Raw genomic sequence first — 57,116 nt, 5'->3', positions numbered from 1 at the left:
CCGGAGATTATCACCGGTATTGTCATCTGACCTGTCCCAGGGATGTACCGGCCCGAACATATTGTACTTAACATCGGTTTTGAAGTTAAGGTGCTCCCGGGCGTAATAATTCATGGCAGGGGTAAAGGAATGCAGCCAGGAGGTGAGTTCGGCATTGTAATCGGGGGAATCTCCCGCGTCTTCACGATCGATACCGAGATAACGGGAATCCAGCCGGCCAATGGTATAGCCTTTATCCCGAAGAAGTTCTTTCCAGAAAAACCGATAAGACACGTCGAGATTGTGCTGTAACAGTACTTTTTCGGATAACCCGGAATACCTGGCCATTTTTGAGGCGGCAGATTTTTTTTGCGTATTATCCAGATGTCCTCCCAGGGTCAGTGCGGGAAGCAGTTCTTTGATCGTATAGTTCTCTACTTCCGGCAGTATTTCTTCGAGTTTTTTCTGTTGTAGGTCGGGAGGCAGCATTTTGTGATACCATGCGGCGGCGGCAAAATACGGCAGGCGATTGGCTATTTCCACGGGGCCGTCCCTTTTAATCCCCAGTTCGGTAGGAGATACCAGTACAACGCCGTTGAGGTACATCCATTGCTGATTTTGCAGGGCAAGGGCAAGCCCGGAAACACGGGTTGTGCCATAACTTTCCCCGATCAGGTATTTCGGCGATTGCCAGCGGTCAGATCGGGTAACAAATGTATTCAGCCATTCCGCAAGATATTTGATATCGGCATTAACCCCGAAGAAGTCCGATTTTTTTGCTTCTTTCTCTTCTGTTTCAATGAGCCGGGAATACCCTGTGTTTACGGGATTTACATACACAATATCCGCGACATCCAGAATGGAATACGGATTTTCCTTGATACCGTAAGGTTGTACCGGGTATCCTTCGTCATCGATATTCAGCAGGCGGGGCCCGGTATATGCGATATGCATCCACACCGAAGCCGATCCCGGTCCTCCGTTGAAAGAAATGACGAGGGGTCTCGAAGCCCTGTCCTTAATACCCTTTCTCTCATAATAGGTATAATACAAAGTGGCTGTCGGATTGCCGTGTTCATCCCAGACCGGTTGGGTGCCTGTAGTGGCGGTATAAGAAAAACGATTGCCGTTTACCGTTACTTCATGAGTGGAAGTAACCGTAGTGTCTGCGGGGATAGTACGTTTCTGAGCAAGTAAAAAAGAACAAAAGAAGAGGAGTAAAAGCAAAGGGGTATTTTTCTTTTTCATGAAGAGATTTTTTAACGGGTTACGGAGCCATTTGGGCTGCACCTAAATTACTATAAATTCTTAAAACTTTTCAAAGGCACCGAGGCCAAATAGTGCAAAATCATATTTTACCGGATCGGAGGCATCCAGTTTTCGGAGACTGTCATCCAGTTCCGAAAGGGCTTTGGCATCATTTTGTTTTCTTTTCAATAACCCCAGTTTTCTTGCTACATTGCCCGAATGCACATCCAGGGGACAGGAAAGCCGGGAAGGAGAGAGACTTTTCCAAATGCCGAAATCCACCCCGGTATTGTCGTCACGCACCATCCACCTCAGGAACATATTAATGCGTTTGGCCGAGGAGCCTTTTAAGGGATCGGAAACATGTTTCTCTGTTCTAGGCAGATGCGGGATTTCAAAAAAGTATTTTTTAAAATGATGGATAGCATCCTGTAGGGTTTCTTCTTCTGCATGTTTGGCAAAAACAGCTTCCGGTCCGCCGTGTTTCGTGTATATATGGCGCAACGATTGTACAAAACACTGCAAATCCGTTCCGTTAAAAGTGCGGTGAACAAAAGTGTTCAGCTTTTCCAGGTCTTCTGCTTTGTGCGACATTACAAAATCGTAAGGAGCATCGCCCATGAAAGTCATCATCTTACGGGCATTGTTGATAATACTTTTACGGTTACCCCAGGCAATGGTGGCCGCCAGAAACCCGGCTATTTCTATGTCTTCTTTACGGGTGAAAGCGTGTGGAATCTGTATAGGGTCCGTTTCTATAAAATCGGGTTTGTTGTACTCTGCTGCTTTGGCATCGAGAAATTCTTTTAATTCTGAAGGGGATAGCAGGATTGTGTTTTTTTTCGTCTCCAATGTTTTCTGTTTCTGGTTTATGATCCTGGAAAACAGCTGTTGTTTCCATTAGGTTATCTCGTGCAAAATAAATAAATTTAAAGGATAAATATAATACGACAAATATGAGATTTCACACCCGTAAATGGGTAAAGCCCGAAGACCTGAACCCGAACGGAACCCTGTTTGGCGGACGCCTTTTGCAATGGATAGACGAAGAAGCTGCCTTGTACGCCATTATTCAACTGGAAAACAAAAAAGTAGTCACCAAATTCATGTCCGATATCAACTTTGTGGATTCGGCAAGGGAAGGCGATATTATAGAAATAGGCATCGATGTGGTTAACTTCGGTAAAAGTTCGTTGAACCTTCGATGTGAGGTAAGGAATAAAATGACCAGGAACACCATTATTTCGGTAGAAAGAATTGTAATGGTAAACCTGGGGGAAGATGGTAAACCCAGACCACACGGGAAGACACAGATAGAGTTTGTCAAGGACCGTCTGGAAAAGTAATGGTTTGCAGGTAAAGATTGTCTGTTTAGGGAATTAGAGGATAAAAGAGACACGTGCACACTTTTGCAAATCAGTTAATTAGTAAATATTTAACGATTACCTGAAATAATTCGTATGAAAAAATCGTTATATTTGATGTAATTATAACCCGGCCCGGAGTCGGGTACTAACCCTAAAAAACGTTCATAATTATGGCTAGAGCTATGTATGAGTATACCCAAGTCGTACTCCAGAAAGTGAGCTTTGATTCCGTTCTCTTTTGTAAAGAGGTAGAAAAAGCGGTTCACCGATTGTTACCATATGAACTGGAAGAATTAAAAATCTGGCTTGACCAGTTTATATCGGGGAAACCTGAACTTTCACAATGTCTAATTTATCTGAAGTCATAAAAATCTAAATCCCGCGAGAGCGGGATTTTTTGTTTTCAGGGTAATGTATTATATACAGGTCGGGCACAAAAGTTCCGGGCTGAACAAGAATCCTGAGGGAGTCCTTTAGTCTGTTAGTTTTGGAGTTGGTTAGGGGATCCGGTTATCCAGTTGATCTCCATCTGAAATATCTGCCAAAAGCCTAGATAATTCTTATGGAAATACATGAAAACGGACTTTTCAGGCATAAAACAGGGTCGTTACTTTGAAACAACTCAGAACTACCAACTAAAAAATTCCACAACTAAATCTGATTTTTTATTATTTTTTCCCGATAGGGCTTATGATCTGTACGTTCTGGAAAGCTATGGCACCTCGTATGACACCGGAAATCACTTCTTTCAGGGCTTCTATAATATGCAATTTGAGTTCACTCTTATGATAGATAAGGCTTACTTCCCTTGCCGGGCTGGGATCGTTGAAGAAATGAAGGTATTTTTTCTTTTTTTCATTAAGCCCCAGGGTGTGCAGGTAAGGTAGCAACGTCATTCCCATACCTTCATCCGCCAGTCTTATCATAGTTTCGAAACTGCCGCTTTCCAGTTGAAAACGATCATTTTTAAAGTCTTTTTCGGCATGGCAGAGGTTGATGACCCCGTCACGGAAACAGTGTCCGTCTTCCAGAAGCAGAACGTCTTCTATCTTGAGGTCCGCCGTATCTATTTTCATATTGGAATGCAGGCGATGGTCTTCGGGAACGTAAGCAACAAAGGGTTCGTAATACAGTACCCGCTCTTTGATATTGTCGTTTTCCAAAGGTGTAGCGGCAATAGCGGCATCCAGGTGTCCGTCCGTAAGCTTCTGCATGAGGGTTGCCGTATTTTGCTCTTCTATTTTTATATTGACTTTAGGATATTTGTTGATAAAGTTCTTCAGGAACATGGGCAGCAAGGTAGGCATTACCGTCGGAATAATACCGAGTTTAAATTCCCCGCCTATAAATCCTTTTTCCTGGTGAACGATATCTTTGATCCTTCCGGACTCACTGACGATATTCCTGGCCTGGGCAACGATTTTTTTGCCCACTTCCGTAAGCTGGATAGGCTTCTTGCTTCGGTCAAAGATCAGGATGTCCAGTTCGTCTTCCAGCTTTTGTATCTGCATGCTCAGGGTAGGCTGGGTGACAAAGCTCTTTTCGGCGGCAAGTGTAAAATTCTGGTACTCGGCCACGGCAAGTACATATTGTAATTGGGTTATGGTCATTGTCGTATGTTATGCTCTGTAAAGAGAAGGGAAGACTGCTGTTTTATACGTTTTTCTCCCCGGTGTTTTTACATAGTTTTATTCGATAAAAATATAAAAACTATTGATAAATGTTATATGTCTTTGCCCTTAAATAATCCGTAAATTTGTTGTAAATTGATAAGGAACTTAAAAATCATACTATTATGGGATTAAACAGTTTAGGATTGGATGTTGAAAAAACTGAAAACCTGGTGAAAGACCTCAATAATTTGCTGGCTAATTTTCAATTGTATTATCAGAATCTGAGAGGTATTCACTGGAATATACGGGGAAAACGCTTTTTTGACCTTCACCCGAAGTTCGAGGAATTATACAATGACAGCCAGGAAAAAATAGACCTTATAGCAGAAAGGGTGCTCACTTTGGGCGGAACGCCTTTACATACTTTTGAAGATTATATCAAGGCGGGAAAAGTTCCGGTTGGCAAAAACGTGCATCAGGATGAGGCTGCAGTAACCCTTGTAGTAGATTCTTTGACGGAACTGCTGAAAATAGAGCGTATTATCCTGGTTGAATCTGACGATGCAGGAGATGAAGGTACGAATGCGATGATGAGTGATTTCATTACCGAACAGGAAAAAACTGTCTGGATGATGAAAGCATGGCTGGACGAAAAGATATAATTTGTTCCAATCCGGAAGAAACATGGACAAGGCGCGGAATTCCGCGCCTTTATTTTTGGAGTATCTCCTCAATTACCGAATGCCCTTCGGATTCGTCCCCGGAAGTCCACTGCCATGTTTCGTGGAGCCTGATCTTACCGTCGTACAGAATTTCAGGCACGGACCTACATGTGCCGGTCATTAATTCCCCGGAAGAATTTACCTGGTGATACCGCATTTCTATAACTCCCTCCGAATCTACTATCCCTATAAGGTGACCGTAACGTATCTTTCCTCCTTTATATTCGGAAGTCAGGATATTTCCCTCTTGTTTATATAAAAAAACGGTTTCGGAAGAGGTCTCCCCGTTTTCCGTATTGCTTACGGGGCGGAAAACCCGGTTGTTGTAATTGATTTTCATCATGGAATATTGTTTGTGCCTTAAAATCGAATACCAAAATTAAGGTCTTTATCTTTAAGAGAAAATCTGGCCTGGTCAAATGACGGGGGTCATAATTCTTACGGTTTTAACTATAATTGTTATAACAGCCCCCTGGCCTTTATCTCCAGGTATTTATTGATGGTATCCACGGTGAGATTTTCCGGTGTGGTTAATATGGAGTAAATACCGTATTTTCTCAATTCATTGACAATTAGCCGTTTCTCAAAGGCAAATTTTTTGGCAATAACCTTGTCGTAAACCTGCTGGATGGTTTCTGCCCGGTTTTGTATCAGGCTGTTGAGTTCGGTATTCTTGAAGAAAATAACTACGAGCAGGTGGTTTTTGGCGATGCCTTTTAAATACGGTAATTGCCGGTGTAGCCCGTCCAGCGTTTCGAAGTTGGTGTAGAGTAAGATAAGGCTACGATTGGTAATGTTACGTTTTATATCGGCATACAAACGGCTGAAATCCGACTCGAAGAAATCGGTTTCTATATTGTAAAGCGTTTCCAGGATAAGTCCCATCTGGGAGGACCTTCGTTCTGCCACCACAATATTTTCCACCTTTTTGGAAAAGGTGAACATGCCGGCTTTATCCTGTTTTTTCAGTACGACATTACTGATCACCAGGGTGGCATTAACGGCATAATCGAGCAGGCTCAGCCCTTCGAAAGGCATTTTCATCACCCGGCCTTTGTCTATCACGGAATAAACAGGTTGTGACTTTTCGTCCTGGAACTGGTTTACCATCAACTGGTTTTTCTTGGCGGTGGCCTTCCAGTTCAGCGTACGCAGATCATCACCCTGCACGTATTCTTTTATCTGCTCGAATTCCATGGTATGGCCTATACGGCGGATCTTTTTAATGCCGTATTGGTGCAGACGGTGCGAAAAGGCCATAAGGTCATATTTCCGGAGCTGCAGAAAAGAGGGATAGGTAGGCACCATGGCATTATCACAGAAAATATATCGTTTGGCCACCAGTCCCAATGCAGAGGAAATAAAAATATTCAGTCTTCCGAAATGGTATTCGCCCCGTTCGGTAGGCCTTAAGTCGTATTCCAGGGTGTGGGTGGCCGAAGCGGCCAGTTTACGGTTGATCCGGAAGTTGCGTACCTGGAACTGTTCGGGAATTTCGTCGATTATACGGGCATATACGGGGAAAGTATGGTGATTGTCAATGCTGATTTTTATGGGGTTCTCATCACCGTTGGACAACTTCTCGGGAAGTAGCCGTTCTGCGTTTATGCCTGTTTTAGTGAAAAAGAGAATTAAAAGATCCAGAAAGGTAAATGTCAGCAAAATGATGAATCCCAATTGCGCGAGAAAAAACAGCCTGTCAAATACAAAGCTGATAACAAACAGGACCATTACGGCGATACAGCCGTAAAAAAAACGATTTTGCAGGTATAAGGGTTTGAAAAGTTTCAATTTTCTCTCTTTCTAAGTTGTATGTATTCGGTTACCTGGGGATTTCCACGGCCTGTATGATCTGTTGTATTACCTGTTTACCGGTAACACCTTCCATCTCCCGTTCCGGGGTAATGATAATACGGTGTTGCAGTACGGGCACAGCTACTTCTTTAATATCTTCGGGTGTGACAAAATCGCGCCCGTTAATTGCGGCATAGGCTTTGGAAGCTTTTAATATGGCGATAGATGCCCGGGGAGAGGCTCCGAGATATAAAAAAGGGTTACTTCGGGTGTTGACTATCAATTCTGCTATGTATTTCAGCAAGTGAGGCTCCACCAGGATATCATTAACCAGTTTCTGATAGGTGAATACCTGTTCCCTGGTGAGGAAAGCCGTTACCTTATCCGTTTTCTTGATTTCTTTGAGCTGATGTTCACGCGTTATGATTTCTATTTCTTCTTCCAGGGAGGGATATTCCACATCGATCTTAAAGAGAAAACGGTCTAGTTGTGCTTCGGGTAATCTATATGTACCTTCCTGTTCTACCGGGTTTTGAGTGGCCAGTACCATAAACGGCGGGGGTAGCACATAACGCTGTCCGTCCATGGTAATCTGCCTTTCTTCCATAACCTCAAAGAGGGCGGCCTGGGTTTTGGCCGGGGCCCGGTTTATCTCATCGATCAGGAGCATGTTGGCGAATGCGGGCCCTTTCTTAAATTCGAATTCCGATTTTTTCAGGTCGAATACCGAGGTCCCGAGTATGTCGGACGGCATGAGATCGGGAGTGAACTGTATCCGGCTGAAATCTACCGTCAGGGCTTTGGAGAGTAGTTTTGCCGTAATGGTTTTGGCAACACCGGGAACTCCCTCGATAAGAACATGCCCGTCCGCCAGCAATGCGGTAATGAGCATGTCTATCATATGTTTCTGTCCCACGATAACTTTGGAAAGTTCGCCCCTGATCTGTTCCACGGCCGATTGAAGTCCGGAAAGGTCTATGCGCGACCGAAATTCCAATTCGCCGGAAGCAGGTGTTTCTTCTGTGTCATTTCCTTCTTTCGGGATTTCAGTATTTCCGCCGTCCGGATTTATGTTTTGCCCTGTAATTTCTTCGGGATTATGTTCTTGTTCGTTCATATTTATATTTCTTTTCGGATATTGTTCTGAGAATAAAATTGTTCGATGGCCCGGTTCAGTTCCAGCAAATCCTGTTCGGTGCAGTCCGGTTTGGATTGAAGCAGCACTATGCGGTCTACCAGCTTTTTTATAGCGTCTTTGTCCATACCGGTTTTTGCGGCCAGGTTGCGAACGAATTTATCGTTTAAATTGTTTGTTTCCAAATAATAATCGCTGCGTACCCTTTCCAGGAAGTACGTGATCTTTTTATCTACCAGGTTAGTGTGGTCCCTGGTCTCGTAATACAGGTTGCCTATGGTTTTGGTAAAGGCTACGGTGGTATTCTCTACGGGGGGAATAACCTTTACGATGCGCTGTTTTCTCTTGGCGTTAAATATCATGAATACCAATAGCGTGGCAATACCTATATACCATGCCCACCGCAGAGCAGGTTGTGATAAAACATAACGGAGGGGAGAATGTCCGAGTTCCGCACTCAGCCGGTCCTTACAATCGAAATAAACACCGTTTGAAGGTATGTAAGACAGAACATCTGCTATGTATTGGTGATTGTTACCTTTCAACAGGTAATAATTGGTAAATATATAGGGGTAGGTATGTAAGAGGAAATACCCGTCTCCGTATGCGATCTTTACAAAATTGATATTTTCTTTCCCGAAATTCTGATATCCCAGAACCGTGGTGTTCACGGAGTCCAGTTCGGAGAAATAAGTGCTCATCATGCCGTTATCCACGGGAATGGAATCTTTTTTTAACAGGGGATTGGCAAGGGTTATGCTTCCCTTGCTTTTCATGCTGAAATCATATTTGGAAGCAAAACCGAGAGAATCCTGTAGTTCTACAGGCATGCTTTCCGATGCGATAAACACGGTATTGCCCGCAGCGGCATAGTTGAGGAGTTCGCGGGTAGAAGTTCCGTCGGGCACATAATACCTGTTGATGTACAAGTAACTGTTGTCCGATATATAGGTAGAATCCACAGGATCATATAAATCGGAGAGAAACTCGTAAGGAGATACTTTAACGTCATTTACTTCTCCTGTGAAAAAAGATTGCAGTTCCGAGTACAATACCTTAAGTCCGTAAGGTTTGGTATGTTTTTCATTAAAAGTAGGGCTCCAGTCCACCGGTTCCGGGCGTGATAACTCGAATACGGTTACTATAATGATCAGCAGAACCAGAAGTCCGGTGTATAACTTTATCCTGTTGTTCATTGGTTTACGGAGTTTATGAGTGCCGAAAAGGCACGGGCGGCATTATTGTATTGTATACGGTCTATGTCGAACTCTCCGTACCAGATGTAATTATAGAGGTAGGAGGCATAGCGAAAATCTTTTTGTAACCGGTGGTTTTCCAGTTCCCGGAGATAATCCGAATTTGTTTTCTCCGCATCATAAGTGATCAGTTCCCTTCCGGAAAGCTCTTTGAGCAGCCACAGATAGTAATACCGTACCGCCTCCCGGTATTGTTTTCCGGAAACGGCATCACTCACAAGCTGATGAAAGTCGGTTACATGAATATTGTTCTCAATATCGCGGGCAGCAATGATCTTGCGATCGGATGGCTTTCGGAAAATCCACTGGCCTTCCCGGTTCATAATGGCACGGACTATAAAATAGACTACGGCAATGAAAATAAGGATGTAGAATATTTTCAGGAAAACATCGGCAATATTCTCTGCCTGGCTCCTGGAACTGAGTTTAAAGAGATCGATAAAGAATTGAATGATCGCTTCTTTGAGACGGGTAAACCAGCCGGTGGCATTGGTGGTGTCATACTGGTATTCGGCTCCGGAATACTGTTCTTTAAAACCCTGCGAAAACGTTCTTTTTTCCGGGGAAGAACTATCTGTATGCAGACTGTCCGTCACTGCCTGGGCAAAAGACAGGACACCGAGGAAAAAACAGAAAATAAAAGATAAAAAATACTTTTTCAATACAGTTTTTTTTAATCCTCCGGCTGACCTATCTGGTCTATTACCGAGGAGGTGTTTATGTTTTCGCTTTCTTCTTTCAGGCTGAAATAAATAATGCCCTGGTTTATCTGTATTATGGTATTTCCCAGAAGGCTCAGAAGAAAAGCAAACAAATAAACAAAGAGTATAATCGTAAAAAATAATATGGCATTTTCCCCGGTATTGGATTCCAGGCCAACAGGGTTTATGATGATGGAAAAAATACCTGCCATGTAGGGAATAATGGTAATGGCACCTTGTATGATCTGAACCATGAGATAAAAGAGCGCCACACATCCCACGGATGCCCAGAAACGCTTGGTCATAAGTTGAAAACCGTAGCTGAAACAGTCAAATACGCCTTTGTCCGAATCCAGATATTCCATCAGGGCGTTGTTGTAGGTGAGGGTAATAGCCCCGAAAAGGACCGGGAGGAAGAACATCCCGATAATAGTAACGAACAGGATAAACATGGCAATTCCCGCCCCAAGAAAAACAGGTATAGAGAGCAACAGGGAAGCGAAGATATAAATGACAAGTTTCCCTACATTGTTTTTTAATGCCTGTATAATATCTTTTCCTGTAAAATCACTGGAACCTTTTTGGGAATAAAGCAACATGTACACGGGGGTGTAGGAATAGGTGAGAAAACCCACAAATACCGCTACCGCTATAAAAAGGCAGAGAAATACAAAAACAAGTATGCCATTATTGTTAAAGTAATTTTCTATTGCCGTATCCGGACTACCGCCACCCGGAGTAAAGGATGATGTCATTAAAGTGGTGTAAACCTTCATGAAAACATACATCAATACCATAAGGATTAATATAAAGCCTCCGTTGATAACAAAATAGTTTTTGAAAAAGTGTTTCCCATTTTGCTTTATAAAAGCAAAGGTGTCGGAAAACAATTCTCCGAAATCCCTTTTTTTGTAAAGCTGTATCATAAATGCGGATTAATTTTTCGGGTTACCATAAAAGGATAAAAAATATAATAGAAGGTAATGCACGCCAGAGTTGCAAGAATAATGGTTACCGAAAGCGCGTTTGGCATGGCAGCGGAATAACGGGTAACAAAACCTTCCAGAAAACCGGCCATAACAAAAAAGGGAAAGGTACTGAGAAGTATCTTGATACCGTCTTTAAAAGCCATCTTAAAGGAAGTTTTCCTGGAATACGTACCCGGGAAAAGTATACCTGCGCCCAGAATAAAACCGGCAGCGCCCGTTACTACAATGGCAAATATTTCCATGGCACCGTGTATCCATATACCGCGGACACTTTCCCACAAAACGCCTTCGGCCTGGAACATGTACTGAAATGCCCCCAGCATAATACCGTTTTGCAATAATATCCACCCCGTACCAAGTCCGCCGAAAATGCCGTAAACAAATGCCCGCATTCCCACATAAATATTGTTGATGGTAATACCTATAAAACTACCCCAGTTACTCCCGCTTTTGTAGACAGCTACCGGGTCTCCGTTCTTTATATTGTCGAGAGTCATGTTTACATAGCCGTCCCCGAGAATCAGCCGGACAAAGGTATCATCATATGCTGCTGATACGGCCCCGATAGCCGCAAATGCAAAAAAGAGAATAAAGGCATAGGCAAAATATCTCCGGTACTGATACACTACCATTGGAACTTCTGTCTGAAAAAAAAACAGAAACCGGTTGGTTTCCTGCCGTTTGGTCCGGTATATTCGTTGGAATGCCCGGGCAGCCAGTTGGTTGAGGTATGCTATGACCTTGCTTTTCGGGTAATAGGTCTGTGCATAAGACAAGTCGTTTATAAGGTGGATGTATAAAGTGGCCAGCTCATCCGGGTTTTTAAACCGTTGATTGAAAATAGCTTTTTCAAAGTTGAGCCATTTTTCTTTATTTTGTTTTATAAAGGCAACTTCTCTCATAGTCCTGGTTAAATGCTCCCGCTTTCAGGTAGTTTGCCGGAGACATGTAATGGTACGTCAAATAAGACGGGTCGAAAGTGTAAAGTTAAAATAAAACTGATACTTTTACGTCGGGCAGGTAGTAAATTTGTCCAAATATACCGGATTTAAGGGATGGACACTATGGTTGCCGGCACAGTAATTTAGAAGTGAAAATAATACGATACGGAATTTACCGTTCCGCATTCGGCTAGGCATCAGAAGACAGTAAAATGGCAGAATTACAAATAAATACTACTCAGAACGTTAATATCAGTTTTACCGCTGCTTCAATAGGCGAACGTATCCTTGCTTATATCATAGACATGCTGATAAAAGTGGCGTGTGCCGTAGTAGTTTACCAGATATTGTTCCGGCTTCTGGCTTTTGACCGTTTTCTGAGCGGAATGGACCAATGGTCGCAGATAGCCGTAGTGCTGATCTTCTTCCTGCCTTTCATATTCTACACCCTGTTGTTCGAATCCATGCTCGAAGGGCAGACCCCCGGCAAGAGACTGCTCAAGATCAAGGTGGTGAAAATAGACGGCTACCAGGCATCGTTCCCGGATTACCTGATCCGGTGGTTTCTCCGGATAGTGGATATCAATATGCTTAGTGGGATCATAGCCATTATCAGTATTGTGGCCAGCGAAAAAAGCCAGAGGCTGGGCGATATGACGGCAGGGACTTCGGTGATAAGCCTGAAAAACAAGGTAACCATAGACCATACGATCCTGGAAAACCTGCAGGAAGGATACCAGCCCGTATATCCGTCGGTAATCCGTTTGTCCGACAATGATGCCCGGATTATTAAAGAAACCTTTTTGTCTGCCAGAAAATCGAGGGACAGGCTGATGATGCTCAAACTGAAAACAAAAATAGAAGAAGTAATACAGGTGAAGGCGGTAGAACCCGACGTACATTCGTTTATAGACCGGGTGCTTAAGGACTATAATTACTTCACCCAGAAAATGTAGAAACAGAACCGGGAAGGAACGGATGAGGTTCCTGCGGAAGAAATCATTAAACAGATACCCGAAACCCATAAATCCGAATAGTAATGTTTTACCTTGTTATAGACCTTCTCGGTGTGGTATCCTTTGCCATATCGGGCGTTCTGGCAGCCTTGCAGAAAAAACTGGATATTTTCGGCGTTTTTATCATTGCTTTTGTCACCGCCGTAGGAGGCGGGACCATACGTGACATCCTTATAGGAACAGAGCCCGTAACCTGGTTACAGAACAATATATATATGTATACGATTATCGTTACCGTGATCTTTGCATTGCTGTTCAAAGAAAAGCTGAAGTACCTGCGTACTTCCCTTTTTCTGTTCGACACCATTGGTATAGGTCTGTATACGCTTGTGGGGGTAGAGAAAGGAATAACGGCAGAACTAAGCGCTGTTATGTGTATTGCTCTCGGAACGATTAATGCCTGTTTCGGAGGTGTAGTCCGCGATATTCTGTGTAATGATATCCCGGTGATCTTTCACAAGGAGATCTATGCCACTGCATGTGTAGTGGGAGCCGGAGCTTATTTTTTATTGAGATTACTGCCCGTATCCGATGATGTGGTTTTTGTGGTGTCTGTTCTCATCGTTATTGCCATCAGGCTGCTGGCGGTGAAATTTCAACTTGCCCTTCCGGGTATCTACGGAAAAGAGGGGAAGTAAATTACCTTTCTTGGATCCTGCTCTCATTGGAGTTTTCTCTAAGGCAAACGTATTCTGAAGTTATAAATAATTCCAGGTTCCAGGTTTCATGCAGGTTTGGGCCAGAGCGTAGGCGGCTGAGTGCCCAAGCGCAGCGATGGGTGTATCGAAGCCCAGGTTACAAGTTACAGGTTGTTTTAGCGGAACCGAAGGGCACCTGGTCTCCCGATCATCCCTGCAATTTCTATCCTCTCATTTCCCGAGCTCCTTTACCTCATGGTCACATTCTCTCATTCTCCCATTCTCCCACTCTCCCACTCTCCCACTCTCCCACTCTCCCATTCTCAGATACTCTGCACATGATGCGTTTACCTGGAGTTTTTCCGTTTTTTAGTGTTTTTGTGGGTCTCCTTTTTTACCTTTGCGCAGAAATAAATTCGTATGCATTTACATTGTATTGGAATCGGAGACGAGATGCTTTACACCCTTGCCCGTGCTCTGCGGGAGAGCGGATATTCAATAAGTGGCAGTGATGAACATATTTCCGCTGCACAAAGATCTGAAATGGAAAAAGACGGGTGGCTGGCTGCAGGTGAAAGCTGGTCTCCGGAAAATATAAATACCGGGCTGGAAGGGGTCATAACCGGGATTTCTGTAAAACCGGATAATCCGGAATTGCTGAAAGCCATGAGCCTGGAAATAAAGGTGTATTCCATTCCGGAGTTCTTATACGAATTTGCCCGCTATAAAACCAGGGTGGTTATAGCAGGTAATTCCGGGAGGGCTGCCATAGCGTCCGCGATACTGCATGTACTGGAATATCACAACAGGGAAGTCGATCATGTAATATCCGGCGGATCGGAGCATACGGCACACCTAACGAAAGACAACGATTTTATACTTCTTACCGGCAATGACCGGCCTTTATCCGAAGCGGATGCAACCCCGGAATTTCACTGGTACCAACCCAATATATCCCTGTTAAGCGGAATCGGTCCGGAAGCCGAAACCGAAGAACATTTCCGCGTATTCGTAGATCGTGTGGTCAAAGGAGGTATCGCAGTTTATAACGAGGAGGACGAAAAACTGAGAACTATAGTGGAAACTTCCGAAAACCCTATCCGAAAACATCCGTATGGCCGGCCGGAATATGAAAAAGAGAACGGGGAGATCATGCTGCATACGCCTGAAGGGCCAATGCCCCTCGAACTGCCGGATGAACAGGCATTACACCACCTGGCCGGGGCAAAATGGATCTGCCAGCATATGGGGGTGGATGAAGATGATTTTTATGAAGCTATCGGGGCATATGGTATGTAAAGGTTAAGACAGGTTTATCATGCGTGGCTAAATTTGCAAAAATCCCTGCAAAACCTTTATCTTTATGCAAAATACGATCGCATGGAAAGAACGGCATCCTTTTCCATAAAGAACTGGAAAGAAGATGACAGACCAAGAGAAAAGCTATCTCAAAAGGGCAGGGAAGTACTCACCGATGCCGAACTTATAGCCATACTGTTAGGAAGCGGTAATAAAGACGAAAGCGCCGTAGGGCTTTCCAAACGAATATTGTCTGCCGCGAATAACAATCTCAATGAACTCGGGAAATTTTCCATAAAGCAACTTACACAGTTCAAGGGGGTAGGGGATGCCAAGGCCATTACCATTGCCGCTGCCCTGGAACTGGGGAGGAGGAGAAGAGTGGAACAGGCCCTGGAACGGATTAAGATAACCAGCAGCAAATCGATATTCGAACTTATGCAGCCCATAGTGGGAGAGCTTCCCCATGAAGAGTTCTGGATCATATATCTCAACAATTCCCATAAAGTCATACAATATGCGCAACTGAGCAAAGGAGGGATCACCGGAACACTGGTGGATATAAGGCTTGTAATGAAACGTGCCCTCGAACTGGGAGCTACGGCCATAGTACTGGCACATAACCATCCTTCAGGGGCCTTGTTGCCAAGTGAAGCGGATAAACAACTGACGCAAAAACTGAAAACGGCCTCCGAAAGCCTGGATATCCGTGTACTGGATCATTTGATCATAACGGAAGAAAACTATTTCAGTTTTGCAGACCAGAGAATACTGTAAGTCTGCAATAGCAGATATATTTTCTCATGTTTTCGCCATTGCTGTAAATTGCCAACGGAAAGAATAGTAATGCTATTAGTCTATACACATAAAATCACCCCGAGGGTCAATTATATTATGAAGCATATTTTTAAAAATATGCTTCAGACGGAAGTTGGTATAACAGCCAAAGTAGAAGACTTTATCGCGCATACGGGCCCTAAGATCACTTATACCAGGCACCCGCTGCAAAATGAGTTTTTTATACGTAGTCACGATATCCTTTTTGAACAGGGAATTACCAACCTGGAAATCAACGTGCAGGCATGGGACGATATCCCCTGCTTTTTTGGCATAGGAGACAAGGCGAGTATCCCTTTCGATATTTTCGCTGCCAGCTTTTACTTGTTGAGCAGGTATGAAGAATACCTGCCACATGTAAAAGATGAGCACGGAAGATATCCGGCAAAAGAAAGCCTTGCCTGGGAGCACGGTTTTCTGGAGGTCCCGGTAGTCGATTACTGGGTGCGAAAACTGGCTGTAGCCCTTGGAAAGAGGTTTCCGGAAGAAAATTTCGGCAAGAGAAAAGCGCGATATATTTCGGTGATGGATATTGCAGTGGCTTATGCCTACCGGAAAAAGGGAATTATTCGCACCCTGGCCGGAACGGTGATAGACTTAACCGCTTTTAAGGTCCACAAGGTGCTGGAGAGGTACCTGGTGTTGCTGGGACTTAAAAAAGACCCTTACGACTATTTCGAGGAATTGATCGAAGTGCATAAAAAATACGGAACGGAAGCCCTGTTTTTCTTCCTGTTGGGCGATTATTCGGCATTTGACAAGAATATACCATACAGTAAAGGCTCCTTTCGCACACTGATCAAGTCCGTGGCCGATTATCATATTGTATCACTTATGATGTCTTATTATGCCGTCAGCGATGTGGCTTTGCTCAAAAAAGAGCGGAGACGCCTGATAGATGTTATTAACAGGCCTGTAAAAAGGGCGAGAGCCCGCTATAACCGCCTGCTTATACCGGATACTTTTAAAGATGAAGTAGAGGCCGGGTTTAATGAAGATTATACTATGGGATATTCCAGCTTTCCGGGATTCCGCGCGGGAACCTGTACTCCTTTTAATTTTTATGACATAAGTTATGAAATACAACTCCCGTTGAAGGTGAATCCGTTTTGTATACAGGACTCCGCACTGGTAACTTTTAATAACGAGGAAAAAGCAATGGAAAAAATGCAGGAACTTTACGCCAGGGTACAACAGGTGGGGGGAGATTTTATTACCGTATTTTCCAATGAAAGATGGACAGAAGAAATACAGGTGAGCTTAAAGGACGTATATATGCGTTGGGTTGCATATGTTGCAGAAAATAAAAAAGTATCGGCAGCAAAATAAAAACGACTTGAAGATCAAAATACGATTTCAATGTACATGAAAAAAAAGTGGAAAGGAAATGACAAGGTAACGGACATCTTCTTTGATCTGGACCATACCCTGTGGGATTTTGAAAAGAATTCCGCATTGACTTTCGGACAGATCCTGGAAAAACATCGTATGGGCATTCCGCTCGGAGATTTTCTGGAGGTATACATACCGGTTAACCGCAAGTGTTGGGAAGAATACAGGGAGGGAAGGATTAACCAGCTGGAACTGCGCCGCCGCCGACTGGAACAAACTTTTTTTGCCCTGGGAACACAGGTAGAAAACAATTTTATAGACCGGTTATCCGAAGATTATATACACTATCTTCCGCAGTACAATCATCTTTTTGACAACACTATGGAAATATTGTCTTACCTGAAGTCCGGATACCGGCTGCATATTATCACCAATGGCTTTGATAAGGTACAGCACAAAAAACTCCTGAATTCGGGAATCCATACTTATTTTACACATGTGGTCAACTCCGAAACGGCAGGAGTTAAAAAACCTGACCCTGCCATTTTTGAACACGCTTTGTACAAGGCAGGTATCGAAGCGATAAATGCCGTAATGATCGGGGATGACCTGGAAGCCGATATACACGGGGCTATGAAAGTAGGAATGCACGCCATTCATTACAATACCCGGAAAGAAAAAGAGGGAAAAGACGTTATTACAATACACGACCTTCTCGAGATAAAAGAATATTTATGATAAGGTCCCGTATTATATACATTGTTTTTCTGTTACTGACCGTTTGCAGCACAATGGTATCCTGCCTGAAAGATGTGGATTTTGACCAGGTAAACCAGTTTGAAATGAGCCCCGTAGTAGAGAACAGCCTGGTATATTCCGAACTTCCCGTGCCTGTGGTGGACAGCATTCCGTTTCCCTATCCGCTGGTACTTTCCGACACGACCCGCATCGAATTGTTTTCCAGTTCTTTTTCGGTAGATAACCTGGATAAGGCAGAACTCTATTTTGAAACTTTAAGCACCGTTAGTCAGCCCCTGTCTGTGGAAATACAGTTACTGGATGATCATTATACGGTTATAGAAGAATTGTCCATGTCCCTGCTATCTTCGGACGGAGAAGAAGAAAGCTCCGGGGTGGAATTGATTTATACAGAAGAGAATATGGAAAAACTTACCAATGTTACCCAGATCATCTTTTATATAACTATACCGTATTTCGGAAACAGAAATGAAGGGGCTTATGTGAAATTAAAGTCGAAAGGGACTTTTTATTTACATATAGAGGGATGAGGAAAATATACTGGATAATTTTCTGGAGTGTAATTTCCTTTTCTGCTTTTGGTCAGAACCAGCCGGTATTATATGATTTTACGGGGATACCGCAGTCCCTGCTGCTGAATCCGGGGGCGGAGGTAGATAATCGCTGGTATGCGGGAATACCGTTATTGTCCGGAGTGCGGGCAAGCTTCGGCTCCGATGGTTTTTCGGTATATGATCTTTTTGCAGATAACGAAGTGAACTTTAACGACAAAGTAAGAGATCTTTTATACCGCTTATCTTCCGGCGATGCCGTAATGGTCAATCAGCAACTGGAAATATTCAATGTAGGGTTTAAAAATAACTGGAAAGGCCGGTATTACTATTCTTTCGGCATGTACCAGGAAACGGATGCCTTTGTGTACTGGCCGAAGGACCTGGCTATCCTGGCATATGAAGGGAACCGTGACTACCTGGGAAAACGTTTTGATTTTAAACAGCTTAATGCTTCGGCAGAAATGCTTACGGTATTGCATTTCGGAGTGCGCAAAAAGATAAATGAACGTTTGTATATAGGTGCCCGTGCCAAGCTTTATTCCGGAATGATAAATTTTAATTCCACCAATAATTCGGGTTATTTTGTCACCGAACCGGGAGAAGAGAATTTCTACAGGCACCGGGTGGTTTCGGATGCCGTATTACACACTTCGGGCTATGCTTCGCTGAGGGAAATAGAGGAAGACGGAAACCAGGTAAAAAACGGATGGAAAGAATTGCGAAGCCGTGCCCTGTTCAGCGGAAATATGGGATTGGGACTGGATCTCGGGTTTACGTATCACGCCGATAAGCAGTGGACGGTTACGGGAAGCTTACAGGATCTCGGATTTATCCGCTATACGGAGGATGTGGAATCCTATAGCCTTAAGGGAAGTTATGAACTGGAAGGTATAGAACTGGTTTTTCCTTCCATTATTGACGATTCCGGAGAAGTCCGTGATTACTGGCAGGACCTTCGCGATGATATAGAAGAACAATTGCCTTATGACACGCTGCACAATAAATATACACTTATGCGGCCGTGGAAACTGAACGGGTCCGTTCGTTATTCTTTCGGTATACGCAAAAATAAAAAGCGCTATTACCTGACGGACTATGAAAATTATATCAATACCGTAGGGGCACAGCTTTTTATCATAAACCGCCCCAAGGGGCCTTTGCCTTCCATAACCGGGTTTTTCGGAAGAAAATTAACGAAATCCCTGGAAGTAAAAGTTACCTATACCGCCGATAAATTTTCACAGACCAATATAGGGGCCGGGTTGTCCGCTTATATGAAAAACGTTCACTTTTACCTGCTGGCGGATAACATTCCCGGACTGTTCGACCTGGCAAAAACACATTACGCGTCTATACAATTCGGATTTAATTATGTTTTTCCGCATTCGGGAGGGCCTTATTGAGACAAGGGAAAAAGAAAGTGAAAATCCGGAATAAAATCTTGTTATTATCCGGTTTATATGCTTAATTTTATGGGATAGAGTCGTAGTATACCGGCTGAACTGACCTAAGGAATGTTTAAGTGTTCTCCTGTAAATTTTCAAAATTATTGTTGTGCATGTATATTATTCTCCATGCTAAACCTTATCCTTCAACCGGATATGGTTATGAAGTACATTGAATTCGGCTAAAACAACACAGAAATTCTTTAACCGTGATATTAGAAAATAAAAAAGATTTTTTTCATCTTCCCGAAGGAATTACCTATCTGAACTGTTCATATATGTCCCCGTTGTTGCACAGTGTTGAGCAAGCCGGGATGGACGGGCTACAGCTGCGAAAAAAACCGTGGGAGCTAAAAGCGGAAGACTGGTTTTCTCCTGCGGAAGAACTCAGAGCCTTGTTTGCCCGTATTGTTAATACGGAGAAGGAACAGGTGGCACTGGTACCCTCAGCCAGTTATGGTATTGCCACTGCCGCAAATAACATATTTCCGGAACCGGGTCAGGAAATGGTGGTGCTGGAACAGCAATATCCATCTAATATCTATGCCTGGAAAGAACTTGCGAAACGATCGGGAGCGGAGATCGTTACCGTGAAAAAACTTCCGGGACAGACATGGACCGGGGCAGTACTCGAAAAAATAGGCGGCAGCACATGTCTTGTCGCCGTCCCCAACTGCCATTGGACGGACGGAGCGGTACTGGACCTGGAACAAATTGGCATTAAAGCCAGGTCGGTAGGCGCCAAACTGGTGGTGGACGGGAGCCAGTCGATAGGAGCCTATCCGTTGGATGTTGCTAAAATAAAGCCGGATTTCCTGGTGACGGTAGGCTATAAATGGCTTCTCGGGCCATATGGACTGGGCTATCTTTATGCCGATAAAAAATATACGGAAATCGGACGGCCTATCGAATTCTCCTGGCTGAATAAAAAGGAAAGTGAAAATTTTGCCGGGCTGGTGGATTATAAGGATACCTACAGGCCGGGAGCAAGAAGATTTGATTTCGGGGAGTTTTCCAGCACTATCCAGATTTCGATGGCAGTTTCGGCGCTTACTCAGATACTGGACTGGGGTGTGGAAAATATCCGGGATACGGTATCTTTACTGACCGATGAAATAGAGAGGAGAGCGGTCGAATCCGGATATGAAACCGTGAAAAAAAACGATCGGGTAGGGCATATGATAGGAGTCAGGATTCCCGGAGAGAAACTCCTGTCGCTGAAAAGCGAATTGTCCGGTCATAAAATCCATGTCAGTTTCCGGGGAGATAATATGCGGGTCGCGCCACATATTTACAATAACATGGAGGATATACACAAATTGTTTGCGTTTTTGTAGCCTGATTACCTGGTGAAATCCATATAATCCCCGACCTGTAACCCCCATTTTTCGGCGAGTCCGGCGTTGATTTCCAGTACATATTGCGCAGGGTTCCCGGAAGGAACCGATTCTTCGTTTAAAGGTTCGGCATTGGCCCGGATACTCACTATTTTTTTATCGGAATCCAGATAGATGATATCCAGGGGAATATTAGTGTTTTTCATGTAGAAATAACGGGGCTCTTCGTCTTCAAAAATAAACAGCATCCCCCTGTTTTCCTTCATCGAAGTGCGATACATGAGGCCCGTTTGGATTTTATATTCATCGTCTGCGATCTCTATTTCAAGCTTTTTTACCAGGGTGCTGTCCGCTTTGTATAATTGCAGATCGGCGTCTTTGGTAAAACTTATTTCCTGCGTTTTTACCGTATTGTGCTGCTTTTCGTTTTTACAGGAAAAAAGGGTCAGGCCTGCGAGCAGTAGTGTGGATACGGGTATTTTATACATGATTTTTTGTATTGTATTTATGGCTTAACCGGGTTGTTACTCTTGCTCCGGTATATGAGATAGAAGCCTATCAGGATAAACGGTATACTCAGCCATTGCCCCATGTTCAGGGAAAGCTGATCTTCAAAAGCAACCTGGTTTTCTTTAAAGAACTCTACAATAAACCGAACGGCCCAGAGAAGTATAAGGAACAACCCGAATATATAACCGAGATTCTTTCTCTTGTTTGTTTTCCAGTAAATATACCAGAGTATCAGGAATACGATGATGTAGCCACCAGCTTCATATAACTGGGAAGGGTGGCGCGGAAATGTTTCCCCGAGTTTCTGGAAAACCACTCCGTAATCACTGTTTGTGGGTTTACCTATAATTTCGGAGTTCATAAAATTCCCGATACGCACAAAAACCCCGCCGAAAGCAACCGGAATAACCACACGGTCCAGTATCCATAGAATAGGTTTGTGAATAATTTTTTTACTGTAATAATACATGGCAATAATAATACCTATAGCAGCGCCGTGACTTGCCAGTCCCCGGAAGCCTACGATACGGAATTTAGGGCTGAACTCCACCGGGAGAAATATATGAAGCGGGTCTTTGACAAACATTTCCGGTTCGTAAAAGAGGAAATGTCCCAACCTGGCTCCGATGAGAGTAGCGAGGACGGTATAGATGAACAAAGAGTCCAGTTCTTTTACGGTAAGACCTTCCCGAAGGTATATTTTTTTCATCAGGAACCACCCGAAAACAAAGGCGACTACGAACATCAGGCTGTAAAATCGCAGCATAAAAAAACCGAGATCAATACCTTCGCTCGGATTCCAGTTTATACTTAAAAAATGCATGGTTTTTTATTTTGTAGGTGTAAATATAGGGAAACCACGGCGAAATGAATACAAACGAAAAACTAAATTAAATGTATTATCTTAACAAAAATAATGTCACGTCTGGTTTTACCGGATTGTCCGGATATATCAGACCTCAATCCGTATAAGATGACAATGGAAACTTTCAGGCCTTTATTGGAAACATACGCCTATAATATTCTCGGTTCGTACGAAGATGCGAAAGATGTGGTACAGGATGTGTTGCTTAAGCAGCTTGAAAAGCCAGTTGAAAATACGGAGAATCCGAAGGCATACCTCGTTCGTTCGGTAATTAATCACGCTATTAATGTAAAAAAGCGACAACATAAATTTCGGAAAGACTATCCGGGAAACTGGTTGCCGGAGCCGGTAGCTACGGATCGGGCAGATATATTTCTGGAACGACAGGAGATATTGTTGTATTCCCTGATGGTTTTGCTGGAAAAGCTGACCCCAAAAGAGAGAGGGGTGTTTATTCTGAAGGAAGCTTATAATTACTCCCATGGGGAGATTGCCGAAACACTGGATATTTCTCCGGATAATTCCAGGCAACTTTTTCGGCGCAGTAAAGACAAACTCCGGGAAGAAGAAACTTTTCCGGAGAAGGATATGGCTGATTCCGGGCAACTGGAACAATTACTTTTTGCTATACAAAACAGTGAAATGGCAGATCTGGAAGCACTGCTGCACAAGGATATCCATATAACCTCGGATGGCGGAGGTAAAGTTTCCGCAGCTGTAAATGTGGTATCGGGCGTAAAGAATACTTCGAAGTTTCTCCTGGGAATATTTAAAAAATTCTACGAAAATGTACCGGAGGTCACTATTGCCATTTCTGAAGTCAACAACCGTCCGGCCTTGTTTTATTCCCTGGAAGGCAAAGTAATCAGCTGCATGTTGCCGGATATGAAAGAAGGGAAAATAGCAAGTATTTATTTTGTCCGAAACCCCGATAAACTAAAAAATCTTCAGAAAATCAATTCCTGATGTCACATTTCTATCTTCTTGTTTGTCTATAGTATAAATAACTTTTAAAAGACAAATGTCATGGAAAGAATCAGCTATGGGGAATTACCCAAAGGAATGTACCAGGTATTGGTAGAGGTGGAGAGTTATATACACCAAAGCGGACTGGACCTGCGGTTAGTGGAATTATTGAAATACCGGGTATCGCAATTAAACCACTGTGCTTACTGCCTGGATATGCACTACAAGGAAGCGTTGCATCTCGGGGAGGAGCCTTTGCGGCTGTATTCCATCGCTGCGTGGAGGGAATGTCCGTATTATTCGGAAAAGGAACGCGCTGCACTGGAATTTGCCGAAGCGCTTACGGATTTGCCACACCAGCATATTGATGATGCCCTGTTTGAAAACATGCAACGCTTTTTCAATAAACAGGAAATATCTCTTCTTACCCTGGCGATAGCCCAGATCAATACCTGGAACCGTATTCAACAGGTAGTGCGGACCAAACCGGGAGAGTATAAAGTAAGGGGCTAAAAAGATTCAAAGGCAAATTATGTTCTCAGGGACAACGGTAAAAGAGAAATGAAGCTTTTCGTTTCTCTTTTCTGTTTAAATACGCAAAACGAGTAATGTGGAAAAAGCCGGTTGCCGGGAATTTTCCAAAGGGCCCGATCTGGCAGTTGTGTGTTTTTTAAATCGTTTTGTAATCAGTGAATTTTGTCCTCTTTTTCCGGAACAGGGTCATAGCCGGAACCTCCCCAGGGATGACAACTGAATATCCTTTTTATCGCGAGTTTCCCACCTTTTATCAGGCCGTGCTTTTGCAGGGCTTCTACCGTGTAATGCGAACAGGTGGGAGTGTACCTGCAAGTGGCAGGAGTTAAAGGAGAGATCAGGTACTGGTATGTTTTTACTAAAAAGATAAACGGATAAGCGAGTATTTTCAGTAAAAATTTCATGTGTATACGGATTTCTGAAAATCAAGAGTATCGGGAGACGGAGAAGGTGGTCCCTTCTTTCCCGTCTTTTAACTGTATTCCCATAGCGGCCAGCTCATCTCTTATTTTATCGGATGTGGCAAAGTCTTTATTCGCCCTGGCTTCGGCCCGGAGGTTAATAAGTAGTTCTACTACACCCGAAAGTTTATCCGCTCCGTTTTCCTCGGAAACCGTTACGTCAACCAGTCCGAGGACATCAAAAATAAAAGCGTGGACAGTGCTTTTAAGTGACGTCAGGTCGTCTTCCGATATTCCGGCTTTTCCTTCTTTTACCTGGTTGATGAATTTAACGATCTCGAACAGATTGGCAATGAGTACCGGACTGTTGAAGTCGTCGTTCATGGCATCGTAGCATTTCTGTTGCCATGTTCCCATATCAATGCCGGAAGTTTCGGGAGAAACGGGAAGTTCTTCCAAAAGGTGAACGGCTTCCATAAGCCTGTTAAATCCTTTTTCCGAGGCGACCAGGGCATCGTTACTGAAATCCAATACACTACGATAGTGGGCCTGCAATATAAAGAAACGTACAACTGCCGGAGAAAAAGGTTTATTCAATATGTTGTTATTCCCGGTGAAAATTTCATTGGGAAGTATGTTGTTACCGGTAGATTTGGCCATTTTTTTACCGTTCAGGGTAAGCATATTGGCGTGCATCCAGTAATTGACGGGGGAGTGCCCGTTGCAGGCTTCGGCCTGTGCTATTTCACATTCGTGATGCGGGAACTTCAGGTCCATACCACCACCGTGAATATCGAATTTTTCCCCGAGATATTTGGTACTCATAGCAGTACACTCCAGGTGCCATCCGGGGAACCCATCGCTCCACGGGGAGGGCCAGCGCATAATGTGCTGGGGTTCCGCTTTTTTCCATAAGGCGAAATCCTGTGGGTTTTTCTTGTCGCTCTGGCCGTCCAGTTCGCGGGTATTGTGGATGAGGTCTTCGATATTCCGTCCGCTCAACTTTCCGTATTTGGTACTTTTGTTGAATTTAATAACATCAAAATATACCGATCCGTTAACTTCATAGGCAAAGCCTTTATCCAGGATTTCCCGGATAATATCTATTTGCTCAATGATATGCCCGGTGGCCGTAGGCTCTATACTGGGCGGGAGATTGTTGAAACGGTTGAGTGTGTTGTGAAAATCTACGGTGTAGCGCTGCACGACTTCCATCGGCTCGATCTGTTCCAGGCGAGCTTTTTTGGCAATACGGTCTTCTCCTTCGTCCGCATCATTTTCGAGGTGACCGGCATCGGTAATATTTCGGACATACCGCACTTTGTAACCGAGATGTTTCAGGTAGCGGAAGATCAGGTCAAAGGACATAAAAGTCCTGCAATTTCCCAGGTGTACATAATTATACACTGTGGGGCCACAGACGTACATGCCTACGTGGCTTTCGTTGATGGGTTCGAATATCTCTTTGTTTCCTGTAAGTGAATTGTATATCTTCAGTTTTTGATCTTGGTACAGTTGCATTCTCGGTTACTTGAATTTTGGGATATAATTAAAATTCGGTCTCTAATTTGATGTAATCCAGAAATTCTCTCCTGACGGCCGGGTCTTTGAATTTACCCCCGAACTCTGCCGTTACCGTACTGCTTTCTATATCGCGTATTCCTCTGGAATTCACACACAGGTGTTTGGCATCTATCACACAGGCCACATCTTTGGTGCCAAGTGCCCTTTGTAGTTCCTGTACGATCTGCATGGTCATCCTTTCCTGTACCTGTGGCCTTTTGGCGTAATAATCCACGATACGGTTCATCTTGGAAAGGCCGATAACGTTTCCTTTGGAGATGTATGCCACATGGGCCCTTCCTACGATGGGTAACAAATGGTGCTCACAGGTAGAGTATACGGTGATATTCTTTTCCACCAGCATTTCGCCGTATTTGTATTTGTTCTGAAACGTGGAGGCTTTGGGTTTTCTCTCCGGATGAAGCCCGGCAAAGATCTCCTTTACAAACATTTTGGCTACCCGTCTCGGAGTGCCTCTGAGGCTGTCGTCCGTAAGGTCGAGCCCGAGGGTTTCCATAATGTTGTATACGTCCTGTTCTATTTTTTCTATTTTTTCGTCGTCAGACAGTTCAAAAGCATCTTCCCTCAAAGGCGTGTCTGCGGATGATGAAACATGGTTATCACCAATCTCTTCAAAGTGTTCTTCCAAGGCTTTGTCTATTTTCATCGTTTCGGAATTTATATTCTCCTGAAAACAAACGAATAACTCTGTTTGTATATTCTCGTTTGTTTTTTGCTACTATGTCGCAAATATAAGGATTTTTGTGACGGACATTCTTCACACTACGGCAAGAAAATTGTCTTTTAAAAACCTCTGCGCTTATCCGAAGCAAAAGGAAAGGCAAAGATAGTTATTTATACAGGACAAATTATTTTTTGAAGTATAGATAATGACAATGGCTCCATAACTTTAATCTACTTTTAACGAAAAAAAATATCCTTCCCGTATGTGTTATTCATACCGGGAAGGATAAAGCTGTATTTTTTAGAGGTTGAATGTAAGAGACAGTGTTACGTTGGTATTTCTGCTATCAATGTTTGCAGCAGAGGTAAGTCCTGTTTCGTATAATTGGGACTTATAGTCTCTCATAAACTGGTTAAAGGCGGCATCGAGCCTGGCGGCACCGAAATCATAGCCCAGTCCGAAAGAATAACCGTTGAGGTCTCCTATCATATCGCTGTCGTAAGGGCTTTGCTCATAGCGGTAACCGGCACGCAGGCTGAATTGTTGTATTCTGTACTCGCCTCCCAAACGAACGGTAGATGTGGCTTGCAGAACCTCACTCATATAATCGTTTTCTGCGGCAAAATCCGGATTGGAGGTGGGTTTTAGTTTAGCATTACTCATATCCTGGTAACTGTAATCCAGGCTTATGAGTCCCTGTTTTCCGAAAACAACGGCCATACTACCGGTGTATTTGGCCGGGATCTGTATTTTGTGATCGGGAAAGACACTTACCAGGTTAAAGTTAATAAATTCTATATCGGGATTTTCTTGTAATGCCCGATCTGAAGTTATACGTTGCGATAGTTCATCCGTTAGCCTGTACCAAGTGGGGGATTGATATGTTAATCCAACTCTTACCATTTCCCCTACACGTGCAATCCCCCCCAAAGAAAAGGAGAAACCGTTTCCATCAGTACGAAGAAGGTTGTCGAAATTTATGTATTCCAGGTTACTCTCGGGGCCATAACCATCTTCATCCAGTTGAGTATATTTTTCGTATCGAACATCGTGGAAGTTGAGCGATGCCCCTACGTAGAAATCTTCCAGGTATTGTCCTGCAAAGTTAACGGTGAATTTATTGTTGTATCCGGAAGTACTTTGAAGGAAACGTTGATTGAGGGTGTTATAGTTTACATTGGAGACATATTCTGTATTGCTATTTATATCCTGCACGGGATCAGTTATATATGCCTGATAGCCTAAAAATGCCTGTTGGGGAACAAACCCGAGGTTTGGGTCGGAAAAAATATTCAGATATGCCTCTTCTATTACTTCGTTAGATCCGACACCTAGAATACCAAGGGGAACTCCTTGAGAAAACGCTAAAAAATACTCATCTATAGAAGTATTGCCATTACCTGCGGCCAGAAATTCGTTTTCGAAGTTGTTTGCTTTCTCAAAGTTAAAAGCAAGGGAAAATTTCCGCCATCCCGCGTTGTTTTTTGTATTGTGAAATACCAATACGCCTCCAAGCTGGTTGAGGTCGAAGTCGGAAACATCGGTAGAGGTCTGTCCCCCGAAATAATTGGTTTTGTTTTTTGTGTTATAACTCGTACCGGAAATGGTAAGGCTTCCGTTGGTAAAGACAGCCGATCCGGCGGGATTGGTATTCAAGGCGGAAAGATCTCCCCCAAGGGCGCCGAATGCGCCACTCATGGATTGGTACCTTGCCGTACCCTGTAAATTTTCCGATCCGTATCGTACTACGTCGTTAATGGTTTGTGCCTTTGCCTGTGTTGCGGCACCAAAGATTACAAGTATTGCCAGTATTTTTTTCATGAGAGTCCGATTTTAAGAAAGAGCAATATGTTTGTTTTGGGCAAAAAATAATCATGATATCGGGGTGTATCACGATTATTTTTTACCTGTTTGCAATGATGAATAAATTTTATGTTCTAGCCTCTTCCACGGCCGCCACTTCTGGATGAAGAAGAGCGTGTGGCTCCTCCGGAAGACCTCGACGGTGAAGAAGAGCGCATAGATGATCCGCTGGATCTTGTAGATCGTGCTGGTGTGCTATAAGATCTCCTTGTGGTGGAGGAAGAACGTGTAGCCCTTGTAGGCGTAGAATTACTACGATTATATGTAGAATTGCTGTTTCGATATGTTCTTCTGTTGGTGCCGCTTCTGTTGGCATCTACGTTAGAACTGTTCCTGTATGTCCTTCTGCCGGTACTGTTTCTGTCCGTACCTACATTGGCACTGTTACGATACGTCCTTCTGCTGGTACTGCTTCGGTTTGTGCCTACATCGGCACTGTTCCGGTATGATCTTCTGTTTGTAGAAGAGTTTCGGTAAGCAGAGGAATTTCTTCTGTTCGTACTGGCTATATTGTTCCGGTTATAATATCTCCTGGAATTTGTATATGCATAGGATCTCCTGGGATGATAATACGGGCGATTATAGCCCCATCCCCATCCGGGATATCCGCCCCAATAGCTCCAGCCGAGTCCCCAGCCGGCACCATACCAGCCGCCGCCCCATCCGGGACCGTACCAACCACCCCATCCCATATTCCAGAAGGGGTCATACCATCCCATTCCCCATCCGGGGCCGCCCCAGCCACCCCATCCGGCACCATACCAACCGCCACCCCATCCCATGGAGTTGTTGTAAATATTAACGGAGGTAGATTGCGGATTATCGCCCCATCCGGGATATCCGCCCTGGTAGTCATAATGGTAATTATCGGCAACAATATCTGTGGAATCGTTTACTTCATTGCTGGAGTACGAATCGATATCCGTAAATATATAATCGTTGCTGGTCATCTGTTCGAATTGTTCCGATTGCCTTGCGAAATAAGACTGGTAATTCGAAGAAGATGAAGATTGTGTCGTTCTGGTGTTCCGCGGAGTTTCGGCATGACTATAATCGGTGGCATCACCATAGATGCCATCGGAATCGTAATAGGAAGCCTGCTGATATGATCCGCAGGAGACGAGAAAAATCCCGGATACTGCACCAGTCAGTAAAAAACGGAATTTTTTAATATGGTTTAAAGTATTCATCATTGCAAAATTTTATTGTTGAACATAACAAAAATAGTTAGTTTTGCCAAACTATTCTCTACTTTAACAGAAGCGCAATATTTGTGCCAAACTACTGATAATGGGCAAGAACTTAACAAAACGAAGCGAAGACTATTCGAAATGGTATAACGAACTGGTGGTAAAGGCAGATCTTGCTGAAAACTCGGGCGTAAGGGGATGTATGGTGATTAAACCCTATGGCTTTGCCATATGGGAAAAGATGCAGGCGGAACTGGACCGTATGTTCAAGGAAACGGGGCATCAGAACGCTTATTTTCCTCTTTTCATACCGAAATCTTATCTGAGCAAAGAGGCTGCTCACGTAGAAGGTTTTGCCAAAGAATGTGCCGTCGTAACTCATTATCGCCTTAAAAACGCGGAGGACGGAAGCGGAGTGATCGTAGATCCGGATGCCAAACTGGAAGAAGAACTTATTGTTCGCCCGACTTCCGAAACGATTATCTGGGATACCTACCGCAAATGGATACAGTCTTATCGCGATTTACCCTTGTTGATAAATCAATGGGCCAATGTAGTACGGTGGGAAATGCGTACACGATTGTTTTTGCGTACGGCAGAATTTTTATGGCAGGAAGGGCATACGGCCCACGCTACCCGGGAAGAAGCGATAGCGGAAGCGGAACAAATGATGCATATCTATGCGGATTTTGCCGAAAATTATATGGCAATGCCCGTAATTAAAGGTGTGAAGTCCGAAAGCGAGCGTTTCGCCGGGGCAATAGAGACCTATTGTATCGAAGCATTGATGCAGGATGGTAAAGCATTACAGGCAGGAACATCACATTTCCTGGGACAGAATTTTGCCAAGGCGTTTGATGTGAAATTCGCAAATAAAGAAGGAAAACAGGATTATGTATGGGCAACTTCCTGGGGAGTGTCCACCCGTCTTATGGGTGCCCTGGTTATGGCACATAGCGATGATAACGGCCTCGTACTACCTCCAAAACTTGCGCCTATACAGGTCGTAATCGTGCCAATATATAAAGGAGAAGAACAGTTGGATGCCATTTCGGAAAAGGTGGAACCTCTTGTTCGTGAATTACGTGGCAAGAGAATTTCTGTAAAATACGATAACCGGGATACGCATAAACCGGGATGGAAGTTTAATGAATACGAACTGAAGGGAGTGCCTGTTCGCCTGGCTATTGGTCAGCGCGATATGGAGAACGGTACTTTTGAAGTGGCACGCCGGGATACCCTGGAAAAAGAGATCGTTAAGGAAGGGGATGTGGTTGCCAGAATAGAGGAGCTGCTCGAAGATATTCAGCGATGCGTATACCGAAAGGCTCTCGATCACCGGGCAACACATATTACCGAAGTCAACTCTTTCGAAGAATTCAGAGAAGTGCTGGAAAGCAAGGGAGGATTTCTCTCTGCACATTGGGACGGTATTGCGGAAACGGAAGATACGATCAAAGAACTGACCAAAGCTACGATCCGTTGTATTCCGCTGGATGCAAAAGAGGAAGACGGAACGTGTATTTACAGTGGCAAACCTTCCAAAAGAAGAGTGTTGTTTGCTAAAGCATATTAACAGCATTGAATGGAAGAGGCGTATCTGTCCGGATACGCCTCTTTTCAATTACTTTGCTGCCAATGTTATTTATCCACAGAATTGACAGTCTCGCCTTTGACGTGTTTAGAACGGATCTTGAATTTTTGACGTTTGGGGCGTAATTTTCCGTAAGACCCCATGATTATTTTACCTCTTTTCGTCTTTTTGTCTCCTTTTCCCATTTTTTAATCATTTGGTTAAACTTTGCCACAAGTTACTAAATTATGATTAAACGGCTGGTTTGCCCTGCTTCGATTTGCTACCGGATAGAATTTACAAATTCCGCAATATGGTCTTTTCCCTTGTCATTCAGGAATTTTATAAATGCGGAACCGATAATTGCTCCTTTGGCCAGTTTGGTAGCAGTCCGGAATGTCTCTTCATTGCTGATACCAAAACCTACGATCTGCGGGTTTTTTAACCGGAGGTTGTGAATGCGTTCGAAATACTGCTTCTGGATATCCCCGAAAGTATTCTTTGCCCCGGTTACACTCGCAGAACTCACCATATAGATAAAGCCTTCCGAAACCGAATCGATAAAACGAATACGTTCATCCGGGGTTTGTGGAGTAATGAGGAATACATTGGCCAGGCCATACTTTTCAAACAACCCTTTGTATTCTTCTTCATAGACGTCTACCGGAAGATCGGGAATGATCAGTCCGTCTATCCCTATTTCCGCACATTTCGAACAGAAATTTTCTACCCCGTATTGCATTATAGGATTGAAGTATCCCATGATAATAAGGGGGATGTGCACGGTTTCCCGAATACCTTCCAGTTGTTCGAAAAGCCTGGCTGTGGTCATACCGTTTTTCAGTGCTTTGGTGGAGCTTTCCTGTATTGTGGGGCCGTCGGCAAGCGGATCGCTGAAAGGGAGACCTATTTCTATCATGTCCACTCCGCTTTCCTGAAGATTTTTTATAATGGGGACGGTATCTTCAACACCGGGATAACCCGCGGTAAAATATATGGACAGGACTTTTTTATCTTCCCGTAGTTTTTGATGTATCCTGTTTGTCGTCATGTTTTTTCTGATTAGTTATCTGCATTTTTAAAAGGGACTTATAAACCGAAATGGTCGATATAAGTATTGAGATCTTTGTCTCCTCTTCCGGACAGGGCTACCACCACCACATCGTCTTTCCCGAATTTTGTGTTTTCGAAAATGGCAAGAGCGTGACTGGATTCTATGGCAGGGATTATACCTTCCAGTTTGCATAATTCCATTCCGGCCTTCATGGCTTCATCGTCGGTGACGGATTTAAAGGTTGCTCTTCCCGAAGTGTAAAGGTGTGAATGCATAGGCCCTACGCCCGGGTAGTCCAGTCCGGCGGAAATGGAGTAGGGTTCTGTAATTTGCCCGTCATCGGTCTGCATGAGCAGGGTTTTGCACCCGTGAATAATTCCTTTGTGCCCTAAAACGGAAGTTGCGGCACTTTCGCCGGAATCGACACCCTTACCGGCAGCTTCCACAGCAATAATACCTACTTCTTCTTCGTCCAGGAAATGGTAAAAAGTACCGGCAGCGTTACTGCCGCCTCCAATACAGGCCACCACATAATCCGGATTTTCCCGTCCTTCTTTTTCCTTAAGCTGTGTTTTGATCTCTTCGGAAATAATACTTTGAAAACGGGTTACCATATCCGGGTACGGATGCGGACCTATGGCCGATCCTATAATATAATGTGTGTCTACCGGGTTGTTTATCCAGTCGCGGATAGCTTCGTTGGTGGCATCTTTCAGGGTGCGGCTTCCGGAAAGTGCGGGGCGTACTTCGGCCCCGAGCATTTTCATACGGGCTACATTCGGTGCCTGGCGCGCGATGTCTATTTCGCCCATATACACTATACATTCCATACCTGTAAGGGCGCATACGGTAGCTGTTGCAACCCCGTGTTGTCCGGCCCCGGTCTCTGCGATGATCCTGGTTTTGCCGAGACGTCTGGCCATTAATATCTGGCCTATGGTATTGTTGATCTTATGAGCCCCGGTGTGATTGAGGTCTTCCCGTTTCAGGTAAATCCTGGTGCCGTATTTTTCAGACATCCGTTTGGCGAAATAAAGGGGAGAAGGGCGTCCTACGTAATCCTTCAGAAGCTGGTTAAACTCTTCCTTAAATGAAGGGTCACTCATTACTTCCAGGTACTCTTGGCGGAGTTGCTCTACGTTGGGATAGAGCATTTCCGGGATAAATGCCCCGCCGAATTCACCATAATAGCCCCTCTCACTTACATGATAAGAGCCCGAACCTGCGGTTCCCCCGATGGGAGAAGAAGTTGTTACTGGTGTTGACATAGTATTTTCGATTTAAATTCTTTTAATTTTTCCGTGTTTTTGTATCCGGGTTCCGTTTCAAACCTGCTGTTCACATCAATAGCATGACAGAGGGAAGATACCCTACGATATTCCGGATTATTGAGGAAATCCAGGATTTTATGCACTTCTTCCAGGCCTATTCCGCCACTCAGAAAATATGGTTTTCCGGACGGATAATCTTTGAGAAGTCTCCAGTCAAACGTATAACCATTTCCTCCCGGCTGTTTTCCCTTGGTGTCGAAAAGGAAATAATCTGCCGTGCTCTCAAAAGGAAGGAGTTGTCCGAAATCGAATTCATCCTTTACGGAAAACACTTTGATGATTTCCATACCGGGTAGAGCATGCCGGAGTTCCCCGCAAAATTCTGCCGGTTCCCCGCCGTGTAATTGCACTGCCTGTAAATGATATTGATTGACTTTTCCGATAATTTCCGCAACGGAAGAGTTTACAAACACCCCGGTTTTTCGTATTTCTGCCGGAAGATCCGGTATTTCCCCTTTAAAATACCGGGGAGATTTATCGTAAAAGATAAACCCCAGGTAATCGGGATGCAGGGTTGCAACCGCCCGGATATTTTCCGGGTGTTTCATGCCGCAAACCTTTAGTTTCGGAATGTTGTAACCGGTATGTTGAAGGTTTTCTGCCATTTAGTTTTTCAGTTTTCCGATAAATGCTTCCGCACTTTGTCCCGGGTTTTCGGTTTTCATAAAGTTTTCTCCTACCAGGAAACCTTTATAGCCGAATTGTTGCAGGTCTTTAATCGTTTCCGGGTCGCTGATACCACTCTCGGATACTTTTACGAAATCATCGGGAATAATGCCGGAGAGTTGTTTGCTGGTATCGATACTTACTTCAAAGGTTTTCAGGTTGCGGTTATTCACACCGAGCATATCCAGGCTGGGCATGAGCGATTTGTGCAACTCTTCTTCATTGTGTACTTCGAGGAGAACGTCCAGGCTCAGGCTTTTGGCAAATTCGGAGAGGTTTTTTATTTCATTTCGAGATAACACTGCTGCAATGAGGAGTATGACATCCGCCCCGTGTGCTTTGGCTTCGAGAAGCTGATATTCGTCGATGATGAATTCCTTACGGAGCAGGGGGAATTTTGCAACGGCCCTGGCCTGTAATAAATCCTCCAGAGAACCCCCGAAATACTTGCCGTCGGTGAGTACCGACATACCGCAGGCGCCTGCCTTTTCGTATCCGCTGGCCACATCGGCAACACTCAGGCTTTGATTAATGACAGACCGGGAAGGGGAACGTCTTTTATGTTCGGCTATAATACCCGTGTTACTGTTTTTCAGATTGTATGCCAGGGAAACCGTATCGCGATCAAAGAGTGCGGAAGATTCCAGTTGGGAAACCGGAACAACACTTTTTTTAAGCGCGACCTCTTTGCGCTTATCGGCTATTATCTTGTCTAAAATGTTAGACATGTGATTGTGTTTTAGATGTTAATTAATATTTTTTGCACAGAAAATCGTCACCGACTGATCTCCTGTAATTTCTTAAGAGCGTTTAGTGCTTTACCGGAGGACAGGCTTTCTTTGGCTATTTCAAATCCTTCTTTCGGTTGCAGGTTATTTACGGTGGCGATGGCCATTCCCGCATTGGCACATACGACATTGTTTTGGGCTTCTGTTCCTTTTCCGCTTATGACATTCATAAAAATGGCAGCGGAGTCTTCTATGGTTTCCCCACCCTTGATAGCTTCCGGGGCCAATAGTTCCGTACCGAAATCGGCCGGGATCAGCATTTGTTCCGATTGGTTGCGAATAGCTTTTGCCGGACCGGTAAGGGAAAGCTCGTCATAGCCGTCGAGGGCGTGGAGTATGGTATAATTTTTATCTGTGTTCTGATAAAGATATCCGTACATACGGGCCAGCTCCAGGTTAAATACGCCTACCATCTGGTTTTTCGGAAAGGCCGGGTTTACCATTGGTCCCAGCATATTGAAAAAGGTTTTTACCGCAAGTTCTTTTCGGATAGGGCCTACGTTTTTCATGGCAGGGTGGAACAGGGGAGCATGTAATACGCATATATTCGCTTCCCCGATAGACCGTTTCAGGAAGTCCGGATCATTGGAAAATTTAATCCCCAGAAACTCCATCACATTGCTGGAGCCACATTTGGAGGAAACCCCGTAGTTACCGTGCTTTGTAACGGGGATCCCGGCACCCGCGGTTATAAATGATGCCAGCGTGGAAATATTGAAAGTGTCTTTACCATCGCCCCCGGTACCGCAGAGATCAATGGCTTCGTAACCGTTAAGATCAACTGCAATACAAAGGTCGAGAAGGGCGTCGCGGAAGCCTTCCAGTTCTTCAACGGTGATGCTCCGCATCATATATACGGTGAGGAAAGCGGCGATCTGGCTGGTGTTGTACGATCCTTTGGAAATATTGACCAGGACGTTCCTGGCCTCCTCCTTGGAGATGGTTTCGTGGTTTATAAGCCTGTTGAGTATTTCTTTCATTTTGAAAGTTTTTTAGTTGAGGCGTACAAGCCGCCTTTGCGTTAGTTGAGGTGTACGGCTGTACACCTTACGTGTTAGTTAAGGGAAGCAAAGCTTCTTTTTATGGGGTTGATTTCAGCCAGTTTTTGAGTATCCTTTTTCCGTCCGGAGTGAGTACCGATTCGGGGTGGTACTGTACGCCTTTTACGTCATATTCCCGGTGGCGAAGAGACATTACCTGTCCGTTTTCATCAAAAGATGTAGCTTCGAGCGATGCGGGAAGCTCGGGGTCTACGACCCAGGAGTGGTAACGCCCTACTTCAATTTCCTGTTCCAGACCTTCGAAGAGCGGCTCGTCCTTAACGATTATTTTTACCTTAGTGGCCACACCGTGGTATACTTTGTCCAGGTTGATGATCTTTCCGCCGAACACTTCGCCTATGGCCTGTTGTCCGAGACATACACCCAGGATACTTTTGGTAGGGGCATATTTTTTTATGATAGCCTTTAAGAGTCCGGCTTCATCTGGAATTCCGGGCCCGGGAGAGAGCAGTATTTTGTCAAATGCTGCCGCTTCTTCCAGTTCGAGCTGGTCGTTTCGCTTTACGGTAACTTCGCAGCCCAGGTCTTCGAGGTAGTGCACGAGGTTATATGTAAAACTGTCGTAATTATCTATAACCAGTATTTTTTGTGTTTTCATCGGTTTTGTATTCTTATTAATAAGTCCGGGTTAAATACTTTCGGCCAGGTCCATGGCTTTATTGAGTGCTCCGAGTTTGTTATATACCTCCTGTAACTCACTTTCGGCAATGGATTCGGATACCACTCCGGCACCGGCCTGGTAATGCAACCGGTGGTTCTTGCTGAGAAAAGTCCGTATCATTATGGCATGGTTGAAATTCCCTTCAAAATCCATAAAACCTATGGCACCCCCGTAAAAATTTCGGTTGCAGTTCTCATACTTGTCTATGAGTTGCATGGCCATGTGTTTGGGTGCCCCGCTGAGGGTTCCTGCCGGAAAGGTATCGGCAACTACCTGCATGGTCGATGCGTGTTCGTGTAATTTTCCGGTGACTTTGGATACCAGGTGAATTACATGAGAAAAGAACTGTACTTCCCGGTATGTCTCTACCCGGACTTCGTGGCCGTGCCTGCTGAGGTCGTTCCTCGCCAGATCGACGAGCATAACGTGTTCGGCATTTTCTTTGGCATCTTCGGCAAGTTGTCTGGCCAGGACAGTATCCTGCTCGTCATTTCCGGTACGGCGAAAGGTGCCGGCTATGGGGTGAATTTCCGCTTTCCTGTTCTTTACCACCAGTTGGGCTTCGGGAGAGGAACCGAATATCTTAAAGTTTCCGTAATCAAAGAAAAAGAGGTAGGGGGAGGGGTTTATACTTCGGAGTGCACGATATACGTTGAATTCGTCCCCTTTAAATTCCTGGGAGAATCTTTTGGACAGTACCAGTTGAAATACATCCCCTCTGTAGCAATGCTTTTTGGCATGTTCCACACTCTTTTTATATTCTTCATCCGTTAGGTTGGAAACTGCATCACCTACTTTGGTAAAGTTGTACGTGGCGAAATTTTTGGATTGCAGTAATTGTTCTATTTCGGGAATATTGTTGGTGCCATCGGCGCTGTGACAGAAGATATAGGCTTCGTTTTTGAAGTGGTTGATGACGATAATGTTTTGATATACGGCATAATAAATATCCGGAATGTCCAGAGTTTCTTCCTTTTCCGATATCTCAATATCCTCAAAGTATCGTACACCGTCATAGGCTATATAGCCGAACAGGCCTTTGTTGATGAACTTAAAACCGTTGTCTTTGGATTTAAAGGCCCTGGCGAAATTGTGTATGGCCAGGGGTACATCGGTGCTCTGCTCTATGGGAGTCTGTGTTGTAGTCCCGTCCGGATATGATTCCGTGATGGCCCCTTTTTTTATCTCGATGCTTGCAATAGGGTTGCAGCATATATAGGAAAAGCTGTTGTTGTTCGCGTGATAATCGCTGCTTTCCAGCAACAGGCTGGCGGGATACCTGTCGCGTATTTTAAGGTAAACGCTTACCGGGGTTATGGTATCTGCGAGTATCTGTTTGTAATTTGTGGTCAGATGTATCATTATATTTTGAAATTAAAAGGTCCGGAAAACAAAAAAGGCCTGTCGTGATTGACAAGCCTTCTGTATTTTGATTTTAAAAATACTTCACAGGGGTCTAGCTCACGACGTTCTGACGTAAGTTGCTCCACCACCAGGTATTGTTTAAAATAATATGCATTTCTCTTTTATCTGGTTACAAATATAGAAAGGAAAATGAAAATTGCAAGTCGTAAAATGCTTTTATAACATTTTTTTTGTGTATCCTTAAAAAAGGGCCCCTTTTTGTAGAAGGAGCCCGGATTTTCAATTATAGCTATTTTTTCCCGGTCCGATTAGAAGTTCAGGTCCACGACGAGATCGAATTCGTCATAGATCACTTTGTCTCCTAGGTTTTGGAAGAAATTTCCCGAGTTGAACTCTATACCGTATTTGGTCCTGTCTACTTTCAATGCTCCGGTGGCCTTGTTGCCATATATGGAAAGATCAAAATTTACGGGATGCGTTTTTCCCTTAATAGTTAGATCACCGGTAACTTCATAGGCATTTTTGCCCGTAGCCTTTACTTTAGTAATCACCAGATTGGAAGTCGGATGTGTTTCCACCCCGAAAAAATCGTCGGATTTCAGATGACCATCCAGTTTGCCCCGGGAATCTCCTTCAAGATCGGTGCTGGTAAGGGAAGTCATATCTACTACGAATTGTCCCCCGGTAAGTTTATCCCCTTCGAAAACTAAAGAACCTTCTTTCAGGTTTATTACCCCTTCGTGCGACCCGGTTACTTTATAACCTTTCCAGGTAACTTTACTGGTGGTTACATCTACCTTTTTCTCTTCTTTATCCATGGTGGTAAATGCGGTGGCTCCTAAGGCCACGACCAGGGTCAATGCTGCTTTTGCAAATTTATTTTTCATGTTTTTCAGAAATTTGTTTTTTTGAATTTTGTATTGATAATTATATAGAGGTAAATAATTCTTCCGACGGTTTTCTTACTTTGGGCAGGTGCTGCATTTCATCTTCGGAAGAACGATAGCCTATAGTGGCAATGACTGTGGCATGGAGCCCTTTTTCGGTAAGTCCGAGTATTTTGTTGTATCCTTCGGCATCAAATCCTTCCATGGGACAGGCGTCTATTTTAAGTTGTGCGGCGGCGGCCAGAAAATTTCCAAGCGCTATATATGCCTGCTTGGCAGCCCAGGCGCTTTTTATCTCCTGTGGTAGTTGTACAACAGTATTGTTTATCATATCCTTGAAACCGGAGAGGTTCTCTACAGGAATGCTTCTCGTCTTACTGATGTTATTCATATAAGCTTCGGTATCCCCGGCGGTAACATCGGTCTTGCTGGCAAATACGATGAGGTGAGAAGCGTCTGTGATCTGAGGTTGTCCCCAGGATACTTCTTTCAATTGTTTACGGATTTCCGGGTCTTCTATGATAAAAACCTGGTAAGGTTGCATACCATAAGAAGAAGCCGATAAACGGATAGCTTCCTTAAGGGTGCCGAGGTCTTCGGCAGAGATTTTTGCTGACGGGTCAAATTTTTTGGTGGCGTATCTCCAGTTCAGGGATTCGATAATAGTACTCATATTAAATTCAATTATATTTAGTTCAACATTGGTTTAACTTCGCAAGGTATCGAGTATCTGGTTCAGGGTATCCAGTTGCTCTTTATCCAGCTTGTTTACAATTTCTTTTTCTGCGGTGGCAACGGCAACATTCACTTCTTCCAGCAGGTCTATGCCGTTTTGGGTTATGTGAATTTCAACTTTTCTCCGGTTTTGCGGGCACTGAACTCTTTTTACCAGGTCTTTGTCGATCAGCTTGTCTACGATACGGGTGGTATTGCTCATTTTGGCAATCATCCGTTCTTGTATGGTATACAGGTTTGCAGGCTGACCTTTTTGGCCTTTCAGTATACGCAAGACATTAAATTGTGGCATGGAAATATCAAAAGGCTTGATCGCGTCGGAGATCTTATTGCTTATTTCGTTCGCCGTATACACCAGGTTTATCACTGTCCTGGTATGGTTTTGCATATTTTGCGTTTTAATGACTTCTTCAATTTTCATTGTCCATACAACATTTGTAGGTACAAATATAAAAGTATTTTTTATTCCTGCACAAGTTTTTGTTTGGTAAAGTTTTGTTAAAACACTTGTTCGCGTACCGGTTGTTTTTATCTTTATAAAGTACAGTTCCGGGGCTAAAGTTTTAATAATTAGTGCTCAGGATTGTTAGTGATGTGCTTTTGTTGAAAAATCCCGGAATCGAAGAAAAGGCTTTTCCTGAGGAAGGCTTTACGATTTTTTTGCCGGTTCCGGATAAAAAATTATAGAGATGAAACTACATATAACCTGCGCGTTTTTTGTAATTTTGATTTCCTGTAAGACGGATGGTAGCAAGAAGGTGGAGATAGCAGAAGCAGAGACGAGTATCGGTGAACTGCCACCGAAAGATGTGGTTACGGACGGAGACCTGCAAATCCGGGTGTACGATTTTGCCGGTTTTGAACGGTTTTTACACAAAAAGGACGACAAAATATATGTGATTAATTTTTGGGCTACCTGGTGTAAACCATGTGTTGCGGAGTTGCCTTATTTCGAGCGTCTCCAAAAGGAATATGCGAATAGAGGGGTAGAGGTAGTGCTGGTGAGCCTGGATATGCCAGGGACTTTTGAAAAGAAGCTGCTTCCTTTTGTCAGTGAGAAAAAACTGGAATCCCGGGTGGTTGTGCTGGACGATCCGAAACAGAATGAGTGGATTCCAAAAGTAAATGCAGAATGGTCGGGCGCCATACCGGCTACACTAATATATAACAGGTCTAAGCGTGTGTTTTACGAATCGGCTTTGACGTACGAAGATCTGGAAAACAACCTGAAAGCTTTAAAGGATACGAAATGAAAATAATCAGAACTTTCTTATTGCTCGCCGTTGTGCTGACAATAAGTTCTTTATCGGCAAATATTCCTGTCCATGACGATGGTTACCAGATAGGAGACCTCGCAGAGGATTTTAGTCTGAAAAACGTAGATGGTAAAATGGTTTCCCTGTCCGATTACCGGGGAGCCAAAGGGTACCTGGTGATATTTACCTGTAATACCTGTCCGTATGCCCAGGCTTACGAAGACAGGATTATTGCCCTGGATAAAAAGTACAGGAAAATGGGTGTCCCGGTTATAGCTATCAATCCGAATAACCCCAAGAAATCTCCAAAAGACAGTTTTGAAGACATGCAGGTGCGTGCTACGGAGAAAAATTTTGGTTTTCCTTATTTGTTGGATGAAGGTCAGGATATTTACCCTAAGTACGGAGCTACCCGGACACCTCATGTTTTTCTGCTGGAAAAAAAGGAGGAAGGGAATGAGGTACGTTATATAGGGGCTATAGACGATAATTATCAGGATGAAGCTTCCGTAGAGACCCGTTATGTGGAAGATGCGGTGGATGCCATGCTGGGGGGAAAGGAAATCAGGATTACTACTACCAAGGCGATAGGATGTAACATTAAATAATCTTTCCGATCCTCTGTTTGCCGGTTGACAAATCGGTTGAGAACCGGAAAAGTATAAGAGGATAAATTATCCGGGACAAGTAGTTCCGGTTTTTTTGTTTTGTGTAATTTTGAAAAAAAGAAAACATTATGGCAGATTTAATTCAGGAGGAATGGGCGGAGCAACTGGGAAAAGACAAAAATGCGGTTATTCTGGATGTGCGTACCGAAGAAGAATTTGAGGAAGGATATATTCCCGATGCGGTAAATATAGACATCCGCCAGGGACAGGGTTTCATAGATGAACTGGAAAAGCTCGATAAATCCAAAACCTACTACGTGTATTGCCGTTCCGGAGCCAGAAGTGCACAGGCCTGTGCTATTATGAACCAGTTGGGCTTTGAAGATGCTCATAACCTGCTGGGAGGTATCATAGAGTGGGAAGGGGACATTACAGAATAATAAAATTATCCCGCCTTTTACCTTTGAAAAAAGGCGGGATTGGTTTTTAATTATTACCCCAGTCGATTTTCCTGGATACGAACATTACTATAGCCAGTATGAGGAACAGGCCTGCACTGCCTACCACAAGCGCATAATTTTCCAATTGTATGATAATGTATATAAAGGAATACAGCGCGGTGAGGGACAGGAATATAAACAAGGGGAAGCTTCTGGACCTCAATATGGATACGGAGTAAGCCGTGATAAGGGTAACCACCGAAATTCCCGCGATCAGGTAAGCCTTGAGGAAATTACTGTGTTCGGAAATGGAGATTAACAAAGTATAGAACATGGTCAGGGCAAGCCCTATCATCAGGTACTGGAAAGGGTGTATATTGATCTTACTCATGGTCTGGATAAGGAAAAACACCAGGAAAGTAAGGCAGATGACCATAAAGCCATATTTTGCGGATCTTTCGCTTTTTTGATACTCATCGACCGGAATCATAAAATTTACCCCGAAGGCATACGAATTTAATTGGGGGAGTTGATGAAAATACTGTTGTGAGAACGGACGATTGATGTCCAGTATTTTCCACTTCGCATCAAAACCGTTCTCGTGAACCTTGTCGTCATTATACGGTAAAAATTTCCCGAAGAAATTCGCTGTTTTCCAATCCGAAGAAACCTTTGCTTCCGTTTGCTTTCCTGTGGGAATAAAGCTTACCTGCTTGCTGCCTTTGATATCGAGTGTCATACGGAAACCGGAATGGTTTTCGGTAGGAATATCTTCCCTCTTTAACGGAGAGCTTTCAAGGGTATTGAGAGGGGGGAAGGTGGTTGCGTACATCTCATCTGTAGTATATCTGGATTTAAAACCGTAAGCATTTGCCCCGAGCCGGACCTCTACCTTGTTGCTTACCCCTTTTTGGTTGGACAGCCTGAAAATTATCCGGGCTTTTTCCCATAGCACATGTTTCTCATCGACTTCTTTTTCACTGAAATCAGGCCTGGAGAAAGAACCGGATATATCCATTTTACTTTCGTAAACACTGGTTTTGTAGATACCGTAATATTTTTCTTCCGGGTCTACTCTGGCATCAATATTCAGTGTTTCCGGAAAAAAGTAGGCATAGCTTATGCTTTCTATGGTTTCGGTGTATACCTTTTTTGTGCTTTCATCTACCACGGTTTTTTCCTGAAAAGTTTTAAAAGGTATTTCCATGACCGGGCCGTAAAGCAAAACTTCACCGCCCCATTTTTCGCTGATCTCGTTCATTACATCCTGTTTCCTTTGCGACCTTTCCCGGATCAGGTCTTTGATAAAGGAAAGGGGGATGAGTAAAACCAGTATTAAAAAACCGATCATCATCATGCGTGCGGTAATGGATGTCCGGATCCAGTTTCCGAATTTACTGTTGTTTTTTTGAGATTGTTCCATGTTTTAATTTGTTTTTAAAGTACTTTGAAATTCAAAGTTATTGAGTAAAAAAATTATTCGCTTCTGTTTATGAGTTTTTCCAGGGCGTCCAGGTGCTTTTTAAAAGCTGCTTTTCCGGATAAGGTTGCTGTGTACCTGGTGTTTGGTTTTCTTTCTATAAATTGTTTTTGTACGGTTATATATCCCGCTTGTTCCAGGGCTTTGGCATGGCTGGCCAGGTTGCCGTCGGTTACGTCCAGAAGTTCTTTCAATCCCTTGAAATCTGCATATTCGTTTACCATAAGTACGGACATTATTCCCAACCGAACACGGTGATCAAAGGCCTTATTTATGTCGTCTATAATGCTCAAAACTTAAGGCTTGTCGTATTTGTAATACATAAGGAGCCCGTATATAATGTGCATCACTCCAAAACCGGCTACCCAAAGCCAGAACCCGTACCCGGGGAGCAGGGCGCAAACAAGCCCCAGCAGGATTTCGATATATCCCAGGTACCGGATGTCCCCGATACTGTATTTGGATGCATTAACCAGGGCAAGTCCGTAGAAGATCAGCATCAATGCTGCGGTTTGTCCGTATTTCTGTTGGTCCAGTATAATGAGTATATACAATCCGCCCACAACCATAGGTATCAGGAAATTGATAATAAGTCTCCGGGAGGAGCTGTCCCAGACTTTTTCCCCGTTTTTTTTGGCTTTTCGCGTCGTCAGAAAAATGGCTGTAACAATGCTGAAGAACGCGACAAGGAACAGATCGAGGAGTACCATCCGGAAGATGTAGCCGTCCAGGATAAGATATTCTCTGGCGGATTTCGTGACCAATAGGTAGGCAGCGGCAGCGCCAATAAGAGCATATATTCCGGCCAGAATCCCGGAAAGGCCGCTGAGCGAAATAAAGCGGGAGGACTTTTGCATCAGGTCCCTGATATCGCTTATGTCTTTTAAGTATTTATTTGAATCCACTATAAAGTACTTTGAAATGCAAAGTTATTATTAAAAATGAAACGGGCAACTTTTTTTTTGAAAACATGAGATCAGGGGAACACCGCACTTCTTGTTTTTGGTGTAATTGTCTGAAATTTATATATTTATTCGTTTTTTTAATGAAAAGGTTGTTTGCGGAGAGCATAAATCATCATTTGTTTTTAGTATTATGAAAGAAGACTTTTTGCATTACCTGTGGAAATTTCAGAAGTTTCGCGGGGAAGTATTATATACATCTGCCCGGGAGAAAGTAGAAGTGCTGGCTACAGGTCATCACAACAATTTATCCGGGCCGGATTTTTTTAATGCGAAGCTGCGTGTAGACGGACAGTTATGGGCCGGAAATGTAGAGGTTCACGTTAAATCTTCGGACTGGTACGTGCATCATCATGAAAAAGACATGGCCTATGACAATGTGGTACTTCATGTGGTCTGGGAAGACGATATGCCTGTTTTCCGTAAAGATAATTCTGCTATTCCCGCAGTGGAACTAAAGCATATCGTGCCCGGGGCGGTTTATGCAAACTATGATAATCTCTTAAAGAACGGGTATAAATTTATCAATTGTGAAAAGGAAATTGGTGGCGTAGATGGTTTTTTGCGCAATAATTACCTGGAAAGACTATTCTTTGAGCGGCTGGAACGGAAGTCTGTTGCCGTTTTCCGGGACCTGGAGGATTCTAAAAACGACTGGGAAGCCGTATTTTTCCGGAATCTGATGAAGAATTTCGGGCTCAAGGTTAACGGAGATTCTTTCCGCAGTATAGCCGATTCCGTGAGTTATAGTGTTGTCCGGAAAGTCCAGGGAGACCTGTTGCAGCTGGAAGCCCTTCTTTTTGGGCAGGCAGGTTTGCTGGAAGAAAGCGAAGCTCCGGATTCGTATATGAAAGAGCTGCAAAAGGAATACATGTATCTCAGGAGGAAATTCAAGCTTGCCGGTACAGGGGTAGTCCGTCCGCGTTTTCACAGGTTGCAGCCGGCCAATTTCCCCACATTGCGGTTATCTCAACTGGCAAACCTGTATTTTACCAGAAAGACATTGTTTGCTTCTGCGATGGATGTCCGTAACGTAAAGGATTTCTATGATCTTTTTAACAGCAGGGCTTCCGGTTACTGGGAAAACCATTATACTTTCGGGAAGATATCCGGGAAACGGGCAAAACCCCTTACCGGAAGTTTCATAGATCTATTGTTGATTAACACCGTTATTCCGGTTAAGTTCTGTTATTCCCGTTATACCGGGAAAGATGTCAATGCCTTGATATTTGATATAGCCACTAATCTTAACCCGGAAACAAACCGGATTACGGATAAATATGACATATTAGGTGTGAAGGCAGAAAATGCGAAAGACAGTCAGGCCCTGCTGCAGTTGTATAATACATATTGTGCAAAAAACCGTTGCCTGGAATGCACTATAGGCCACCAGCTACTTAAACAATAAGGGGAGTGTCCGGGGGCAAACGTATCCTACGTAGAAAGTTTTCGGGTTCGATGAAAAGTTATGGAGTTTTTAAATTTTAAGATGCGTTTTCCCTGGGTGTATTTTAGGCGTGTGTGTATGATAATTGTTTATCTTAGCGTCCGTGAAAACACTGAATAACATCCGGTATTTTTTTGAAAAGCACGGTTTTGCCGTATCTTCCCGTCTTGCGGACAGACTCGGGATGAAGGCAAAAAACGTGCGGTTGTTTTTTATATATGTCTCCTTTGCCACCTTCGGTATATGGTTTGCGGTTTACCTGACCCTGGCTTTTGTGCTTAAACTCAAGGATATGGTGTACACCAAAAGGACTTCCGTATTTGATCTTTAATGCTATTACCGCATCATTTCTTTTTCAGGAAATAATCGGACTCCCTCTGTAAAATTTATACTCAGCCCCGAAAACCATCGGGATGTATCGGAATTGAATTCAAGGGTTGTTTCCTTTGAATTCCCCGTGTCGCGATACCCGCCTCAGGGATGCCCTGAGGCAGTTGGCTGTTTTTTCTGCTTTTTTGATAATTGGGATATGAAATCAGATACAAAATTTGATTTAGACCCTTTTTTTTTGGATATTGCTCCCTTTTAACGAATTACCCTCTATTTCATTAATTTGAAATAATTTTTTATAATGAACTCATTTAATATTTTAGCCCCCGATAATTGTCGGGATGGAAAAAGTTTAAACAGGTTCAGTACGTATTTAAGTATAAACACTAACTCTAATCTAAAATTTAAATATGCATTTTATGAGAAATAAATTTCTCTCTCTTCTCTTAACATTAACGTGTTTTACAGTATTTTCACAAGAACTAACCATAAAAGAAATCCTGGAAAATCCATCGAAGGTCATCAATGATGCCCGGATAGAACTTCAGGTGGAAGGAGGTCAGGAACCGTACACGTATAAGTGGAGCAATCAGTCTACGCCATTGAAGTCTAACATGGCATCGCGACTCACGGAAGGAATTCCGTATACGGTAACGGTCACAGATGCAAAGGGACTTTCTGTCACCAGAAAGTATGAAGTCCCCGCAGAATCCATAACAGAAATTTTTAACGGAACCACGCAACCTATAGTAGATGCAATTGGTTCCGTTTTGTTTTGGGACCCTTTTGCCGCGGTAGGAATGTATGACCCGGTTATTTATGATGACAGCGGAAATCCCCTCTTACACCCCAACGGTGACCCCCTTACAATTTCCGCTCCGTTCATTGTGATATGGCTTATTATAGGAGGACTTTTCTTTACACTTCGTATGAAGTTCATCAATATCCGTGGTTTTAAACATGCTATACAGCTTGCCAGAGGACATTATGACGAATCTGAGGCCCCGGGACAGGTGACACATTTCCAGGCTTTGGCTACGGCAGTGTCCGGTACGGTTGGTCTCGGTAATATTGCCGGGGTGGCCATAGCGATTGCCGTAGGAGGCCCCGGAGCGACCTTTTGGATGGTCCTTGCCGGGTTTCTGGGAATGTCTTCCAAGTTTGTAGAGTGCTCCCTTGGTGTGAAATACAGGGAAATCCATGCGGACGGAAGGGTTTTCGGAGGCCCTATGAGTTACCTGGTTAAAGGATTGAAAATCCGGGGGAAAGAAAAATTCGGAAAAGTACTGGCTGTCGTCTTTGCGGTGTTGTGTATAGGTGCTTCCTTCGGTTCGGGTAATATGTTCCAGTCCAACCAGGCTTTCGATCAGCTACAGGGACAGTTTCCGGTTCTCGAGGGCTATGGTTTCTGGTTTGGTATTATTATGGCCATACTGGTAGGAGCGGTGATCCTAGGAGGAATTAAAAGTATTGCTAAAGTTACTGAAAAGGTAGTGCCTTTTATGGCGTCCGTATATGTCTTTTTTGCCCTCGTGGTAATATTTATGCATATCAGCCATATCGGCGATGCCTTTATGGAGATATTTGACGGAGCTTTTAATCCCGGGGCTTTAAAAGGAGGGTTTATAGGGGTACTTATACAGGGGTTCCGTCGCGGAACATTCTCTAATGAAGCAGGGGTAGGGTCTGCTGCTATAGCGCACTCTGCTGCCAAAACGAAACACCCCGTTTCCGAAGGATTTGTCGCCCTGCTCGAGCCTTTTATCGATACGGTGGTGGTTTGTACTCTTACTGCCCTGGTACTTATATTTACAGGAGTTTATCAGGGAGCCGAAGGGCTCGGAGGTGCCCAGTTAACATCTGAAGCCTTTGGTAGTGTAATAAGCTGGTTCCCGTACGTACTGGCCATGGCAGTATTCCTTTTTGCCTTTTCAACAGCTATTTCGTGGTCTTACTACGGCATGCGGGCCGCCACATTTCTTTTCGGAAAAAGTAAAAGAGTGGAGTTTGTATACAAGATATTATTTCTAATGTTCGTAGTTTTGGGCGCTTCTATCAGTTTGGGTGCCGTTCTTGAGTTCTCGGACATGATGCTTCTGGCCATGGCACTCCCGAATATTATCGGATTGTATATCATGTCCGGAGAAGTTCGTGCGGACATGAAAGAATATATCCGCAAGTTGAATGCCAATGAACTTTTCAAAAAACCGAAGCCGGTGAAGGCAGCTAAGGAGGAGAGTTAATTATTATTGTTGAAGTATGACAAAAACTACAGAATCCTGGGGGTCCAGGGTCGGGCTTATTCTTGCAATGGCAGGAAATGCCGTGGGACTGGGGAATTTTTTACGTTTCCCGGTGCAGGCCGTACAAAACGGAGGAGGGGCTTTTATCATACCCTATCTGGTGTGTTTTCTTTTGATGGGGATTCCCTTGTTGTTTATAGAATGGTCTTCCGGTAGATACGGAGGGCGGTTCGGTAATCACAGTACTCCCTATATTCTCGATACGATGACCAAAGGAAGGGTACTGAAATACATAGGTGTATTCGGCATCTTTACCAATATTGCCGTAGCGGCTTATTACGCCTATATTGAGTCGTGGACCATGTCTTATGTGCTGCATTCCGTAAAAGGAACTTTTACGGGAATGGATCAGTCCGATGTGGCCAACTTCTTCCTGTCCTATACCGATGTCCTTCACAGTACAACGGGAATCCCGTATGAGGCTGTTATTTTTTACATACTCTGTCTGGCTATTAATGTATATGTCCTTTCGAAAGGGCTTGGTGGTGTGGAGAAAGTAGCTAAGATCGGGATGCCTTTGTTAATTCTTTTCGGAGTGATATTAGCCGTAAGAGGGCTTACTCTCGGAACAAGCGGGGCTTCAGAGATGTTTCCCGATGCCAATGCCTGGGACGGATTGAATTTCTTATGGACACCACAATACGAATCTATACTGGACCTTAAAGTGTGGATGGCTGCTGCCGGACAGATATTCTTTACACTTTCCGTCGGAATGGGTACTGTACACTGCTATGCGGCCTATGTGAAAAGTAAAGATGATATTGCGCTGAACTCTGTCTCCGCCGGTTTTATGAACGAATTTATCGAAGTGGTTATAGGAAGTTCCATAGTTATTCCCATAGCTGCAGGGTATCTCGGTATGGACTGGGTGATGGAAAATGCCGGTTTTGGTATGGCATTCCAGACCATGCCTTATCTCTTCCAGCAATGGGGAACATTATTCGCGGCCATTGCGGGGGTCATGTGGTTCGGGTTATTGTTCTTTTCCGGTATTACCAGTTCTCTTGCCATGGGAACACCTTGTGTGAGTTTTATGCAGGACGAATTTGGCTGGGACAGGAAAAAAGGAGCCTGGGCTTTCGGTCTGGTAACCCTTATCATGGGGCTGCCAACCGTATTTTTCTTCCAGGAAGGGGTCTTTGATGAATATGATTACTGGGCCGGGACGGTGAGTCTTGTTGTCTTTGCTATGATGGAAACCATATTGTTCTCCTGGGTATTCGGTTTGAAGAAAGGATGGAGAGAGATTAATATGGGGGCGGATATAAAAATTCCGGGTATCTATAAATACATTATTAAATTTGTGACCCCGGTGATATTAATTGTGGTTTTCCTGGGAACGGTGTTTGCCCCGAAAGGAAACGACTGGTCCGGTAATATCCGCAGTCTGTTCTCCGGAAACGGATGGACGCTGGATAACCTGTCCATAATTAAAAAGATCACCAATACCGGGCTCAGACAGCAGATCGCGGACGCGACAGACCCGGTAGAGATCCAGAGATTGCAGGAAAATCTTTCTGCGGTAAATATGGCCAGAGGATTTCTTTTGGCGCTACTGATATTTATTTTGGTATTAATTTATGTATCTTACAGGAAAAGAGTCAGAGAAGGGAGGGTAACAAGAGTATGAATATAACAGCATTAATAACCATGATACTTGCACAGGGTGTGGTAACAGCCATTGCGGGATATTTCTTTTACAAGGTTTTAGTAACACCGCCTAAACAGGAGCCGGATTCTTATTCGGAAAATGATGATGTTACTCCACGGGAGGAATAAAAGACCCGGGTAAAGATATATTGTTATGAAGATATGGTCCCACTTCCGTTTCGATAAGAAAGAGAGAAGTGGGATTTTCTTTTTGCTGTTGCTTATTCTTTTGGTGCAGGGTATATATTTCGCATCCGGATTTCTGTTTACTGCAAAAGGGCAGGAGGATGAAGAAGACGCCCTGACCGGTTTCCGTGCAAAAATGGATTCTTTGCGGGCTTTACAAGGAAAGCGGGATACCGTATATCCCTTTAACCCCAATTATCTTTCGGACCACAGGGCGTATATGCTGGGAATGAGCGTGGCTGAAATAGACAAGCTTCATGCCTTCAGGGAGACAGGTAAATTTGTGCATTCGGCTTCGGAATTTGCCGAGGTTACCGGGGTGTCCGATTCTCTGTTGCACCAAATGGCTCCTTATTTTCGGTTTCCGGATTTTGTAAAGAAACAGCAGGCAAGGAGAGCAGGCCTTTCCGAAAGACCTGTTGCGAAAAATGAAATAAAAAAAGATATAAACCGGGCTACTGCCGGAGATTTAAAAAGTATACCCGGTATCGGGGAAAAGCTTTCCGCCCGCATAGTGAAGTACAGGGACCTGCTCGGTGGTTTCTTTCTAGATGCACAGCTTTATGAAGTTTACGGGTTGGATTCCGTAACGGTGCAAAGGATAATGGGGCGGTTTGAAGTGGTGGAGTTGCCCGGAATTAAAAAACTGGATATTAATTCCGCATCCCGTAAAGACCTGGCCTCCCTGGTGTACCTGAGTTGGGAAGATGCAGGGAAGATAATAGCTTACAGGACGAAGGTCGATACGATAAAGTCGGTCGATGAACTCCGTAAAATTGAAGATTTTCCCGGGGAGAAAATTGAGAGAATTAAACTATATTTGGCAACACAATAATAAGCGGTGTGAAAATAGGAATACTGTAATAAGGAGGGGAAACGGATAAAGAAAAGCCCTGAGGTCTAGGCGTTTTTCTTCATAATTGAAATAACCGTAAGGGTGCTATCCGTCATATTATTCTCGTTATAGCGTTTAAAAAATGTAGGAGGTTGTAGGATTAACCTCCTGTTTTTTTATCTTTATTTTAGTGTTTATAGCTTGCTTTATACTTTTGAACATCATATTTTTGTTGTGTTTTGTAATTTGATTATCATATATTTAATTAAATAATTGGTTAAATGAATGTCGATATAAATACCGCGATGAACTTCGATTACCCGGAAACTCAGCAAATGGTGAAGGCCTCCGCAAGAGAGTTTGCGGAACAGTTTATAAAACCTCACGTTATGGAGTGGGATGAAAAGCAGGTGTTTCCTGTGGAATTGTTTAAAAAGGCCGGGGAGTTTGGTTTTATGGGGGTTTTGGTTCCCCAGCAGTATGGCGGATCCGGGCTCGGATACCATGAATATATAGCGGTTATTGAAGAAATATCCAGGGTAGACCCATCCATAGGATTGTCGGTAGCAGCGCATAATTCTCTCTGTACAAACCATATTCTGGAGTTCGGTAATGAGGAGCAAAAGCAAAAATGGCTTCCAAAACTGGCGACAGGTGAGTGGATTGGAGCCTGGGGGCTTACGGAGCATAACACGGGCTCGGATGCCGGAGGGATGAGTACTACTGCGGTGAAAGAAGGGAATGAATGGGTGCTGAACGGGGCTAAAAACTTTATCACCCACGGGAAAAGCGGGGATGTAGCTGTGGTAATAGTCCGTACAGGAGAAAAAGGAGATTCCAGGGGAATGACCGCTTTTGTTGTGGAAAAAGGAACACCCGGGTTCAGTAGTGGGAAAAAAGAAGATAAACTGGGGATGCGGGCCAGTGAAACTGCTGAACTGGTTTTTGATAATTGCAGGCTCTCCGATGCTAACAGGCTGGGAAATGTAGGGGAAGGTTTTGTACAATCTATGAAAGTACTGGATGGCGGACGGATATCCATAGGAGCATTGTCCCTGGGTATAGCGAAAGGTGCTTATGAAGCTGCATTGAAATATTCGAAAGAAAGAGTGCAATTCGGAAAGGCGATCTGTGAATTTCAGGGAATTTCCTTTAAACTGGTAGATATGGCTACGGAAATAGAAGTTTCGGAACTTTTACTGCACAAAGCTGCCTTCGGTAAGAATGCAGGAAGAGATATAACCAAGATCAGTGCTATGGCAAAAATGTACGCATCCGAAGCTTGTGTGAAAATTGCTAATGAAGCGGTTCAGGTACATGGAGGCTATGGGTATACCAAAGATTTCCCGGTGGAGAAGTTTTACAGGGATTCCAAGTTGTGTACCATCGGGGAAGGTACCACTGAAATACAGAAAGTGGTTATTTCCAGGCAAATCCTGAAATAAGGAATAGCTGTTCATGATAAAAGTATATGTAAAAGCCGGCTGAATTGCCGGCTTTTTTTATTGGAAGTGTGTTTTTGAAAAAGTTTTCAACACGAAAACGTTTTCATTTTTGATCGGTGTTTTTGATGCAAGTGTTTTTTGTAGATTTATCAGTAATCAACGCATAAAACACTTGAAATATGAAAATTCTACCAAAAAAATTAACAATTCTAAAATACCGGATTACTTCTCTTGCTTTGACTGTTGTTCTTTCCGGCTGTACACCGGACCCGGATATCTCGGAAGGTAAGGAAAAAAGTCAGGGACCGGAAGCGCATTATGTGGCGTCTTCCCGTGAAGGGCTTAAGGTAATGGGGTCCGGTGTAATGATGCAGGCTTTTTACTGGGATGTTCCGGAGGGCGGTACCTGGTGGAATAATGTGAAAGGTAAGGTGGCAGACTGGAGTAATGCCGGTATAGATGCCATATGGTTACCGCCGGTTTCCAAGGCCCATAACGGAGCGTATTCCATGGGGTATGATCCTTTCGATTATTTTGATTTCGGGCAATACGATCAGATGGGAAGTGTGGAGACCAGGTTCGGATCGGCTTCCGAATTAACCAGCCTTGTGGGTGAAGCACATCAGAATGGTTTGAGTGTAATAGCCGATATTGTGATTAACCACAACAGTGGTGGAGATGCGGAGGATAATATTTTTACGGGAGGTCAGACATATACGGATTACAATCCTGCTTCGGGAATGTTTTACCGGGATATGTACGATTTTCATCCCAATGATTATCATTCCGGCGACAGCGGGACTTTCGGAGGTTTTGCCGATTTGTGTCATCACAAGGAAAATGTTCAGAACTGGCTGTGGAAAGGTGCGAATTCCGTAGCGAAGTACTACAAGGACCAGGTAGGTTTTGATGGTTGGAGATTCGATTATGTAAAGGGCTTTGAGCCCTGGGTGGTAAAAGCGTGGACGGATGAAGTAGGTGGCTTTTCCGTTGGAGAATACTGGGATGGTAATGCGGCTACGCTGGACTGGTGGACGGGGGAAGCCGGAGCCAGTGCTTTTGATTTTGCCTGCTACTACAGGATGCGGGATGCTTTTGAAGGAAATGACCTTACCAGGCTGAATGACGATATGTTATGGAAGCGGAATGCGATGCGGTCCGTTACTTTTGTGACGAACCATGATACGGATGAGATCTATAATGGTAAAATGCTGGCTTATGCCTACATACTCACACACGAAGGGTATCCTACTGTTTTTTACAGGGATTATGAAGAATGGCTGGATAAAAACAAGTTGAACAATCTCATATGGATACATAATAACCTCGCAGGCGGAAGCACGGATATCCTGTACTGTGATAATGACGAATATATAGCCCGGAGAAACGGGTATAACAACCAGGGAATTATAGTCTATATAAATAACTCAAGCTCCCGCCAGGAAAAATGGGTGGATACCAACTGGGCGAATTCTGCCATAAAGGATTATACGGGGCATTCCGGTTGGGAACCTGTTACGGAAGCGGACAAAAGGGTTAAAATAGAAGCGCCCTCAAAGGGGTATTCTGTGTGGTCGGTGAAATAAATCTGTTTAAAGAAATGTGCGGTTTTTGGAATGGGAAAAATGAATAAAGTGAAAAAGGCCAGGGTAAACGCATTATATAAGAGAGGAGCAGTAATTAGTAATCCGTAAGCGGTAACATTGTTACAGTTCGGGGTTGAAGAGTCCCGATATATCGGGATGGAAGTTGGAGGTATTATTTCTTTGTTGCAGGTTACAGGTTACAAGTTACAGGTTTGGGCATGCCAGTTGCCGGTTTTCCGATCGCCGGTATTTATATTTCACCTCTAACCTGCCCCTTTCCTGAGTTTATCAAAGGGCTTGGGGAGCTATAAATATGCAACCTGTAACTTGTAACCTGGAATTTTAGACCTGGAACCATTAAACGTTGCAGTTATAGTTTTTTTAATGCGTTTGCCCTGTGAAAAAGATAAAATAATTTGGAAATATGAACTTTAATGTTGTAAGTTTGCAGTCTTAAATGAAAGGGGGTGGTAAAGATATGTTAATAATTCCGATTAAAGAAGGCGAAAATATAGACAGAGCGCTGAAGCGTTTCAAGAGAAAATTTGACCGTACAGGGACTATGCGTCAGCTGCGTACCAGGCAACAATTCACTAAACCTTCAGTGAAAAAGAGGACTCAAATTCAGAAAGCACAATACATTCAGCATTTGAGAGATCAGGAAGATATCTAGGTCCTGATTGCTCTTTAGTAAAATATAAATCTCCTGTGTTTTAAATACGGGAGATTTTTTTATGGCCTTTTTTATAGTTTGATCTTTCTCTTCCGTCTGTATGTCCTGCAGGTTTTATTTTGCTTAGCCCTTACCTTTTTTTTCTGTCCTTTTAAAGTTTGCTAACTTTGTCTTTCAAAAGGCTTTTAATATGTCTGTTTCGTCATTTCTGGAATACCTGCGTTTTGAAAAAAAATATTCGAAACATACGGTTAGTGCTTACGAAAGGGATTTGCGTTTCTTTTCGGATTTTTGTGCTTTCGAATATGACGTTTCCGATATTGGGGGAGTTTCCTATTCTGTAATACGAAGCTGGATCGTGAAAATGGTGGACGAAGGAATTTCTAACCGGTCCATAAACCGAAAAATAGCTTCTCTGAATGCGTATTACCGGTTCCTTATTAAGGTGAAGGCTATTGAAGTGAATCCTCTGACCGGGCACAAGTCGCTCAAAACCCCGAAAAAAATAGAAGTTCCTTTTTCGGAAGAGGAGATGTGGGCGGTGCTCCGGGAAATATCGTACGAAGATAATTTTGAAGGGTATCGGGATAGGTGTATCATAGAGTTGTTCTATGCTACCGGGATGCGGAGAAACGAACTGATAAACCTGAAAGTCGGAGATATCGATTTTGCCGCCCGGACGATAAGAATTCTGGGAAAGCGGAACAAGGAGAGGGTTGTGCCTTTGCTCGCGCACCTGGAGGTTGTTCTCGGGGAATATCTGGAAAAGAGAAGAGAGGTGGTTACTGCAGCTTCGGAGGATATCTTAATTTTGGTTAAAAACGGAAATAAAATCTATGAAACTCTTGTGTATCGGGTAATAAATCATTATTTTAGTAAGGTGTCTTTTAAGGTCAAAAAGAGTCCGCATATTTTGAGGCATACTTTTGCGACTCATATACTGAACAAAGGTGCAGATTTAAATTCGGTAAAAGAGTTATTAGGGCATTCCAGTCTCGCTTCCACACAGGTATACACACACAATAGCATAGCGCAGTTGAAAAAGGTGTACGGGGAGGCGCATCCGAGGAATAAAAAATAGATATTTTGCCGGAGTCAATTAATGTTTAACCCAGAAAGCACTTGTATTTTATCCGGTACAACAAACCAGAGCTCTTACTGTGATCTTCTTTTTTCGAGGTGAGTTTGTCCGGTGCAGGGCTGCTTGCCTGGGGTGGTGGAATCAGTGAGGGTTTGTAGCTACAGGATAAGTGGAAGTGGTTTCGAAATACCCAATGCAATGAGAGTAAACATGCAATCAGTGAATTTTACGGCAGATGAAAAACTGGTAAATTTCATTCAAAAGAGGATGGACAAGTTGGATAACTATTACGACAAGATCGTATCGTCGGATGTCTATTTGAAAGTGGAAAATACCAGTGCAAAGGAGAATAAGATCGTGGAAGTTAAGGTCCACGTGCCGGGCGATGAATTTATCGTTAAAAAACAATGTAAAACGTTCGAAGAAGGAGTGGACACCGCTATTGGATCTTTAGAGCGTGTGTTGCTGAAACGCAAGGAAAAGCTGAGGGCACATATATAAGAAAAAATTAAGCAAAAATGTTTTGAATAAAAAAATAAATATATACATTTGCAGTCCGTTAGAAATAGCGGACTTTTTTTATGGTTTAAATCCGGCGAAATACGACTTTAGAATTAGGTGGTGAAAAGTCCGAAAGGAGTGAGGTGAATTTTTCGAGAGTCCTTTTGTTAAAGGAGTTTGTGTAAAATGAATATGCTTCGGAAACTGTAAGAATTTAAAATAAGGAGCAAGAGGGGAGATACTCAAGCGGCCAACGAGGACAGACTGTAAATCTGTTGGTTTTTACCTTCGCAGGTTCGAATCCTGCTCTCCCCACGATGATTTTTGAATAAGCTGATGTTGAAAGTGTAGGGCTTTTATAGAGTAGCTTTTAGGGAATTGCAGTAAGGGGTTGCCCTTGCCGATCGCCGAGAGGTGATTCTTTTGTTCTGTGAAAGAATGGATTTTTGGAATTTATTAAAATGCGGGAGTAGCTCAGTTGGTAGAGCGTCAGCCTTCCAAGCTGAATGTCGCGAGTTCGAACCTCGTCTCCCGCTCTTTGAAAAAGCAAGTAATTTGCGTTGAAGTAAATGGTTTGCTTGAAAAGCGAGAGAGGTGAGAAGTTTATGCTGAGCGTAGTCGAAGCAAACCTCGTCTCCCGCTCTTTGAAAAAGCAAGTAATTTGCGTTGAAGT

The 57,116-nt window shown here is 43.7% G+C and carries 60 protein-coding genes and 2 tRNA genes (1 of these 62 running past the window's edge); 31 read left to right on the top strand and 31 right to left on the bottom strand.

Annotation, left to right across the window (positions count from 1 at the left end):
• Together ACVBDU_RS16945 and ACVBDU_RS16940 are read right to left on the bottom strand one after the other, a co-directional pair.
• A protein-coding gene (locus tag ACVBDU_RS16945) for a S10 family peptidase (protein ID WP_447180911.1) crosses the window boundary here: on the bottom strand, positions 1–1,227 show its 5' portion. 261 nt of this gene lie to the left of the window's left edge; only the first 1,227 of its 1,488 coding nucleotides appear in the window; the start codon lies at positions 1,225–1,227; its stop codon lies beyond the left edge, outside the window.
• Positions 1,228–1,287: 60 nt separating this feature from the next.
• Positions 1,288–2,079, bottom strand: coding sequence for a TIGR02757 family protein (locus tag ACVBDU_RS16940; protein WP_447180910.1), 792 nt, complete (start codon positions 2,077–2,079; stop codon positions 1,288–1,290).
• Between the two features lie 104 nt (positions 2,080–2,183).
• On the opposite strand from ACVBDU_RS16940, the gene ACVBDU_RS16935 reads away from it, so the two are divergent.
• Together ACVBDU_RS16935 and ACVBDU_RS16930 are read left to right on the top strand one after the other, a co-directional pair.
• Positions 2,184–2,573 carry an acyl-CoA thioesterase gene (locus tag ACVBDU_RS16935; protein ID WP_447180909.1) on the top strand — a complete coding sequence of 130 codons (390 nt, stop codon included), beginning with the start codon at positions 2,184–2,186 and terminating at the stop codon, positions 2,571–2,573.
• Positions 2,574–2,764: 191 nt separating this feature from the next.
• On the top strand, positions 2,765–2,962 hold the full coding sequence (locus ACVBDU_RS16930; RefSeq protein ID WP_447176175.1) for a hypothetical protein: 198 nt from the start codon (positions 2,765–2,767) through the stop codon (positions 2,960–2,962).
• A gap of 300 nt (positions 2,963–3,262) precedes the next feature.
• Here the strand turns inward: ACVBDU_RS16930 and ACVBDU_RS16925 are convergent, their stop codons facing one another.
• Complete coding sequence (locus ACVBDU_RS16925; protein WP_447180908.1) at positions 3,263–4,204, bottom strand: LysR substrate-binding domain-containing protein; 942 nt, start codon at positions 4,202–4,204, stop codon at positions 3,263–3,265.
• Positions 4,205–4,389: 185 nt separating this feature from the next.
• On the opposite strand from ACVBDU_RS16925, the gene ACVBDU_RS16920 reads away from it, so the two are divergent.
• The gene (locus tag ACVBDU_RS16920) at positions 4,390–4,869 is read left to right on the top strand and encodes a Dps family protein (protein ID WP_447180907.1); all 480 of its coding nucleotides are present in this window, start codon (positions 4,390–4,392) and stop codon (positions 4,867–4,869) included.
• Positions 4,870–4,918: 49 nt separating this feature from the next.
• Here the strand turns inward: ACVBDU_RS16920 and ACVBDU_RS16915 are convergent, their stop codons facing one another.
• The 7 genes from ACVBDU_RS16915 to ACVBDU_RS16885 all read right to left on the bottom strand — a co-directional run bounded on the left by ACVBDU_RS16915 (position 4,919) and on the right by ACVBDU_RS16885 (position 11,706).
• On the bottom strand, positions 4,919–5,272 hold the full coding sequence (locus tag ACVBDU_RS16915; RefSeq protein ID WP_447180906.1) for an avidin-fold protein: 354 nt from the start codon (positions 5,270–5,272) through the stop codon (positions 4,919–4,921).
• A gap of 116 nt (positions 5,273–5,388) precedes the next feature.
• Positions 5,389–6,720, bottom strand: coding sequence for a DUF58 domain-containing protein (locus ACVBDU_RS16910; RefSeq protein WP_447180905.1), 1,332 nt, complete (start codon positions 6,718–6,720; stop codon positions 5,389–5,391).
• A gap of 31 nt (positions 6,721–6,751) precedes the next feature.
• The gene (locus ACVBDU_RS16905; RefSeq protein WP_447180904.1) at positions 6,752–7,840 is read right to left on the bottom strand and encodes an AAA family ATPase; all 1,089 of its coding nucleotides are present in this window, start codon (positions 7,838–7,840) and stop codon (positions 6,752–6,754) included.
• 2 nt (positions 7,841–7,842) lie between these two features.
• Entirely contained in the window at positions 7,843–9,054 is a 1,212-nt protein-coding gene (locus ACVBDU_RS16900; protein WP_447180903.1) for a DUF4350 domain-containing protein, read from the bottom strand.
• Positions 9,051–9,776 (bottom strand): DUF4129 domain-containing protein, encoded by a 726-nt coding sequence (locus ACVBDU_RS16895; RefSeq protein WP_447180902.1) that lies wholly within the window; start codon positions 9,774–9,776, stop codon positions 9,051–9,053. Before ACVBDU_RS16895 ends, ACVBDU_RS16900 begins: the two co-directional genes overlap by 4 nt.
• A gap of 11 nt (positions 9,777–9,787) precedes the next feature.
• Positions 9,788–10,741, bottom strand: a complete 954-nt coding sequence (locus ACVBDU_RS16890; RefSeq protein ID WP_447180901.1) for a hypothetical protein — start codon at positions 10,739–10,741, stop codon at positions 9,788–9,790.
• Positions 10,738–11,706, bottom strand: a complete 969-nt coding sequence (locus tag ACVBDU_RS16885; RefSeq protein WP_447180900.1) for a stage II sporulation protein M — start codon at positions 11,704–11,706, stop codon at positions 10,738–10,740. The genes ACVBDU_RS16890 and ACVBDU_RS16885 overlap by 4 nt, the downstream gene beginning before the upstream one ends.
• Before the next feature lie 251 nt (positions 11,707–11,957).
• Between ACVBDU_RS16885 and ACVBDU_RS16880 the strand changes: the two genes are divergently transcribed.
• The 9 genes from ACVBDU_RS16880 to ACVBDU_RS16840 all read left to right on the top strand — a co-directional run bounded on the left by ACVBDU_RS16880 (position 11,958) and on the right by ACVBDU_RS16840 (position 20,962).
• Positions 11,958–12,701, top strand: a complete 744-nt coding sequence (locus ACVBDU_RS16880; protein WP_447180899.1) for an RDD family protein — start codon at positions 11,958–11,960, stop codon at positions 12,699–12,701.
• A gap of 83 nt (positions 12,702–12,784) precedes the next feature.
• Positions 12,785–13,399 (top strand): trimeric intracellular cation channel family protein, encoded by a 615-nt coding sequence (locus ACVBDU_RS16875; protein WP_447180898.1) that lies wholly within the window; start codon positions 12,785–12,787, stop codon positions 13,397–13,399.
• Between the two features lie 420 nt (positions 13,400–13,819).
• On the top strand, positions 13,820–14,698 hold the full coding sequence (locus ACVBDU_RS16870; protein ID WP_447180897.1) for a Mur ligase domain-containing protein: 879 nt from the start codon (positions 13,820–13,822) through the stop codon (positions 14,696–14,698).
• 81 nt (positions 14,699–14,779) lie between these two features.
• Positions 14,780–15,475 (top strand): RadC family protein, encoded by a 696-nt coding sequence (gene radC / locus ACVBDU_RS16865; RefSeq protein WP_447180896.1) that lies wholly within the window; start codon positions 14,780–14,782, stop codon positions 15,473–15,475.
• A gap of 69 nt (positions 15,476–15,544) precedes the next feature.
• Entirely contained in the window at positions 15,545–16,864 is a 1,320-nt protein-coding gene (locus tag ACVBDU_RS16860) for a polysaccharide deacetylase family protein (protein WP_514372385.1), read from the top strand.
• 30 nt (positions 16,865–16,894) lie between these two features.
• A complete protein-coding gene (locus tag ACVBDU_RS16855; RefSeq protein WP_447180894.1) occupies positions 16,895–17,605 on the top strand; it encodes a YjjG family noncanonical pyrimidine nucleotidase in 711 nt (236 codons plus the stop codon).
• Positions 17,602–18,156 carry a hypothetical protein gene (locus ACVBDU_RS16850; RefSeq protein WP_447180893.1) on the top strand — a complete coding sequence of 185 codons (555 nt, stop codon included), beginning with the start codon at positions 17,602–17,604 and terminating at the stop codon, positions 18,154–18,156. Before ACVBDU_RS16855 ends, ACVBDU_RS16850 begins: the two co-directional genes overlap by 4 nt.
• A complete protein-coding gene (locus tag ACVBDU_RS16845; protein WP_447180892.1) occupies positions 18,153–19,583 on the top strand; it encodes a DUF5723 family protein in 1,431 nt (476 codons plus the stop codon). The genes ACVBDU_RS16850 and ACVBDU_RS16845 overlap by 4 nt, the downstream gene beginning before the upstream one ends.
• Positions 19,584–19,834: 251 nt before the next feature.
• Positions 19,835–20,962 (top strand): aminotransferase class V-fold PLP-dependent enzyme, encoded by a 1,128-nt coding sequence (locus ACVBDU_RS16840; protein ID WP_447180891.1) that lies wholly within the window; start codon positions 19,835–19,837, stop codon positions 20,960–20,962.
• Between the two features lie 5 nt (positions 20,963–20,967).
• Here the strand turns inward: ACVBDU_RS16840 and ACVBDU_RS16835 are convergent, their stop codons facing one another.
• Positions 20,968–21,450, bottom strand: a complete 483-nt coding sequence (locus tag ACVBDU_RS16835) for a DUF192 domain-containing protein (RefSeq protein WP_447180890.1) — start codon at positions 21,448–21,450, stop codon at positions 20,968–20,970.
• Between the two features lie 17 nt (positions 21,451–21,467).
• Positions 21,468–22,295, bottom strand: coding sequence for a prolipoprotein diacylglyceryl transferase (lgt, locus tag ACVBDU_RS16830; RefSeq protein ID WP_447180889.1), 828 nt, complete (start codon positions 22,293–22,295; stop codon positions 21,468–21,470).
• Positions 22,296–22,388: 93 nt separating this feature from the next.
• Between lgt and ACVBDU_RS16825 the strand changes: the two genes are divergently transcribed.
• Positions 22,389–23,303: a sigma-70 family RNA polymerase sigma factor gene (locus ACVBDU_RS16825; RefSeq protein WP_447180888.1), complete on the top strand. Its 915-nt coding sequence runs from the start codon at positions 22,389–22,391 to the stop codon at positions 23,301–23,303.
• Positions 23,304–23,363: 60 nt separating this feature from the next.
• Entirely contained in the window at positions 23,364–23,816 is a 453-nt protein-coding gene (locus tag ACVBDU_RS16820) for a carboxymuconolactone decarboxylase family protein (protein WP_447180887.1), read from the top strand.
• Positions 23,817–23,989: 173 nt separating this feature from the next.
• Here ACVBDU_RS16820 and yidD read toward each other — a convergent pair whose 3' ends face one another.
• From yidD to ACVBDU_RS16795, 5 genes are all read right to left on the bottom strand, one after another.
• On the bottom strand, positions 23,990–24,241 hold the full coding sequence (gene yidD, locus ACVBDU_RS16815; protein WP_447180886.1) for a membrane protein insertion efficiency factor YidD: 252 nt from the start codon (positions 24,239–24,241) through the stop codon (positions 23,990–23,992).
• A 21-nt stretch (positions 24,242–24,262) separates the two neighbouring features.
• Complete coding sequence (gene cysS, locus ACVBDU_RS16810; RefSeq protein ID WP_447180885.1) at positions 24,263–25,759, bottom strand: cysteine--tRNA ligase; 1,497 nt, start codon at positions 25,757–25,759, stop codon at positions 24,263–24,265.
• A gap of 28 nt (positions 25,760–25,787) precedes the next feature.
• Positions 25,788–26,468 (bottom strand): GTP cyclohydrolase I FolE, encoded by a 681-nt coding sequence (gene folE / locus ACVBDU_RS16805; protein WP_447180884.1) that lies wholly within the window; start codon positions 26,466–26,468, stop codon positions 25,788–25,790.
• 318 nt (positions 26,469–26,786) lie between these two features.
• A complete protein-coding gene (locus tag ACVBDU_RS16800) occupies positions 26,787–28,307 on the bottom strand; it encodes an OmpP1/FadL family transporter (protein WP_447180883.1) in 1,521 nt (506 codons plus the stop codon).
• Between the two features lie 116 nt (positions 28,308–28,423).
• The gene (locus ACVBDU_RS16795) at positions 28,424–29,542 is read right to left on the bottom strand and encodes a hypothetical protein (protein ID WP_447180882.1); all 1,119 of its coding nucleotides are present in this window, start codon (positions 29,540–29,542) and stop codon (positions 28,424–28,426) included.
• A 97-nt stretch (positions 29,543–29,639) separates the two neighbouring features.
• On the opposite strand from ACVBDU_RS16795, the gene proS reads away from it, so the two are divergent.
• On the top strand, positions 29,640–31,115 hold the full coding sequence (gene proS / locus ACVBDU_RS16790; RefSeq protein ID WP_447180881.1) for a proline--tRNA ligase: 1,476 nt from the start codon (positions 29,640–29,642) through the stop codon (positions 31,113–31,115).
• A gap of 65 nt (positions 31,116–31,180) precedes the next feature.
• Here the strand turns inward: proS and ACVBDU_RS16785 are convergent, their stop codons facing one another.
• The 11 genes from ACVBDU_RS16785 to ACVBDU_RS16735 form a co-directional block, all read right to left on the bottom strand.
• Positions 31,181–31,318: a 30S ribosomal protein THX gene (locus tag ACVBDU_RS16785; protein ID WP_447180880.1), complete on the bottom strand. Its 138-nt coding sequence runs from the start codon at positions 31,316–31,318 to the stop codon at positions 31,181–31,183.
• A gap of 77 nt (positions 31,319–31,395) precedes the next feature.
• Positions 31,396–32,163 carry a tryptophan synthase subunit alpha gene (trpA, locus tag ACVBDU_RS16780; RefSeq protein WP_447180879.1) on the bottom strand — a complete coding sequence of 256 codons (768 nt, stop codon included), beginning with the start codon at positions 32,161–32,163 and terminating at the stop codon, positions 31,396–31,398.
• A 38-nt stretch (positions 32,164–32,201) separates the two neighbouring features.
• Positions 32,202–33,434 carry a tryptophan synthase subunit beta gene (gene trpB / locus ACVBDU_RS16775; RefSeq protein WP_447180878.1) on the bottom strand — a complete coding sequence of 411 codons (1,233 nt, stop codon included), beginning with the start codon at positions 33,432–33,434 and terminating at the stop codon, positions 32,202–32,204.
• Positions 33,419–34,102, bottom strand: a complete 684-nt coding sequence (locus ACVBDU_RS16770) for a phosphoribosylanthranilate isomerase (protein WP_447180877.1) — start codon at positions 34,100–34,102, stop codon at positions 33,419–33,421. The genes trpB and ACVBDU_RS16770 overlap by 16 nt, the downstream gene beginning before the upstream one ends.
• Complete coding sequence (trpC, locus tag ACVBDU_RS16765; protein WP_447180876.1) at positions 34,103–34,891, bottom strand: indole-3-glycerol phosphate synthase TrpC; 789 nt, start codon at positions 34,889–34,891, stop codon at positions 34,103–34,105. It abuts the gene before it with no gap.
• A 47-nt stretch (positions 34,892–34,938) separates the two neighbouring features.
• Positions 34,939–35,931, bottom strand: a complete 993-nt coding sequence (gene trpD / locus ACVBDU_RS16760) for an anthranilate phosphoribosyltransferase (RefSeq protein ID WP_447180875.1) — start codon at positions 35,929–35,931, stop codon at positions 34,939–34,941.
• Positions 35,932–36,031: 100 nt separating this feature from the next.
• A complete protein-coding gene (locus ACVBDU_RS16755) occupies positions 36,032–36,610 on the bottom strand; it encodes an anthranilate synthase component II (RefSeq protein WP_447180874.1) in 579 nt (192 codons plus the stop codon).
• Between the two features lie 30 nt (positions 36,611–36,640).
• Complete coding sequence (locus ACVBDU_RS16750) at positions 36,641–38,035, bottom strand: anthranilate synthase component I family protein (RefSeq protein ID WP_447180873.1); 1,395 nt, start codon at positions 38,033–38,035, stop codon at positions 36,641–36,643.
• 311 nt (positions 38,036–38,346) lie between these two features.
• Entirely contained in the window at positions 38,347–38,925 is a 579-nt protein-coding gene (locus ACVBDU_RS16745) for a YceI family protein (protein WP_447180872.1), read from the bottom strand.
• A 40-nt stretch (positions 38,926–38,965) separates the two neighbouring features.
• Positions 38,966–39,598 (bottom strand): NAD(P)H-dependent oxidoreductase, encoded by a 633-nt coding sequence (locus tag ACVBDU_RS16740; protein WP_447180871.1) that lies wholly within the window; start codon positions 39,596–39,598, stop codon positions 38,966–38,968.
• 33 nt (positions 39,599–39,631) lie between these two features.
• A complete protein-coding gene (locus tag ACVBDU_RS16735) occupies positions 39,632–40,081 on the bottom strand; it encodes a MarR family winged helix-turn-helix transcriptional regulator (protein ID WP_447180870.1) in 450 nt (149 codons plus the stop codon).
• Between the two features lie 268 nt (positions 40,082–40,349).
• Between ACVBDU_RS16735 and ACVBDU_RS16730 the strand changes: the two genes are divergently transcribed.
• The 3 genes from ACVBDU_RS16730 (at position 40,350) to ACVBDU_RS16720 (ending at position 41,964) form a co-directional block, all read left to right on the top strand.
• On the top strand, positions 40,350–40,913 hold the full coding sequence (locus ACVBDU_RS16730) for a TlpA family protein disulfide reductase (RefSeq protein ID WP_447180869.1): 564 nt from the start codon (positions 40,350–40,352) through the stop codon (positions 40,911–40,913).
• Positions 40,910–41,524 carry a thioredoxin family protein gene (locus tag ACVBDU_RS16725; protein WP_447180868.1) on the top strand — a complete coding sequence of 205 codons (615 nt, stop codon included), beginning with the start codon at positions 40,910–40,912 and terminating at the stop codon, positions 41,522–41,524. The genes ACVBDU_RS16730 and ACVBDU_RS16725 overlap by 4 nt, the downstream gene beginning before the upstream one ends.
• 128 nt (positions 41,525–41,652) lie before the next feature.
• Positions 41,653–41,964, top strand: a complete 312-nt coding sequence (locus tag ACVBDU_RS16720) for a rhodanese-like domain-containing protein (protein WP_447180867.1) — start codon at positions 41,653–41,655, stop codon at positions 41,962–41,964.
• A gap of 46 nt (positions 41,965–42,010) precedes the next feature.
• Here ACVBDU_RS16720 and creD read toward each other — a convergent pair whose 3' ends face one another.
• From creD to ACVBDU_RS16705, 3 genes are read right to left on the bottom strand one after another with little or no spacing between them, the layout of a single operon-like run.
• The gene (gene creD / locus ACVBDU_RS16715) at positions 42,011–43,387 is read right to left on the bottom strand and encodes a cell envelope integrity protein CreD (protein WP_447180866.1); all 1,377 of its coding nucleotides are present in this window, start codon (positions 43,385–43,387) and stop codon (positions 42,011–42,013) included.
• Between the two features lie 53 nt (positions 43,388–43,440).
• Positions 43,441–43,737, bottom strand: a complete 297-nt coding sequence (locus ACVBDU_RS16710; protein WP_447180865.1) for a winged helix-turn-helix domain-containing protein — start codon at positions 43,735–43,737, stop codon at positions 43,441–43,443.
• Between the two features lie 3 nt (positions 43,738–43,740).
• Entirely contained in the window at positions 43,741–44,349 is a 609-nt protein-coding gene (locus tag ACVBDU_RS16705) for a hypothetical protein (protein ID WP_447180864.1), read from the bottom strand.
• A gap of 190 nt (positions 44,350–44,539) precedes the next feature.
• Here ACVBDU_RS16705 and ACVBDU_RS16700 point away from each other — a divergent pair, with 190 nt between their 5' ends.
• The 13 genes from ACVBDU_RS16700 (at position 44,540) to ACVBDU_RS16640 (ending at position 56,979) form a co-directional block, all read left to right on the top strand.
• Positions 44,540–45,814, top strand: coding sequence for a DUF2851 family protein (locus ACVBDU_RS16700; protein ID WP_447180863.1), 1,275 nt, complete (start codon positions 44,540–44,542; stop codon positions 45,812–45,814).
• A gap of 142 nt (positions 45,815–45,956) precedes the next feature.
• A complete protein-coding gene (locus ACVBDU_RS16695; protein ID WP_123216352.1) occupies positions 45,957–46,184 on the top strand; it encodes a PspC domain-containing protein in 228 nt (75 codons plus the stop codon).
• Between the two features lie 418 nt (positions 46,185–46,602).
• A complete protein-coding gene (locus ACVBDU_RS16690; protein WP_447180862.1) occupies positions 46,603–48,426 on the top strand; it encodes an amino acid carrier protein in 1,824 nt (607 codons plus the stop codon).
• 16 nt (positions 48,427–48,442) lie between these two features.
• On the top strand, positions 48,443–50,116 hold the full coding sequence (locus ACVBDU_RS16685) for a sodium-dependent transporter (protein ID WP_447180861.1): 1,674 nt from the start codon (positions 48,443–48,445) through the stop codon (positions 50,114–50,116).
• The gene (locus ACVBDU_RS16680; RefSeq protein WP_447180860.1) at positions 50,113–50,265 is read left to right on the top strand and encodes a hypothetical protein; all 153 of its coding nucleotides are present in this window, start codon (positions 50,113–50,115) and stop codon (positions 50,263–50,265) included. Before ACVBDU_RS16685 ends, ACVBDU_RS16680 begins: the two co-directional genes overlap by 4 nt.
• A gap of 25 nt (positions 50,266–50,290) precedes the next feature.
• Positions 50,291–51,157: a ComEA family DNA-binding protein gene (locus ACVBDU_RS16675; protein ID WP_447180859.1), complete on the top strand. Its 867-nt coding sequence runs from the start codon at positions 50,291–50,293 to the stop codon at positions 51,155–51,157.
• Positions 51,158–51,462: 305 nt separating this feature from the next.
• Complete coding sequence (locus ACVBDU_RS16670) at positions 51,463–52,602, top strand: acyl-CoA dehydrogenase family protein (RefSeq protein WP_447181206.1); 1,140 nt, start codon at positions 51,463–51,465, stop codon at positions 52,600–52,602.
• Positions 52,603–52,781: 179 nt separating this feature from the next.
• Positions 52,782–54,188, top strand: coding sequence for an alpha-amylase (locus tag ACVBDU_RS16665; protein ID WP_447180858.1), 1,407 nt, complete (start codon positions 52,782–52,784; stop codon positions 54,186–54,188).
• Positions 54,189–54,666: 478 nt separating this feature from the next.
• Positions 54,667–54,861 carry a 30S ribosomal protein S21 gene (gene rpsU, locus ACVBDU_RS16660; RefSeq protein ID WP_123216355.1) on the top strand — a complete coding sequence of 65 codons (195 nt, stop codon included), beginning with the start codon at positions 54,667–54,669 and terminating at the stop codon, positions 54,859–54,861.
• Between the two features lie 190 nt (positions 54,862–55,051).
• Positions 55,052–55,942: a tyrosine-type recombinase/integrase gene (locus tag ACVBDU_RS16655; RefSeq protein ID WP_447180857.1), complete on the top strand. Its 891-nt coding sequence runs from the start codon at positions 55,052–55,054 to the stop codon at positions 55,940–55,942.
• Positions 55,943–56,140: 198 nt separating this feature from the next.
• Positions 56,141–56,443: a ribosome hibernation-promoting factor, HPF/YfiA family gene (gene hpf / locus ACVBDU_RS16650; RefSeq protein ID WP_447180856.1), complete on the top strand. Its 303-nt coding sequence runs from the start codon at positions 56,141–56,143 to the stop codon at positions 56,441–56,443.
• A gap of 232 nt (positions 56,444–56,675) precedes the next feature.
• Positions 56,676–56,758 (top strand) — tRNA-Tyr (locus tag ACVBDU_RS16645).
• Between the two features lie 148 nt (positions 56,759–56,906).
• Positions 56,907–56,979: transfer RNA gene (locus tag ACVBDU_RS16640), tRNA-Gly, on the top strand.
• The last annotated feature ends 137 nt before the right edge of the window (positions 56,980–57,116 follow it).

This window comes from Sinomicrobium endophyticum (genome assembly GCF_052983315.1).
The sequence above is the reverse complement of the archived record's forward strand: the minus strand, read 5'-3'. Positions and strand labels throughout refer to the sequence as shown.

Bases quoted from the DNA above. Each gene is read 5' to 3' on its own strand.
- cysS (WP_447180885.1), bottom strand. From the start codon at position 25,759: ATGCAACTGTACCAAGATCAAAAACTGAAGATATACAATTCACTTACA.
- ACVBDU_RS16725 (WP_447180868.1), top strand. From the start codon at position 40,910: ATGAAAATAATCAGAACTTTCTTATTGCTCGCCGTTGTGCTGACAATA.
- hpf (WP_447180856.1), top strand. From the start codon at position 56,141: ATGAGAGTAAACATGCAATCAGTGAATTTTACGGCAGATGAAAAACTG.
- trpB (WP_447180878.1), bottom strand. From the start codon at position 33,434: ATGTCAACACCAGTAACAACTTCTTCTCCCATCGGGGGAACCGCAGGT.
- ACVBDU_RS16735 (WP_447180870.1), bottom strand. From the start codon at position 40,081: ATGAAAATTGAAGAAGTCATTAAAACGCAAAATATGCAAAACCATACC.
- ACVBDU_RS16685 (WP_447180861.1), top strand. From the start codon at position 48,443: ATGACAAAAACTACAGAATCCTGGGGGTCCAGGGTCGGGCTTATTCTT.
- yidD (WP_447180886.1), bottom strand. From the start codon at position 24,241: ATGAAATTTTTACTGAAAATACTCGCTTATCCGTTTATCTTTTTAGTA.
- radC (WP_447180896.1), top strand. From the start codon at position 14,780: ATGGAAAGAACGGCATCCTTTTCCATAAAGAACTGGAAAGAAGATGAC.
- ACVBDU_RS16850 (WP_447180893.1), top strand. From the start codon at position 17,602: ATGATAAGGTCCCGTATTATATACATTGTTTTTCTGTTACTGACCGTT.
- ACVBDU_RS16925 (WP_447180908.1), bottom strand. From the start codon at position 4,204: ATGACCATAACCCAATTACAATATGTACTTGCCGTGGCCGAGTACCAG.
- folE (WP_447180884.1), bottom strand. From the start codon at position 26,468: ATGAAAATAGACAAAGCCTTGGAAGAACACTTTGAAGAGATTGGTGAT.
- proS (WP_447180881.1), top strand. From the start codon at position 29,640: ATGGGCAAGAACTTAACAAAACGAAGCGAAGACTATTCGAAATGGTAT.
- ACVBDU_RS16915 (WP_447180906.1), bottom strand. From the start codon at position 5,272: ATGATGAAAATCAATTACAACAACCGGGTTTTCCGCCCCGTAAGCAAT.
- ACVBDU_RS16930 (WP_447176175.1), top strand. From the start codon at position 2,765: ATGGCTAGAGCTATGTATGAGTATACCCAAGTCGTACTCCAGAAAGTG.
- ACVBDU_RS16745 (WP_447180872.1), bottom strand. From the start codon at position 38,925: ATGAAAAATAAATTTGCAAAAGCAGCATTGACCCTGGTCGTGGCCTTA.
- ACVBDU_RS16785 (WP_447180880.1), bottom strand. From the start codon at position 31,318: ATGGGAAAAGGAGACAAAAAGACGAAAAGAGGTAAAATAATCATGGGG.
- ACVBDU_RS16665 (WP_447180858.1), top strand. From the start codon at position 52,782: ATGAAAATTCTACCAAAAAAATTAACAATTCTAAAATACCGGATTACT.
- ACVBDU_RS16935 (WP_447180909.1), top strand. From the start codon at position 2,184: ATGAGATTTCACACCCGTAAATGGGTAAAGCCCGAAGACCTGAACCCG.
- ACVBDU_RS16920 (WP_447180907.1), top strand. From the start codon at position 4,390: ATGGGATTAAACAGTTTAGGATTGGATGTTGAAAAAACTGAAAACCTG.
- ACVBDU_RS16855 (WP_447180894.1), top strand. From the start codon at position 16,895: ATGTACATGAAAAAAAAGTGGAAAGGAAATGACAAGGTAACGGACATC.
- ACVBDU_RS16655 (WP_447180857.1), top strand. From the start codon at position 55,052: ATGTCTGTTTCGTCATTTCTGGAATACCTGCGTTTTGAAAAAAAATAT.
- ACVBDU_RS16800 (WP_447180883.1), bottom strand. From the start codon at position 28,307: ATGAAAAAAATACTGGCAATACTTGTAATCTTTGGTGCCGCAACACAG.
- rpsU (WP_123216355.1), top strand. From the start codon at position 54,667: ATGTTAATAATTCCGATTAAAGAAGGCGAAAATATAGACAGAGCGCTG.
- ACVBDU_RS16885 (WP_447180900.1), bottom strand. From the start codon at position 11,706: ATGAGAGAAGTTGCCTTTATAAAACAAAATAAAGAAAAATGGCTCAAC.
- ACVBDU_RS16755 (WP_447180874.1), bottom strand. From the start codon at position 36,610: ATGAAAACACAAAAAATACTGGTTATAGATAATTACGACAGTTTTACA.
- ACVBDU_RS16845 (WP_447180892.1), top strand. From the start codon at position 18,153: ATGAGGAAAATATACTGGATAATTTTCTGGAGTGTAATTTCCTTTTCT.
- ACVBDU_RS16825 (WP_447180888.1), top strand. From the start codon at position 22,389: ATGTCACGTCTGGTTTTACCGGATTGTCCGGATATATCAGACCTCAAT.
- ACVBDU_RS16880 (WP_447180899.1), top strand. From the start codon at position 11,958: ATGGCAGAATTACAAATAAATACTACTCAGAACGTTAATATCAGTTTT.
- ACVBDU_RS16670 (WP_447181206.1), top strand. From the start codon at position 51,463: ATGAACTTCGATTACCCGGAAACTCAGCAAATGGTGAAGGCCTCCGCA.
- ACVBDU_RS16700 (WP_447180863.1), top strand. From the start codon at position 44,540: ATGAAAGAAGACTTTTTGCATTACCTGTGGAAATTTCAGAAGTTTCGC.
- ACVBDU_RS16720 (WP_447180867.1), top strand. From the start codon at position 41,653: ATGGCAGATTTAATTCAGGAGGAATGGGCGGAGCAACTGGGAAAAGAC.
- ACVBDU_RS16875 (WP_447180898.1), top strand. From the start codon at position 12,785: ATGTTTTACCTTGTTATAGACCTTCTCGGTGTGGTATCCTTTGCCATA.
- ACVBDU_RS16730 (WP_447180869.1), top strand. From the start codon at position 40,350: ATGAAACTACATATAACCTGCGCGTTTTTTGTAATTTTGATTTCCTGT.
- ACVBDU_RS16675 (WP_447180859.1), top strand. From the start codon at position 50,291: ATGAAGATATGGTCCCACTTCCGTTTCGATAAGAAAGAGAGAAGTGGG.
- ACVBDU_RS16690 (WP_447180862.1), top strand. From the start codon at position 46,603: ATGAGAAATAAATTTCTCTCTCTTCTCTTAACATTAACGTGTTTTACA.
- ACVBDU_RS16890 (WP_447180901.1), bottom strand. From the start codon at position 10,741: ATGATACAGCTTTACAAAAAAAGGGATTTCGGAGAATTGTTTTCCGAC.
- ACVBDU_RS16750 (WP_447180873.1), bottom strand. From the start codon at position 38,035: ATGATACATCTGACCACAAATTACAAACAGATACTCGCAGATACCATA.
- trpA (WP_447180879.1), bottom strand. From the start codon at position 32,163: ATGACGACAAACAGGATACATCAAAAACTACGGGAAGATAAAAAAGTC.
- ACVBDU_RS16835 (WP_447180890.1), bottom strand. From the start codon at position 21,450: ATGTATAAAATACCCGTATCCACACTACTGCTCGCAGGCCTGACCCTT.
- ACVBDU_RS16770 (WP_447180877.1), bottom strand. From the start codon at position 34,102: ATGGCAGAAAACCTTCAACATACCGGTTACAACATTCCGAAACTAAAG.
- lgt (WP_447180889.1), bottom strand. From the start codon at position 22,295: ATGCATTTTTTAAGTATAAACTGGAATCCGAGCGAAGGTATTGATCTC.
- ACVBDU_RS16795 (WP_447180882.1), bottom strand. From the start codon at position 29,542: ATGATGAATACTTTAAACCATATTAAAAAATTCCGTTTTTTACTGACT.
- creD (WP_447180866.1), bottom strand. From the start codon at position 43,387: ATGGAACAATCTCAAAAAAACAACAGTAAATTCGGAAACTGGATCCGG.
- ACVBDU_RS16870 (WP_447180897.1), top strand. From the start codon at position 13,820: ATGCATTTACATTGTATTGGAATCGGAGACGAGATGCTTTACACCCTT.
- ACVBDU_RS16740 (WP_447180871.1), bottom strand. From the start codon at position 39,598: ATGAGTACTATTATCGAATCCCTGAACTGGAGATACGCCACCAAAAAA.
- trpC (WP_447180876.1), bottom strand. From the start codon at position 34,891: ATGTCTAACATTTTAGACAAGATAATAGCCGATAAGCGCAAAGAGGTC.
- ACVBDU_RS16680 (WP_447180860.1), top strand. From the start codon at position 50,113: ATGAATATAACAGCATTAATAACCATGATACTTGCACAGGGTGTGGTA.
- trpD (WP_447180875.1), bottom strand. From the start codon at position 35,931: ATGAAAGAAATACTCAACAGGCTTATAAACCACGAAACCATCTCCAAG.
- ACVBDU_RS16900 (WP_447180903.1), bottom strand. From the start codon at position 9,054: ATGAACAACAGGATAAAGTTATACACCGGACTTCTGGTTCTGCTGATC.
- ACVBDU_RS16820 (WP_447180887.1), top strand. From the start codon at position 23,364: ATGGAAAGAATCAGCTATGGGGAATTACCCAAAGGAATGTACCAGGTA.
- ACVBDU_RS16905 (WP_447180904.1), bottom strand. From the start codon at position 7,840: ATGAACGAACAAGAACATAATCCCGAAGAAATTACAGGGCAAAACATA.
- ACVBDU_RS16860 (WP_514372385.1), top strand. From the start codon at position 15,545: ATGCTATTAGTCTATACACATAAAATCACCCCGAGGGTCAATTATATT.